Here is a 48,436-nt window from a genome sequence, read left to right as displayed (position 1 = left end):
AATATTTACCAATAGAGAAAACCAGACAAGAACAGCTAAAATAAATCACATATTTTGATAAAAAGCGCGGCGCAGAAATTTTATCAATTTAAATGACGCGCTTTTTCAATTTACGTGGCTCGCTACATTCAATAAATTTGAATGCTAAGCTCTAAATATTGCTCTATTACCAGAAGATAATAACTCATAGAATCACTATATCGTGATTAACAAGTGAATTACCAAAAGTTAATTTAAGGAATAAAAATGAGTAACGTTCTGGTTCTTAAATCCAGCATTATGGCGCAGCATTCACATACTAACCAAATGGCAGATTTCTTCATTGAAAAGTGGCAAACCAATCATGCTGATGACACCATTAGGATGCGTGATCTGGCCGCACAACCCATTCCTGTTCTGGATAATGAACTGGTTCATGCATTACGCCCAAGTGGCAATGAAATGACTACTCGCCAAAAAGAGGTATTAGCATTATCTGACGAACTGATTGCGGAATTGCAGGATAATGACATTATTGTTATCACTGCGCCGATGTACAACTTCCACATTCCAACCCAACTGAAAAGCTATTTTGACCTGATAGCACGTGCTGGCGTGACTTTCCGTTATACCGAAAATGGCCCTGAAGGTTTGTTAAAAGACAAACGGGTAATTATCTTGACCAGCCGTGGCGGCATCCATAAAGACGGCCCCAGTGATCTATTAGTGCCTTATTTGCGTCTGTTCCTGAATTTCATTGGTCTCACTGATGTAGAGTTTGTTTTTGCCGAAGGTGTAGGGTTAAGTCTTGATGCCGCAAATCAAGCGCAACAAACTGCCCGTGAAGTTTTAGCAGCAATAGCTTCCTGATAGCCACGTTTTTGTTCATAATTCATACATTATCTATATTTATATTGCTGTTTTTTGCGCGTCATTCGACGCGCTTTTATTTCTTCAACCATTTACCATTAATACCAAGCACATATTCACCAGGTTCAGCTCTGTTCACCAGTTTTTCGCCAGTAAGTTTGGCCACTTGTTCTGTAGAAATATTATTGCCAGCCGCAATTTCTGCGTATTTTTCTTTGCGGGACTGATTAATCTCTGCCACTAAAGCCTGTACCTGACTATCTGCTTTTACTATAGCCAGATAACCACTGAACGTTTCACCCACCAGCCCTTCCTGCTTTGCTTCATTCAGGGTCATTCCTCCCACAAAAGGGCTGAACAATATACTTGCCAATAATAATATTCCCGTACCTGTTATCTTCATAATGCCACCCCCCCTAGAATAAACCCGTGTTACTCTTGAGCATCTCTTCAACTTGCCTGTCTACTTTTATCTGAATTTCATGCTCAATTTTGACATTCATATTAATATTAATGGGCTTCTCAGGTGTTGCCACTTCAAGGCGTATACAACCTGACAGTATTAAAGATCCCATTGATAGTAAGAACAGCTTTGTTCTGGTTCGTTTTGTCATTTATCACTCCCATTTAATACAGATATATTCTGCTGTAACCAATCCTCAAGATTGTTGCCAAACCGTAAGCTACGCCATAAGTGAAAGATGTTCTCTTCATGATGGTAATTCAGCTTGACTTGCCGTTTTTTATCCCTTAATGAATTAACACCTTGAATTTCAGCATTAAGTGTCAAAACCCCTAAATTATTAAGACTGACTTGCGCCCGTAAGCGACTGATCTCTAAATAGCGTAACCAATCCATAGCGGCGCCTGCGGAAATATTATCTTTGTTAATGGAATCTACCGTATCTTTATCCAGACGTAAGGTCATATGGTCGATATTGGTAATCCGACCTTGCTGAACTATCCAGCGTTCATTGTTAATAAACAACGGCAATTTTCCGCTGATTTTGCCGGACATCGCAAATTGTTTAACTTTCAACACAGTAAAAAGGCGACTTAACTCCAATTTATCAAGCGTCAAAATAGCCGGATGATGCTGAGGAAATCTTAATTTATCTAGGTTAATACGCCCATCCAACATACCTACATTTACATTAGTCAATTCCAGTGGTTTTTGTTCCGATGGCGGATAAAATCCCTGTAAATCCGCCGTTAAATTATGCATTTCAAACAGATTATTAATTGTTTTCACTCGTAGCTGAACCGGCGATTTAACACCAAATTGCCAGATACCATTTTTCAGCCGCCACGGTAAGACAAAATCAAGGCCGCTGATTTCACCATCTTTAAGCCACATGCTGCCATTTTTTACCACCCAGTGACCACCCGCGACAAAACCTTGCCCTTGTGTGGCAGAAAAAGCGGCCTGTGCATAAAGATCACCTGAGCGCAAGTTTATCCCTAAATCTTTAGGTACCAACGGCTGAAATGCAAGTAAGGATTGAGTAGGCCAACGCGCTTCACCACGCAATCTTGCTCCATCCCAACGACTGTAAAAAGGGATCGGGCCAATATTTCTTGATGAAAGATCACCATTAACAATAAAGTTGTTCGGGCTTTTCCCTGTCAATTTTGCTGTCAGTTCAGTGGGGGGCAGAAAGCCACCGGACCGAAACGATATTTTCTTCGTTGCCAGTCGTAACTCACCCTTAAAGGTGGGAGATTTCTCTGAACGTTGCCATTCCAATGGCTTTGTTAACTGTAGACGCGGCATATCCACCTGAATCATGCCGTGTTTAATAACATTAAAGCCGGTAACCATTTCGTTGACGCTAATCAATGTGTCACGCCAGCGACCTTTTCCAGCGATATCCCATTTAGCCTGTAGTGACGGCAAATCGCCATCTCCCCAATAGTTCCAACGCCAATAGCCTTTATCCGGCATAAAATTCTCGGCATGACCATCAAGATGCAAACGGAATTTTCCCCAATCACGGTGTTGTGCATTAACAATCGCCTGTAACCGGCCAGTAAAACCTTCACGTGTCAGATAAGTTCCCGCTAACGGTGATCGAGCATCTTTAACAATAAACTTATCGGACAAACGCCCCCAAGTCCGAAACAACGAACCTGACTGGAAAGTCATTCTCGGATTAACCAGCGGACCACTAATTACCGCAGGCAATGACATAGCCATAATCATATCCTGCACATTAATCTGACCTGTTAATTGAAAAGGAAGTTGCATATTTAACGAGTTTATCCGGCCCGGTTTTATGGTTAACACTATATTCGCTTTACCACGTTTCCCCTGCGTGACCAAATTTATACGGCCACTAATCAGCAGGTTATCCAATCCTTGTTGCCAATGAGCAATCTTAATATTCACTCCACCCGCAAGAGGTTGTCCCGCACTCGTCCACCGCCATTTACCATCAGTAATATCAAACTGGTCTTGGTTAAACTGCCAAGGTAATTCAGCCAAAGGTACTACCGTCCCCTCTTCTCTGATAATAAGTTTGCCGGATTTCCCTTGCCAACCTAACTTGATATTTAGCGGGTGCGTATATTGACTGGCAATAATTTTACCTTTTACTTCACCATGAGGAGGTAGTTTGTCCACATTAAGTGGTAAAGTCACTTCACCATTAAGGCTGACTTCCTGTTCTGGTAATTTAATTGCCAGTTGGTCAATAAATAACGATTCCTTACCATAAATATGCGCTGACAATTTAACATTCTTTCCCTGATAACTCAGTTTTTGCTCCTGAGGAGAGGAATTGAATTTTAGCTTTCCGGCAAAATCTTGCCAGAGATGAAAAGAAAAATTATCCACAGATAAACTTCCTTGTGGAATAAGAGCTAAAATATCAGCAACAGACAATGGAGCAAGACCCTGAGTAGATTCGGGCAACTGATTTAGGCAATGGATATCTCCATTAATATCTGCGGCATTTAATTGCCAATGATAACTGTTATCTATCTCTGAATATGGGTAACTAACAGATAATCGCGATACACGAATGAGCCTGCAATCTTTCACCTGCAATGAAATATCAGCCAGTTGCAAAGCCCCTTTTTTCCATTCTGGTTGTTTCAATGAAACCGTCATACCTGGAGGTAACCAATGACTGGTGACTTTAGGCAACCAATGAGGAATAGAAAACCATCCCGCCGCCATCAGCAATACCAGCAACATCAGTATGGTAATGAATATCTTTAACCCTTTGGTTATCAAGTTCTTTCCTCTCCTTATTAAGTCTTAGATCGGTTACTTCTATTGTTATTCCATAATTTAGCAGACAAACCTTAAACTAAGATATTGATTATTAAGCAAATTATGTTGAACATATAGGGGAACAACAAGCAATACACTTATAGAGTTAATTAATTTATTGGTTTATTTAACCCTTTACGTCAGCAATAATTTAAGCCTAAAACAATTTATTAGCTACTTAAATTATAGCGGAGATAATCCCATGAAATTAGTCGTTTACAGTACCAAACAGTATGACTATAAACACCTGGAGCAGGTCAATAAAAAGCTCGGATTTGGTTATGATTTCGAGTTTTTCGACTTCCCTCTCAGTTCAAAAACTGCCAAAAACGCTATTGGCGCAGATGCTGTTTGTATTTTCGTCAACGATAATGCTGACCGTGAAGTGCTTGAAGAATTGGCTGAAATGAATATAAAAATCCTCGCGTTACGTTGTGCAGGTTTTAATAATGTCGATCTGGATGCGGCTGAAGAATTGGGCATTCAGGTTGTACGAGTTCCAGCCTATTCTCCTGAAGCTGTTGCTGAACACGCAGTCGGATTAATGTTGTGCTTAAACCGCCGTATTCACCGAGCTTATCAACGTACCCGTGACGCCAATTTCTCTCTTGAAGGCTTAATTGGTTTCAATATGCACAACCGTACAGTAGGAATTATCGGAACCGGTAAGATTGGTATTGCTACCCTACGTATTCTTAACGGATTTGGTATGCGTCTGTTAGCTCATGATCCCTACCCCAATCAAACTGTTTTGGAGCTCGGCGCTGAATATGTCGATCTAGATACGCTGTATGCACAATCCGATGTCATATCCCTTCATTGCCCGTTAACACCAGAAAACCATCATCTGCTAAATGAAGTTGCTTTCAGCAAAATGAAAAACGGCGTAATGATCATCAATACCAGCCGAGGGGCTCTGATTGATTCCGTGGCAGCCATTAATGCATTAAAACAACAAAAGATTGGCGCTCTGGGTATGGATGTTTACGAGAATGAACGCGATCTCTTCTTTGAAGACAAATCTAATGACGTAATTCAGGATGATATTTTTCGTCGCTTGTCTTCATGTCATAACGTGCTGTTTACCGGTCATCAGGCATTTCTGACAGAAGAAGCCTTAACTAGTATCAGTGAAATTACGCTGGGAAATATCCAGCAATTACTCAACGGGAAAAATTGCCCGAATATTGTTAGTAAGTACCCTTAAAATAATATATATAGGAGATAAACATGAAAAAAATATTACCTTTGGCAACAGCAACTTTATTGTTAGCCACATTCCAAGCTTCAGCGACAGAAAACGTGTCAGTAGATGATTTACAACATAACAAATTTGTCCTGGTGAGCGTTAATGGCGAAGGCGCGCAAAATCAAGATGGTCGCGTACCAACTATTGAATTCGGTGAAAAAATGCATATTTCTGGTTCCATGTGTAATCTCTTTATGGGTCAAGGCAAACTGAAAAATGGTGTACTGACCGTTAAAAACCTGGCCAGCACCCAGATGCTTTGTGCTGATGATAAACTGAATCAATGGGATTACTTGATTGGTAAAGTATTAGCCGATGGCGTTAAAGTGAAGTTAAAAGGTCAAAAATTGACACTATCTCACTCTGATAATACATTGGTTTATAAACTGAAAGACTAAGTTCAGTAATTAAAAAACTTATTTATAAAGTTAGCATTAAATATTTAGCAGAGTGAAATTCCTTGAATGGACTCAAGATTAAACTCTGCTTGTCCAAGTATTTTATGTTTTATTTAGATGCCGGAAAATACTTTCCGGCATTTCTAGACATAATATCTAAGCAACAAATTTATCACTAACATTGAAATTTTAAATATTATAGGAGAACTAAATCGACAGAAATAGATAATGTAATTTATTTTTAACTTATTCCTTCCAATTTAAATAAAGAGTTATGCACTTTTACATTTAATAGATAGTTTACTAACTAAATAAAAGGAAATAATTTATGTCTAATATTACATCGACAGATATTCAATTTATCGACCTCATGAACGAAATGCGTCAACACGCAAAACGTACGTTAAATGATTCTAAAACTGAACAATTCTCACCATCGACACCTGAACTCCAAACATACGCAAATATGCTTGGAGAACAATACGAAAGCGTAGATATTACCGAAAATAAGGAAATAGATGGTATTATTAATCAATTGAAAGATTCAGTGAAATCTGGTGCTAATTCAACAACAAACATTTCCAAGGCAAGTGTAACTGATAGCACACAGAAATATCAGGAAGCAATTGCCACTGATCCAGACAACGCAGACCAAGACTGGATCGATAACATGAATAAATCTCGTCAAAGAACTAAAGATGAGAACAACAGACAAATTGATACAAGTTACGATAAAGCCATTCAATTTGGGTTACAATTTCCTAACGCCAGAGCAGCAATCCAAAGTTTTATGGAAAAAACTAATGCATTCTTCTCCAGTTTGTTTGGCAGGCTTTCAAATTTTATACTTGATGCAGCCAGGCAACTCTCTGAATGGATAAGCAGAGCATGGGAATCAATTAAATCGTTCTATGATAAAATTAATGCTTGGGTTTCCGGTGCTTTGTAATTAACTAATAATGGTTCGAATTAGTTCGAACCATTATATTCACCTCAGATACAACCTAGAAAAATTAATTACTTATTAGGCAATTTAATTCTGGAAATAATCGCCAGTCTATCCATATAATATTCCGCATTACCCCATAACCAACTCTGCTCTTTACTGACATCATCTTCAGCTAAAATACTTCTTAACTCACAGGTCATTACATCATAACCGTAAACATAAAGCCCAAACTGTAACGCCTCATACATTCTGGCTTGCCAAAAAGAGGTGCCTTCTATTATTTGACTTATATTTGAAGCGACAACATCATAGGTTTTAATCAGATAGTGGAAAAAGATTTTAGCGGCTAAATCACTTAATGCTGCTTTATGCTGCGGCTTCCTCGTTCGCCACACAAGTATCTGCGAAGCGGGACGACAGTTAAGCACCAGGTCACTTATTACAATCACTTTATTGTAATAAACCACTTCTTTTGTTTCATCACTAAGTAACGCTAATTCAAAGTAAGGCTCATCTATATCATCCAAATCTAACCGGTTATCAACCCTGATCAACCGGTAACCTGGAGGAAAAATGAGTTCATCCACATCATGCACAATATTAGTACCAGAGGAATCAAGAGCATCATACAGAACACGATTGAACTCTAACTCACTCAATTGGATGAAATCATTGGTAATCTTTTCTATGTTTCCCACATGTATTGGCATACTTTATGCCTCCTATAATAGACCACAGGTTCAATTACCTAATGGTAATAGTATAGACGCAATTATATACAATCAACCTTTAGTTTATTCTTGGCGGATACACCCATTGGATAGCTTAGCTCTGGAGCAAGCACCAACGAGGGAAACACATAAAATAATTTGTTAAATTATAGTTAGTTAAATCATTATTAAGGTTTATTAATAATATGGTCTTCCCACTCCACAACATCAATTTCCCGTACAGCAATATACCTAACTGAAATTCTTTCGCTATGCATCGCTGATTTGGAACCTTTAATCAGAGGATGCCACGGTAACAATGGCTTCCCTTCTTCAAGCAAACGATATGCACAAGTCTTTGGCAACCATTCGAAAGTCGGCAAATTATAACGGGTTAACTTGATACAATCCGGCTCATATCTGAAACGATCTTCGTAATTTTTGCATTGGCACGTTTTTATATTGAGCTGATTGCAAGCAACATTAGTAAAATAAATTTCATCGGTATCATCATCCATCAATTTATGTAAGCAACACTGCCCACAACCATCACATAATGACTCCCATTCTTCATCCGTCATCTGATCTAGAGTTTTTACCTGCCAGAAAGGCTGAGACATAACTTCTACTATTCCTTATATTATTCAAATCACTCTGGTAATGAGTGAATTATCATTCAGAGTAACCTTTAACACATCACCGGCTTCCAGTGCTCCAACACCTTCCGGTGTGCCAGTGAGAATCACATCCCCCGGCCGCAAAGTGAAAAAGTGCGACATATGGCTGATCAGGGGAACGATTGGTGTCAACATATCACTGCTATCACCGTTCTGCCGTAGCTCATCATTGACTGTCAGTGAAAACTGGACATTCTGCGGATCACCAAAATGGCTTATTCGAATAAACCCAGATATCGGGCAAGAACCATCAAACGCCTTACTTTTTTCCCACGGTTGACCTGCTTTCTTAAACTTAGATTGCAAGTCACGCAAGGTGAGATCCAACGCAACAGCAAAGCCGGCTATCGCGGCGCTAACTCGTTCTTCATTTGCCTGTTTCAACGGTGTACCAATCAGTACAGCCAGTTCAACTTCATGGTGAACGGCGCCAAAATCCTTTGGAATTGCAATTGGCTGATGTATATCACACAGTGCAGTTTCTGGCTTAATAAAAACGACTGGCTCTTCCGCTGGCTGAGCTCCCATCTCTTTAATATGTTTAGCGTAATTACTACCAACGCAAACCACTTTATTGACAGGAAGATCCAGTAATGCCCCCTGCCAGTCTCTGTGTTGATACATATTCGTTCCTCACTCTGGTTTATTAGGCAACACACCCATAATTATAGCACTTATTGCCACATCTCATCGGCCACCACGCCAAGACTAATCGCAAAATAAGGAGCACAGGAAACGGAAAGAGGTTACCGCTATTCAAAGGAAATTTTTCCTCTAAAATACAAACCTGATTGTTGTCCTTTAAAAGCACGGCTCACTGTGAATATTGTGGTGGTTAATAAAACCGCGATGACGATTAACTTTGCTCATCAAACTCTTGGATTCTTCTTATTTTTCCATCTGGTTCAGATGTGCATTCATTAAGTTTTCAACCGGAGGTGGGATTTGCAGGTAAAAACCTTGCTCAATTAACGATATTTTTACCTTTTCTATATCAGCGCCTGCCAGTTTCTTTCTGTCTGCCAGAGAGATCATCATTGTATATTGAGGCTGACCAAAACTTTTCAGTAGCTCTTCGGGGACGCGAGAGAAATTATCTCTTTTTTCAACATAAAGGTATGTTTGCTCTCTTTTCGGGCTTCTGTAGATCACACAAATCATTATAATAAACTCTTTTAAATTCAGGTCACAACTTGCTTGAATAATTCAGTAATTATAACATGTTTATTGTATTTCAAAATATCGTATCCCAGAGGTTGTTCTGGGGTGATCTCAAATTTGCTGAATCTGAGTCAGGATAGATGTCACAGTCGCCAATTGAGCTAAAAGGCAGTAATTTTACGCTTTCGGTTGTTCATTTACACAGTGACCAACCAGAAATCATTCTACAGGCCCTACAGGAAAAAGTGGAACAAGCACCGGATTTCCTGAAAAACGCGCCTGTCGTCATTAACATCTCCGCTCTGCCGGCAGACGCTGATCTGAAAGCGCTGCATCACGCTATTGATTCAGCAGGATTCCGTATTGTCGGAATGAGTGGTTGTCGTGATGAGCAACAACGCAGAGCGGTAATACAAGCATCCTTACCACTACTAAGCGAAGGTAAAAAACAAAAAGCCTCAGCAAAGGAAAATAAACCGGCAGAACCTGAGATTAAAAAAACTCGCGTAATTAATTTACCAGTTCGCTCAGGTCAAAGGATTTATGCCCAAGGCAGTGATCTTATTGTCACCAGTAATGTAAGCGCTGGCGCCGAGTTGATTGCCGACGGCAATATTCACATCTACGGCATGATGCGTGGTCGGGCGTTAGCCGGTGCATCCGGTGATCAGGAGTGTCTGGTTTTTTGCACCCATTTAAATGCAGAACTTATCTCTATCGCAGGGCAATATTGGCTCGGCGATAAAATCCCGACTGAATTAGCAGGAAAAGCCGCAAAACTTAGCCTGGTAAATAATGAATTAACTATTGAACCTTTAATCTAGCCCTTTTAATAAGGAATCACTTCATGGCACGCATTATTGTTGTTACATCAGGTAAAGGTGGCGTTGGCAAAACCACTTCAAGCGCGGCCATTGCTACCGGCCTTGCTCAAAGAGGTAAAAAGACCGTCGTTATCGATTTTGATATCGGCCTGCGTAACCTCGATCTGATTATGGGATGTGAACGCCGCGTAGTTTATGACTTCGTGAACGTTATCCAAGGTGACGTCTCGCTTAATCAGGCATTAATTAAAGACAAACGTACCGAGAACCTTTATATCTTGCCTGCATCACAAACCCGCGATAAAGACGCTCTCACCCCTGAAGGCGTTGAGAAGGTTTTAGTTGATCTGGACAAACAAGGTTTCGATTTTATTATCTGCGACTCCCCGGCAGGGATTGAAAGTGGCGCGTTGATAGCGCTCTATTTTGCTGACGAAGCGATCATCACAACAAATCCTGAGGTCTCTTCCGTACGTGATTCGGACCGTATCTTGGGTATTCTGGCTTCTAAATCTCGACGAGCTGAACGGGGTGAAGATCCCATTAAAGAACACCTGCTATTAACTCGCTATAACCCAGGCCGTGTGAGTCGTGGTGATATGCTAAGTATGGAAGATGTTCTGGAAATTTTATGCATTCCTTTAATCGGTGTTATTCCAGAAGATCAATCTGTACTGCGTTCATCTAACCAAGGAGAGCCGGTTATTCTGGATACAGAGTCCGACGCAGGAAAAGCGTATACAGATACTGTTGAACGTTTATTAGGAGAAGAACGTCCTTTCCGTTTCATTGAAGAAGAGAAAAAGGGCTTCTTAAAACGCCTATTTGGGGGGTAAAACATGGCCTTGCTAGATTTCTTTCTGTCGAGAAAAAAGACGACAGCAAATATCGCTAAAGAGCGGTTGCAAATTATCGTGGCAGAGCGCCGCCGTGGTGATTCTGAGCCTGCTTATCTGCCTGATATGAAACGAGATATCTTGGCGGTAATCTGTAAGTACATACAGGTAGATCCAGATATGCTCTCTGTGCAATTCGAACAGAAAGGTGATGATATTTCCGTGCTGGAACTTAATATAACATTACCTGAGACAGAAGAAGCTCAAAAATAACGCAGAAAGGCAGCTGTTTTATCACTACCGCCATCAAAGTAACCAAGCTCATTATATTATATGGCAGTCTGAGGTGGGGTAACCCTAACGGGAACCCCTTTCTCACGCATTAGCCTGTCATCAAGCTAATGCTCTGATATGGATTAATCAGGATAGTTCGCCAGAATCTCTGCAACAGGTTCAGCCAGCAACTCTCCCCGCCATCCACTAAGCAGCTCAGGCTTGCCATTTAATTGTTTCAATTTCCAATGAGCACTGAGTAATTGATTAATCTGACGACGAGATGCCAATAATTCAGAATTAAATCTGTGCTGCTCACTTACCTGATGGATCAGCGCCTTAATATCCTTAAACGCTTTACGATAACCAGGTTGATCAATCAGGTTCGTCACTGGCGGCGGGCATTCGCTTTCTGGAATATTTCCACTTTCAGCGACCATTGCCAATAGACGACGACCATGACAACGAATCTCCTGCCCACTTAACCCTAACGCATCCAACTCTGCCAGAGAAGTTGGCATATAACGTGCTACCTGCCACAGGTTTTCTTCACGAATGACGAAGTTCACGGCTAAATCGCGTTCTCTGGCCTGATTCAAACGCCATGCGGCCAGTTTTTTCAAACACGCAAGCTGTTGGGGACGTAATTGACAGATGTTGCCTATCTGTTTATAAGCACATTCCGGTTCTAATATCTCTTTACGACGTCGGCTGATAAGCTGACACTCACCGGTCGCAGCCTCCATATATCCAGCCTGCGCTGTTGCAGTCATCAGGATATCCGCCAAAGGCAACAGATAATAAACATCCGCAGCCGCATATTCGCACTGTTTTTCACTTAACGGGCGGGCAAGCCAATCAGTGCGGGATTCGCTTTTATCCAGCTCGACATGAATATACTCAGCCACCAGCGCGGCAAAGCCACATGAAAGCGGGTGCCCAATAAAAGCCGCCAGAACCTGAGTATCAATCATCGGCTCTGGCAAACATTGAAAAGCATTCAGAAAAACTTCCAGATCTTCACTACCGGCATGCAACAGCTTCAATATTTGAGGATGAGTAATTAACTCACGAAAAGGTTGCCAGTTGGTGATATTAAGTGGATCAATCAGAGAAAGTTGTTCGCCATCATACAGTTGTATCAAACCTAATTGTGGATAATACGTCCGTGTGCGTACAAATTCAGTATCCAATGCTACTTTTGAGTATTTTTTTGCCCTTTCGCAAACTTGCTGCAACTGAGCATCTGTGGTGATCAACTGATAATTCAAAACATAGTTCTCTTAGCCATTCATGGAATAAGCACGACAACGCCGGCTGATACCGGCGTTGTCGTGCTTATCAATATTATGAAGAGGATCTCAGGCTATAGCTACATTCCTGACCTTTTCCTCTTCATCACGCAGTTCCCTGCGAAGAATTTTACCTACATTAGACTTAGGCAATTCATCCCGGAACTCAATGATCTTCGGTACTTTATACCCTGTTAGATAACGACGGCAATGGGTTCTAAGCTCATCCTCGGTCAAACTAGGATCTATCCGAACCACAAACACTTTGACAGTTTCACCGGAACTTTCGCTTGATACACCTATTGCTGCTGACTCTAGCACTTTAGGGTGAGCTGATACAACATCTTCAACTTCATTAGGATACACATTGAAACCAGAAACCAAAATCATATCTTTTTTACGATCTACGATATGAATGGAACCCTGTTCATTAACATTCGCAATATCACCCGTTGCTACCCAACCATCTTTCAACACTTCTTCTGTTGCATCAGGGCGATTCCAATAACCGACCATCACCTGTGGGCCACGTATCCACAATTCTCCCTGCTGACCCATCTCTACCTCATTCCCATCATCATCCACAAGTTTGATTTCCGTTGAAGAGACCGGAAAACCAATACTGCCAGTATAATGTTTCGAGTTATAAGGATTACAGGAAACCAAAGGTGAACATTCTGTCAGACCATAACCTTCAAGCAGATTGGTGCCTGTCACTTTTGCCCATTTCTCAGCAACCGCTTTCTGTACCGGCATACCACCACCAACAACCAGACGCAGCGTAGAAAAATCAAGCTTCTTAAATTCTTCATTATTCAACCAGGCGTTAAACAACGTATTTACCCCAGTGACAGAAGTGAACGGATAACGACCTAATTCTTTAGCCGTACCCGTAATATCACGCGGGTTAGTGATCAGAAGATTGCACCCACCCAAATAAATAATTAACAAGCAATTCACCATTAACGCAAATATGTGATAAAGAGGCAACGCCGTAACAATCAGCTCTTGGCCTGCACGTAATAATGGAGAATAAACCGCTTTTGCCTGTTCAAGATTTGCCAATATATTACGGTGAGTCAGCATAGCTCCCTTAGCTACGCCGGTAGTGCCGCCGGTATATTGCAGAAAGGCCAAATCATTGCCGTTAATCTCTGGTTTTACATATTGCATGCGATAGCCCTTCTGTATCGCACAACGGAATGAAATGGCATCAGGCAAATTATACTTCGGCACCAACCGCTTAATGTATTTCACCGCAAAATCGACCAACGTACCTTTAGGTCGAGATAGTTGGTCGCCCATACGCGTCAAAATAACATGCTTAACTTTAGTATTAAAAACGATCTTTTCCAATGTATGGGCAAAATTGGAGACGATCACAATAGCGGAAGTGCCGCTATCATTAAGCTGATGTTCAAGCTCACGCGGCGTATACAGCGGGTTTACATTTACGACAATCATACCTGCGCGCAGAACACCAAACAGTGCAACGGGATATTGCAGCAGGTTTGGCATCATCAGAGCAACGCGATCCCCTTTACTTAATCCCAAACCATTTTGCAAATATGCTGCAAATGCCCGACTACGCTCTTCCAACTTACGGAAGGTCATAATCTCACCCATATTGATAAATGCAGGTTGATCTGCATAGTGCGCTACGGCATTTTCAAACATCTCAACCAATGATGCATAACGATCCGGGTCAATTTCCGCAGGAACATCCGCCGGATAGTGTTTTAGCCAGACTTTCTCCAAGGTAGTACTCCTGAAATTTTAATTGCTATGTTATCACTCGCCTAATAAATAACGCACGCCTTGATTTAACAAATTATTAACTCAGCGTACCAGTTTAAAAAAGAAACATTGTTCAGGTTGAGATACACATCACTAATTTCATGTTAATCCTTATACATAAAAACAAAGAGAATGGTGTCGTCTGTGAATTATTTTTAATTATCAGTATATTATTGCTCTAGTTAATATTTAACTTAGTAGCTATTGGTTATACATTGACCTACTTATTTTTTGCTTAAGATAGCATTTTTGAAATAGCATTTATTGCTTTCCTCTATTCCAATACGCTATTAAAAATATATTGGTAATAAAAAATGATTATAAATAACATTACAGTCAGAAGGGCAACCTATGAAGATAGTGCAACTATCAGAGATATAGAGCGCCAAGCAGCTTCTCTTTTTCCAGAAAAACTCTTACCAAAAACACTTGGTGACCAGACCCTATCCACGTATGAAATTGAGTCAGGTATTCAGGAACAGCAACTTTGGGTTGCTGAAAGTGATCAAAAGCTGGTTGGATTTGCGCTAATCCGCCGTTTAAATCAATTGATGCTGCTAACCGAGATTGATGTATTGCCAAAATATAATGGCCAAGGTATTGCCAGTACCCTGCTTAGCCTAATCATTGAGCAATTAGCACAGAACAAGGAAACCGCTCTTTATCTCACAACTTTTCGTGATTTTATGCCAAGCCGTAAATTATATGACAAATTCGGTTTTGTCATACTACAACCGGATGATATTCCTGATGAACTAAGGAAAATTCTGGCAGAAGAGATAGCTGCGGGTTTGGGGGCAAGAATTGCAATGAAATTAACGATCAATCCAAAGATAGATAGGAAATAATAGATAAATTACCGCCACATATTATTGCGGCGGCTCAAACTGGAAATAAAGTTACAATGTCACAAGGTGCATATTAACAACCCCGATTGAAATATAACTCTACCTAGTCAAAATAGTCTCAACAGGCGCGGGATCGGGGTAATACCAATTCCATCCCCAACCTGAATAATATGGATAGCCATAATAATTCCAAGGCCCCGGACCGTAAGGCATCAATACTCGCTGAACAACTTTCCAACGTTGATAGCCCATCGCATTAATCACAACATAATCGTAATCCGCACAACCAATTTTTCCCTTTTTTAATCCCACTATCGGACCTACGATAGTGACGTAATTTCCTTTAAAATCGTCAGGATCAAGGAAATCATTTACATAAGCATAGATACGGCCAAGAGAAGGCTCATTCAGCTCTGGACTGGCATCCGATGCTAATGGCAATGACGATATTTCCAGACGAGTACGGTGATTTTCATTCACTACACCAAGTACCTTGCCGCCGAATCGTCCTTCCTGACCGATAAACAGCTCAGGCGTACTCTTAACAGAAAGTAGATCTTGAACAGGTGTTGGTGACGTTCCTTTTACTGAATCAGGAACGGTAATACAGCCTGTAAGCATTACAGCGCCTAACAAAATTAGCGCCTTAATACTCGTCCGGTAGTTTATTACTCTTAACATAACCACCTTCTCCCGAAAATTGTCCCAATCATTAAGTTTAAAATAACTCTGTCTATTCGATACTCTCTTTTACTACAAGTTTCATAAATCGATACTTAACGGCCTGGTAATTTTTTCCAAGTAACTTCATTACGCAAGTATACCGGTTCAGCATGTTCAACGGCCGTTACCTCACCGTTTTGCCACATCTGTATCGCCAGAGGCAACATATCTTCAGCATGAGGTAATGTGATACTACTATCAATTAGCGTTAAATGACTTGTCATCAACTGAGGATAAGCCTGCCAGCCAGTACCCGCAACTACCCAATCGCCACTCAACGAAGCCATGAATGCCTGAACCTGTTCCGGTTTCAACACGGCTTCTGTTTCACTTCCTTGCCATTCACCTTGCTGATTACGGATATATTTCCCCCAGTAAACTTCTCCCATCCGGGCATCAATGGCGGTTAATACCTGAGTTGCACCTAGCAGACGAAAAACACCTTGAGCCATTGCATTGAGCGTTGACACACCAATCACCGGCAGTTCAGCCCCCAGAGCCAAGCCCTGAGCAATACCCACACCAATGCGTACACCGGTAAAACTACCCGGCCCACGGCCAAAAGCTAAAGCGTCAAGCTGCTGTAAACTCATCCCGGCTTCTGCCAGAACAGATTGAACCATAGGTAAAATACGTTGCGTGTGTTCACGTGGAGAAATTTCAAACTGCGCCAAAACGGCACCATCATTCCAAAGAGCAACAGAACAGGCTTCCGTTGCAGTATCAATAGCCAGAATTCGTACAGGCATGCCTTAAGCACCTCGGCAAGAAATATAATCCAAAATAAGGCGCTATTTTATCATAACCCTGTCGATTTTACCCAGTTGGCAGCCATATGAAGGCCATTACCCTTTGCCATATGTACACAGGGTAATTGTGTCTTTATGAATTATCAGATAGAAAAAAAATTCAGTTTACCTGTACTCCATCGCTTCCTAACGTGATTTGCTATTACAATATGGAGCGATTCTTAATCATGTCACGCGATAGCCTGAATTCCGTTCTTCTTAACTATCGTAAGCAACCTCAGGGCTGGACCTCCGGTTTTTTTGTTCCACGCTCCCAGTCTGATATAAGATTTTTGCTCACATTCAAATATCGGGCAAAAACAGGCTGTGACAAATGCTCCCGCTCACGAAGAGAACGTATTTCCTCTGGAGAGAGCGATTCTATGGGAGTCAAACAGGCAGCATCAAACTCACGCATGGTTTGCTTATTGCAGCCCCTATTTCGCTTAGTGCCTCCATCGTTTCGTGAATTGCAGCAAACGCATCACTACGATATTTTTTAACCATATTTAGTCACCTCCGAAAAATGACCTTTTTTAATTAGCCTGGCTAATTGTTCATCTGATAACCCTAGAACGTGGGACGCCATCTTCTTAAACTGTATCTCTTCGTCATATTCAATATTAGATCTGTCACTTTTAGCAAACTCATAAACAAAAAAAGCACGCTCTGCGGTCTGGTACAAAATTACCGTGCGAAACCAGAAATATTAGGAGATTGCCGAGCTTGCAGGAAAGCGACCGCTTTCGTTAAATCTCGGGTTCGTGGCGAAGGCGGCAAACTATTCAAAAACACTTCACCATATGGACGCATCACTAAACGATTATCACAAATGACAACAACGCCATAATCATCAATATCACGAATAAGCCGCCCGACTCCTTGTTTCAGGCTAATAACCGCATCCGGCAACTGAACTTCGTTAAATGCATCGCCACCTCTAAGTTGGCAATCTTCAATACGGGCTTTTAGCAGTGGATCATCCGGCGCCGTAAAGGGCAATTTATCGATAATGACACAGGAAAGCGCCTCGCCGCGCACATCGACACCTTCCCAAAAACTGCTGGTTGCCACCAATAAAGCGTTGCCGGCGGCAATAAATTGCGAAAGTAGCTGACCTTTGCTGGTTTCACCTTGAACCAAAACCGGCAATGTCATATTGGCACGGAACTCTTCAGCCAGACTGCGCATCATCTGGTGTGAAGTACATAAAAAGAAACATCGACCTTTATTGGCTTCAATAAGTGGTTTGAGCATCTCTGCCAACCATTTTGCACTACCAAGCTGATTTGGCGATGGTAGATGACGGGGAACGCAAAGTAGTGTCTGACTTTGATAATCAAATGGACTTGGCAGTAATAACGTTTTCGCCTCTTTTAAACCTAGCCGTTCAGTGAAGTGGGAAAGTTGCTCATTAACAGAGAGTGTAGCTGAGGTGAACACCCAACAACCTGATTGCTCATTAATTATTTCACTAAATTTGTCGGCAACAGACAGCGGTGTGAGTGCTAAAAGAAAATGGCGACCATAACTTTCAAACCAATAGCTATAACCGGGGATAGTCACCTCTTTCAAGCGCTTAAGGCGGTTACGATAAATTGTTGCCCTCTCAAATGCCGCATCCAACATAACTGAACGCCCTAAAGATAATTTCATCACGTCATAACAAAGCTCAAGCGCATCATCAAGCAATACTAATGCTCGCTGGACTTGCGGATTTTGCAATAACTCCCGCAAATTACCCCGATACCCGTTCTCTCCCAACGCCAGCCGGAAATCTTGCGTACTCTGACTCAGGCGATCCGCGCTCTTTTGTAATTGAACTTGATCCCGGACTTCCGTGCGATACGCCATAATGATGTCTCTGGAGAGATCCATCAGTTGGCGGCTACTTAATTGCTGACCAAAATATTGACTGGCGATATCAGGGATTTGATGCGCCTCATCAAATATTTTGACTTCTGCTTGCGGGATCAACTCGCCAAATCCCGTTTCTTTCACGACCATATCCGCCATAAACAGATGATGGTTAACAACAATAACATCCGCCTCCATTGCCCGACGACGAGCTTTGAGAACAAAACATTCCTGATAACGCGGACAATCACTACCCAAGCAGTTATCGTTCGTACTGGTGACCAACGGCCAAACCTGGCTATCTTCCGCCACTTGGTGACAAGTACTGATATCACCCTCTTCAGTTTGTGAAGACCAGCCTCTTAGTCGAACAATATCTGACAGAATTTCTGCTTCCAATTGCCCGCCCCCAAAAGAGTGCTGTTCCAATCGTTCCAAGCACAGATAATTTGCACGGCCTTTCAACAACGCCAATTTACCGGTGAAATTAATTGCTTCAGCAACAGTCGGTAAATCACGATTATAGAGCTGATCCTGTAATGCCTTAGAACCTGTGGAAATGATAACTTTCTGCCCAGAACGCAACGCGGGCGCTAAATAGGCAAATGTCTTACCTGTTCCCGTACCTGCTTCTACGACCAATTGTTGATGGTTTTTAATCGCACACTCAATAGCCACTGCCATTTCTCTTTGAGCATCACGGGGTTTAAAGCCTGTTATTGCTTTAGCAAGGGCGCCATTTTTCGCAAAATCGTCTGACACAAATCGTCTCTTTCAATAGAATGAATGGAGATTATGCCAATAGTATGTTCTGATCACCACCCAAAATCAGGCAGATAGTCATTCACAGAAAGGAGTATCCATGACAATTAAACGTATTGATCCTCAAGATCGCTGGTCTGAAGCGGTAGTTTACAATAAAACTATTTACTACACCGCCGTACCGGAAAATCTGGATGGTGATATTACTGAGCAAACAGCGAATACACTGGCCGCTATTGATATTATGTTACAGCGTCTCGGTTCTGATAAAAGCAAAATTATCGACGCCACTATTTTTCTGGCTGATGGAAAAGAGTTTGCTGGCATGAATGCCGCCTGGGATGCATGGGTTGTAGCAGGAAATGCGCCAGTACGCTGCACCGTTGAAGCTAAACTAATGAACCCCAAATATAAAGTCGAAATAAAAATTATCGCAGGTATTTAATATTAATTTTGGGATATTCTCTATCGCCTCCATTTATATTTTAATTATATGGAGGTTATTCAGAATATCCCAATAGATGTTACTAATGTAAATAAGATATAACTTTCTCCATTAATTTAGTTACAATAACATTTTAAAATAAAATATTAATCGACATTTTCATTAACTATATTATTCATTGTTCTAAATGGAATGTTATAAACTCAACAACTCTAACCTTCCTCTTGTGCCTTGAACTATAAGATGTGACCATTATAATGCTCATCTAATATTGACATTCTCATTTTGACAAACCATGATGATGACCATTATAGTGTTCATTAAGGCCATCAATGACCACTATAATGGTCAACAGGAGGAAGTATGTTAAAACATAGAGCCTATTCAAAATTCTCCCAAGAGGCAGTTATGTTACTCGGAGAACAAATCAAGTTAGGTAGAAAACAACGCCATTGGTCAGAAAAGAATTTGGCAGAACGTGCTGGTATATCCAGAACCACGCTACAAAAAATTGAAAATGGGGATATGGGTTGCTCCATAGGATTAGCATTTGAGCTGGCCAACCTTGTAGGTATCAACTTGTTTGACAATGATAAATTTCCTATCTCAACACGTATAGAACAAACAAGAGATAAATTAGTTTTATTACCACGGCGTATTCAGGAAAAAAAGAGAGAGGTATACGATGATTTCTAACAACAAAAAATTTGTTTAGTCCCAACATTTAATGGCTAGTTATGAAAAATTTGCCGAGATTATACGATATCGTTTCACTAATCCTCAGAAAACATCAGAAGAATTATTTTCACGATTAACCCCTGCTTATGATATATGCCCTCAAGGTAGATCGGGTAATGAAGCATCTCAAGCAATGTTAATAGTCGGAAATAAAAATCTCAGCCAATTACAAACCTGTTTAGAAACTGCACATAACTTTAATATCTCAGAGAAAAAAGCAAAAGAAATCTTTAATAGACAAATATTAATCATCCAAGATAATTGGAATAATATCTGTGAAGAAGCTGAGTTAAGTGAAATAGATAAAAAATTGTTCTGGCATAGACAATTTTTAAATCCATTCTCCATAATTTTTTGAGAACTTTAAAATCTGTACATAAACTTATTATAAACCCATCTTATGGGCCAAAATACCTATTCTATTTCAGCAATGGCCCTTAATAATTCATTTTAGAAATATATGTTATATTTGAGCCGATGATAATACTCTGATGATCAATGTAAATAAAATAGTTTCCAATATTGCTTATCACAAATAGCGTTAATTTCATCTGGTAGAATTAACTCACCAAATGGATTTTCTATTATTTACCTTTTCAATGTTGAATTATACTTATACGTCGTCCATACTTTCTAATAAGTACATCAATGTCGGGCCACTGTTGAGTGAATATAAACATGGCCTAATCTTCAATAACTTTTATCACTTGGTATGGAGCATTCTATGGATGTTTGTTCAGGTTGTAATGATTCCCTTCATGATTCCGTTGTTGCGGAAGTAGAAGGCAAGATCTATAAAAGTTGCCCATGTTGTTCCTCCGCAATAGGTCAACATGTTTTTTATCGCTATGAAGACTTTGGTATGAGGGATATGGGTGATGGCCGCTATATTGTTCAGTCTTGGTGTCCTGGTTGTCGTGTGAAAGATGGTAATAAACCAGACATCTGTTTTACCTGCTAAAAGTCGTTTTATTCATGTCTGCTGGTTATTATGCAATAACAGTTGCATGCCAGCAGATAATATAAGAAATAAACAATAAAATTCGTTATTTAAAAACCTGAACGCTAATAAGATACCTTTATCCTGATTTTAAACATTAAAGCGGGAGGAGTTATACAGTATTTAATCAAAATACCTGAGCAGAGAAAAAAATAGTTATAAACTGCATCAAGGACAATAAAATTAAAACAATCTCTATGAATCATACTCCCCCCAGATTGGGTTATTCCACAGCTTAAGCCATCTTGATCATCACCATGCCCAACAGCAACAAGGCAATACCACCCCAACCTTTACAATTCAAACGCTGATTAAACATAATCCAGCCAGCAGCAACCGTCGCGATAATACCGAAAGCGCCCCATAAGGCATAAGCGATGGAAAGCTCAATTCCCTTCACTGCCTGAGCAAGCGCACTGAACGCCCCAAGGACAACAATAATCGAGAGAATCCCCATCCAAGGACGTCTAAAACCATTAGAAAGTTTCAGTAAAATATTCGCTAAAATATCCAACGCTACGGCAAGGAATAAGAACGCCGCATGCCACCATTCAAATTGTTGCAACATGTTATGCCTCCTTTATTTTACTGTTTTTAGTTGTTGCGACACTGACAGCCTTATTTGCCATCTGTTTCACTACCTCTGCCGATTTTTTAACTGCCGCTTTTCTAGTGCCGGATTTAATCAACATAATTCCTGTTATCAGCAGAGCTAAACCACCTACTTTCATCAATGACAGTGACTCATCAAACCACATGACACTAAAAACAGTAATAAATAGAATGCCAACCCCTTCCCACAAAGCGTACGCAACACCTAATGCAACTTTTTTCACCGCCATTGCCAGCAAGATATAGGATGTGGCGATCATGATGTACATAACGGCCATGCCAACCACATCACCGGAAACGCTGGCATGTTTCATCGATAAGGTACCGATAACTTCGGTAACAATTGCCATTGCAAGGAATAACCAATAAATCATTTTCTTTCTCCTGACCACGTAAATACGCATGTCAAGACGCAAGCTAATAAATAATCTAACCCATCCATGCATGAGATGAGAAATAATAACCTGACGTTTTGACGAAATAGAAATACCGGTTGAGAACCGGTTAACAGGAGTCAGACGCTATAATGCGCCACACCAGTAATGCTCACTGGATAAAATGGCAGAAAGGAAAAGCACGTGGGTGGAACTTTGAAACTTGACGCTTTTGGCGCTGTTCATGATATCTCATTCTTTCATCGCACTGATATTCCGCGCGATATACGAAGAATCCTCATAAATAGTGTTAGTGTTAGTGTTCCTATTACTTCTACCATACGAAATAATAGAAAGCAACCTCTCAATTTTGCTCATCTTTTATCTGATAAACAGAGTTGAATCAAAAAACAGAATTGATATCAATATAAGCTGATACCTTGTTGATAACAACCCAAGCCGCTTACAGCGCGGCTTGAGCTTCAACAGAAAGGTTTGCCAATTACTCAAACTCATTCCACGAGCGACCATCGCGAGTGATCATCGCAACCGAAGCAACCGGCCCCCATGTTCCCGCCTGATAAGGCTTAGGCGCATCATTATCCGCCGCCCATGCATTCATAATAGAATCAACCCATTTCCAAGCTTCTTCCACCTCATCACGACGAACGAATAGCGCCTGAATACCCCGCATAGCTTCCAGCAACAATCTCTCATAAGCATCTGCCAATGGAATATGGTTAAACGTTTCAGAGAAACTCAGATCCAACTTAGTGGTTTGCAAACGATGCTTGTGCTCCAGCCCCGGGGCTTTATTCAGAACTTCGATATCAATACCTTCATCCGGTTGCAGACGAATCGTCAGTTTGTTCTGTGGTAGTTGCTGATAAGATTCAGAGAACAAATTCAACGCGGGCTTTTTGAAGTAAACCACCACCTCAGAACATTTCGTTGGCAGACGTTTACCCGTTCTCAGATAGAAAGGCACCCCGGCCCAACGCCAGTCATCAATATCGACACGGATAGAGACAAAAGTTTCCGTCCGGCTGGACTTGTTCGCCCCCTCTTCCTCCAGATACCCTGGTACCTTATGTCCTTGAACAAAACCGGCAGTGTATTGACCGCGTACTGTTTTCTCCCGCACATTCGTGTGATCAATACGACGCAAAGAACGCAATACTTTTACTTTTTCATCACGGATACGGTCTGTCGTCAGATCTGCCGGAGGAGACATAGCAATCATGGTCAGTATTTGCAACAGGTGATTCTGAATCATATCGCGCATTTGCCCGGCTTGGTCAAAATAACCCCAACGACCTTCAATACCAACCTCTTCAGCTACCGTAATTTGTACATGATCAATTGTCCGGTGATCCCAGTTATTCACAAACAGGGAATTGGCAAACCGCAGTGCTAATAGATTCAATACAGTTTCTTTACCCAGATAATGATCGATACGATAAACCTGACGCTCATTGAAATATTTTGCCACTTCATCATTAATGGCTTTAGATGATTCAAGATCAGTCCCTAAAGGCTTTTCCATCACAACCCGATTTGGCTCTTTATTTAACCCGGCAAGGCCCAATCCGTGACAAACCGAACCAAAAGTACTGGGCGGCATGGCAAAATAGTGAATTGCAGGCTGGTGCCCTTGATTAAGAATCGCTTTCAGTTTGGCAAAATCTTCCTTTTGATTAACATCCAGATTACAGAACGCCAAACGTTCACTTAATGTCTTCCATAACTCTGGATCTAATTTTTCCGGCAAGAACGTATTTAAAGCTTCTTCAACAACCTTGGTATACGCCTTTTTATCCCAATCAGCCCGGCCAACACCGATAATTCGGGTTTTTGGGTGGATATAACCCGCTTTCTCAAGCTGGTAAAGGGAAGGCAATAATTTCCGGCGAGCCAAATCCCCTTTAGCGCCAAAAATGACTAAATCACAAGCCTGAGCTGTAGAAGTAACCGCCATATGTATCTCCTCATTGCGGGATATTGTAATTTTGTTACAGCATTAACCGATAATGTACTCTTTTGACTATGGCGCGTAAACAGCGATAACGAATAACCACGATCCTATGTTAACAATATGTTTTACCCATGATAAAAATGTGATAGCTTTATGTAACTTTACAACGTTTATGAAAGATAATTACCAATGTGAAAGTTAGACACTTGTCATACTTTTATGAAAAACATTAAATTATTGTGACTTCCTACTGCCAGCTTCAATTTGCTAATAGTATATTTTCATAAAAATTTATATAGATTTCTCCTCTGAATGAAATCGTCAAAACCACAGGCACAGGTAACTGCGTTTTATGAATACACTGGAACGAGTCCAAAATAGTATCGAATTCTTGAGTAAGTCAGAAAAAAAAGTGGCGCAGATAATCCTGGCTTCACCACAAACCGCGATTCATGCCAGTATCGCAACACTGGCAAAAATGGCGGAAGTCAGTGAACCCACAGTTAATCGTTTTTGCCGCCGTCTGGATACTAAAGGTTTTCCCGATTTCAAACTTCATCTAGCCCAAAGTCTTGCCAATGGCACGCCTTACGTAAATCGCAATGTTGAAGAGAGCGATACAGTTAGTGCCTACACCAATAAAATATTTGAATCGGTAATGGCAACTCTGGATACCGTGAAAAACAATTTGGATATCACAGCCATTAACCGAGCTGTCGATTTACTGACTCAAGCCCGGAAAATCTCATTTTTTGGCCTAGGGGCTTCTGCGGCCGTCGCCCATGACGCAATGAATAAATTTTTCCGGTTCAACATTCCCGTTATCTATTTTGATGACATCGTGATGCAGCGGATGAGCTGTATTAACAGTGCCGAAGGTGATGTCGTCGTACTGATTTCCCATACCGGTAGGACTAAAAGCCTGGTTGAAGCAGCACAACTTGCGCGAGAAAATGATGCAACAGTTATCGCAATTACCTCCCAAGATTCTCCCCTCGCTCACGAAGCAACGCTCGCCATTCTTCTGGACGTCCCGGAAGATACCGATATTTATATGCCAATGGTCTCAAGAATCGCTCAATTAACCGTTATTGATGTTTTAGCGACTGGTTTTACCCTGCGCCGTGGTTCAAAATTCAGAGATAACTTGAAAAGAGTCAAAGAAGCGCTGCGGAATTCACGCTTTGATAAAATTGACTTTCCCTAGACCTGTGAAAATAGTCCCCTCACTATTCGGCTGGCTCGCAACAATTGCGTAGTCAGCAATCGTTTATAACTCATTGGGTGCCAGTAAATAATCTACATTGGTCAAGATATGAGAACAATCATAAAATTATGACAAGAAAATCCTATATCTATTATTTAACTCAATAAAATAATGATAGTTTAAAAAATAAAGAATCAAACCAGAGAGTAATTATAAAAAAACTCCGAAATAAATCGAAACCGGAAGAAATAGAAAACAGTAATATCAAAATAACTTTCAGATGTTGAATATAAATGGCCTAGATATTTATCTGATCATACAATTTCGGGATTTTTTTCTATCCATTATACAAAAACAATTAATCTCCTAAGTTATAAAGACACTTTATCATGATTTTTCCGAGCTAAACTATCATTAAAATAGATTTCCGGAAATTATTTCTACAATAATTTAATACACTGATTATAAAATAAAATCACTTAACTTTAGGAGAAAACATGAACCCAAAAAATGATTTCAAAGCTTTTTCCATTAGTAATAATGCTAATGTAGTCAGTCAAGAAGCCTATGAAGAAAGCCCAAACTTGAAGACTGGATTTCCACCAGAAAATATTACTACTCATTTACTAAACAAAGTATTACGTCAGTCGTCAACCATATCCTCTGTCGTCGCTGATTTTATCATGACACAATCTGGCAATGATGTTTTAGACGATGGTAATATCGCCAACCTCACAACACTATTAAATAGAGCATTAGAACAAAAAATTGCAGCAACAGTGCCAAGCGCTTCATTAACACAACAAGGCGTTATTCAACTCACAGACAATACAGGCAACAGTAATACCCTTGCTGCAACGCAGAAACTTGTTTCCGATGTCAATCACAATGCGAATAACCGGCTGGCAAAAGACCAAAACGGCGCAGACATTCCTGATAAGGATGCTTTTGTGAGAAACCTCAGTTTGTTTGAAAAATTGATCCCGGTAGGGGTGCCACTCCCCTGGCCGACGACCACCCCACCAGAAGGATGGACGCAATGTAACGGCGCTTCCTTTGATAAAACAAAATATCCGAAATTAGCGCAAGCCTACCCTAATGGAGTATTACCCGATTTACGTGGTGAATTTATTCGTGGTTGGGATAATGGGCGTGGTATTGACAACGGACGTAATATATTGAGTTTTCAATATGATGCATTCAAAAGACATAACCATAGTATTAATACCACTGACAGCCCAAGCGCCACCCGTGCAAATACAGATCCCGTGCGTGGTAGTATGCATGGCGATCCAAACGATCGAGGCAGCTTAGGGGAATTGAAATCGATTGGGATGAATGGTGATAATGAAACACGTCCGAGAAATGTGGCATTTAATTACATTATAAGGACCGCCTAATGAGTAAATCCACATTGAAAAAAAATAATATGGATATTAGCACCTTTTCAGATGTTGAATATAAATTATTTAGATATTTATCTGATCATACAATTTCGGGTTTTTATTTCTACCCATTATACAAAAACAGTTAACTGCCTAAGCTATAAGGACACTTTATCATGATTTTTCCGAACTAAACTATCATTAAAATGGATTTTCGGAAATTATTTTTACAATAATTCAATACATTGATTATAAAATAATATTATTTAATTTTAGGAGGGAACATGAATCCCCAAAATGATTTCAAAGCTTTTTCTATTGGTGACAATGCTAATGTAGTCAGTCAAGAAGTCTATGAAGAAAGCCGAAATTTGAAAACTGGGTTTCCCCCAGGGGATATTACTATTCATTTGCTAAACAAAGTATTACGTCAGTCATCAACCATATCCTCTGTCATAGCCAATTTTATTGCGACCCAATCTGGCAATGATATTTTGGATGATGGTGATATAGCTAAACTCATTACTCAATTAAATAGAGCGTTAGAACAAAAAATTACAACAACAGTGCCAAGCGCCTCATTAACACAACAAGGTATTATTCAACTCACAGACAAAATAGGCAACAGTAATACCCTTGTCGCAACGCAGAAGCTTGTTTCTGATATTAATCAGAATGCGAATAACCGGCTAGCAAAAGACCAAAATGGCGCAGACATTCCTGATAAAAATACATTTGTGAAAAATCTTGGCTTAATTGAAACCATTATTAATACCCAATATCCTGTAGGAATTGTGGTTTGGTTCGCTCAAAACAAAAACCCCAATGTGTTATTTCCAGGCACTGTATGGGAATATATTGGTGAAAATAAAACAGTTCGATTAGCTAGCGCCAATGGTTCCGATATTTTATCAACCGGCGGCAGCGATTCGATAAATCTGACAGCGGCACAAATGCCAGCGCATAATCATACATTCTCTGGAACAACGAGCACATTTGATTATGGCACCAAAACCACTAATGTCACTGGAGATCACCATCATGATAGTGGCTGGGGTGAAGCTTGGGGTGGGCGTTACGGCTATTACGACAATTCTAGAAACAATATAGGGTCATCACAAGTGCCAGATAATGACAACTACAAATACAACACCAGCACTGATGGCGCCCACTCTCATGCGGTATCAATAGGAGCACACAACCATACCATTTCAGGTAATACCGGAGATTCTGGCGGCAATGCGGCGATTACAATTACCAATTCATATATTAAGTTGATGGGATGGTATCGGAAAGCATAAGGACCGGCATCCCCACCAGACCGCTGACAAATCTCACGTAAATAACTGTCTCTTGATCATAAGCCTGACTTAAGAGACAGTACCAAGCCCTCCTCAAGGAACACTTGTCATTTACCTACTTTACAGCAAACCTAATCATTACTACTTTTCATCATCAAAACCTCTAGGACCATTAGATTATTGATAAATCGGCAACAAATCGTGATAGGATAGAAATGCGGCAATAAATATCCGTTAAAAATGGTTAACTGATTCGCTAGGGCATAGCGATTGTGTAAAACGTTCCCCCTGTCGTTCCCCTATAGTTGACAACGGTCAATGGGCACTACAGCGAAAAGTATCATGATCAGTTGATACGGGTCACAAAAGTAATCTATAAACAGCCTTGATAGTTGGATTGCCGAAGAGTTTTTTTACTCGTTTTATAGGATAATTAATAGATTATTGATTATTTTTATATAACCAATACCAGTACTCACAGGTCAACGGAGTAACACATGTCCAGACGGCTCAGAAGAACTAAGATTGTTACTACACTTGGTCCGGCTACCGACCGCGATAATAATCTTGAAAAGATTATTGCCGCAGGTGCAAACGTAGTCCGCCTCAACTTTTCCCACGGTACCGCCGAAGATCATCTCCAGCGAGCCAGCAAAGTCCGCGAGATTGCAGCCCGCTTGGGGTGCCATGTCGCTATTCTTGGCGATCTTCAAGGGCCTAAAATCCGCGTATCAACGTTTAAAGAGGGCAAAATTTTCCTGAATGTCGGAGATAAATTTCTGCTTGATGCCAATCTTGGTAAAGGCGAAGGCGATAAGGAGAAAGTCGGTATTGATTACAAAGGATTACCCACGGATGTTGTACCGGGTGATATTTTGTTGCTGGATGATGGACGTGTTCAACTCAAAGTATTAGAAGTTCAGGGCATGAAAGTCTTCACGGAAGTCACTGTAGGTGGCCCGCTATCTAACAATAAGGGCATTAATAAGCTGGGCGGTGGATTATCTGCGGAAGCCCTAACCGAGAAAGACAAAGAAGATATTATTACAGCGGCCAGAATCGGCGTTGATTACCTTGCCGTCTCTTTCCCCCGTACCGGAGAAGATCTTAATTATGCTCGCCGTCTGGCGCGAGACGCGGGCTGTGAAACGCAGATCGTGGCGAAAGTTGAACGCGCAGAAGCCGTTAGCAGTGATAAAACCATTGATGAAATCATTCTGGCTTCTGATGTCGTCATGGTTGCTCGTGGTGACCTTGGTGTAGAAATCGGTGATCCAGAGTTGGTTGGCGTTCAGAAAAAATTAATTCGCCGCGCCCGTCAGCTAAATCGTGTAGTGATTACCGCGACTCAGATGATGGAATCTATGATCACCAACCCAATGCCTACTCGTGCAGAAGTGATGGATGTGGCAAACGCCGTTCTCGACGGTACTGACGCCGTAATGCTCTCCGCTGAAACCGCAGCGGGCCAATACCCTGCCGAAACGGTTGCCGCAATGGCGCGAGTCTGTCTCGGAGCAGAAAAAATGCCCGGCCTCAATGTATCAAAACATCGGCTAGACACAATTTTTGACAGTATTGAAGAAGCCATTGCGATGTCTACCATGTACGCGGCAAACCACCTAAATGGGGTTAAAGCCATTATTGCCATGACTGAATCAGGCCGCACCACTCGTATCATGTCTCGCATTAGTTCTGGTCTTCCCATATTCTCTATGTCCCGTCATGAGAAAACCTTAAACCAAACAGCACTTTACCGTGGCGTTACACCGGTTTATTGCAGTAGTCATACTGACGGCATTACAGCGGCCAATGAAGCAGTTAATCGTCTGCGTGATAAAGGTTATCTGGTTTCCGGCGACCTTGTTCTGGTTACTCAGGGTGATCAGATGGGGACAATTGGCAGTACTAACACCTGCCGTATTCTTGAAGTGGAATAAAGCGCTACAACATTTTGCGCAAAGTTTTCGGGGGATTTGGTTAGATAGAGAAAAATGGCGCATCCCATTTAATCCAACAGTAACTCGACGGTAAAACAGACTTTTACCGTCTTTTATAACATTTCGTGTAATCCTAATTGCTTATAGTAATGCATCATAGTAATAAATGACTCGTCACAAAACCCCCTAATCATTGGATGCCATGTCCAATATTAGGGGGACGATACAAACTTTCAAGCCGTGATAATAACTCTACATCTTTGTAACGAAAATCACAGGTCTTCTCTCCCATATGGCCCAATATCACCGGCTTTCCGAGTCTTAAGTAATTTAAGTATCCAAGTATATTGTTCAGGGTTCGGTCGTACCAATTGCTCCAACTCTTCATTCATCCGACGAGCAATAAAAGCGTCATCTTTGCCATCAATATCATCCATCGGTGGACGAATATAAATATCAAGTTGATGGGTACGGTAATTATAAACCGGAAACAGCGGCACAATAGCCGCACGGCAAATCTTCATCAACCGCCCAATGGCCGGTAATGTCGCTTTATATGTCGCGAAGAAATCGACAAACTCACTGTGTTCCTCACCATGATCTTGATCAGGAAGGTAATATCCCCAGTAACCCTGGCGAACAGTAGCAATAAAAGGTTTAATGCCCGCGTCACGGGAATGTAAACGGCCACCAAAGCGACTCCGCACTTTATTCCACAGATAATCGGCTACAGGGTTCTTCTGATGATGAAACATCGCCGCTGCTTTCTGTCCATTGGCTGTCAGTAATATCGCCGGAATATCCACAGCCCAACCATGCGGGACCATGAAAATAATATTTTTCCCCCGCTCTTTCAGTTGAAGAATAATCTCTTCACCATGCCAATGAGTCCGACTTAAAGCTGATTTTGTACCACGCAGACAAAGTTCAGCCAACATAACAAAAGGTTGAGGTGCGGTAGAAAACATCTCATCAATCAATGCCTCACGCTGTTGCTCCGTCAGTTCCGGCATACAGTAACACAGATTTATTCTTGCTCTACGACGTGCCCCTTTCGCTAACTTACCCGCCAACCAGCCTATTTTAGCCAGCAGAGGATCACGCACTTTAACCGGCAGGTAAGCCAGCCCGGCCAATGCACCAATGCCCAGCCATAACCCCCAGTAACGAGGATGCAGGTAAGATTTATGAAATGTCGGCACATAACCAACTTTACTGTCTGTATCTGTTTCTTTATACATGAGCTAACTCTTTTAAAACAAAAAGATCATTGTTCATTTCACATGTACAGGGGGCTATATCAACACACCTTTTTCTGAACATAAATAAAACGACAGCGGATGATAGCAATCATCCGCTTTAAAGTCTGTTACTAATGAACAATTAAACTCAATCTAACAGAAGCTGAGGCGTGACCTCTTTTACCGTTGCCAGGAATTCTGAGCGTTCTTTACCACTCAAACCACCAGAGCGCGGCAATTTCGCCGTTAATGGATTTACCGCCTGCTGATTGATCCAGAATTCATAATGCAAATGCGGACCCGTAGAACGACCTGTGCTACCGGACAACGCAATACGATCACCCCGTTTTACCTTTTGCCCTGGTTTCACCAACAGCTTTCTCAGGTGCATATAACGCGTGGTATATTGGCGTCCATGACGAATGGCAATAAAGTTACCTGCCGCTCCATTATATTTAGAAACAATCACCTCACCGTCACCCACCGCCAAAATAGGCGTTCCCACTGGCATAGCAAAATCCACCCCTTTGTGTGGCGCGACCCGACCGGTGACTGGATTCACACGCCGAGGATTAAATTGGGAAGATACCCGAAATTGCTTAGTCGTTGGAAAACGCAAAAATCCGCGCTCCAAACCGGAACCTTGACGATCATAAAAACGCCCATCTTCCGCCCGGATAGCATAATAATCTTTACCGCCACTATTTAGGCGAACACCAAGTAATTGGCTCTGTTCACTGTGACCATCCAATATTTCACGGGACAGCAATACAGAAAAGCGATCACCTTCATGTAATTTACGCAAATCAATTTGCCATTGCAGTGCCTTGGTGACTTCACGAGCTTCACTGCTGGTTAAGCCGGCACTTAAAGCACTGCTGGTAAAGTTACTATCAACAACGCCAACAACGACGCTGTTTTTCCACTCCCCTTTCTGAAACTCTTTTGTTTCTTTAAACAGATCGCCTTCACGGGTATAAATGCGCGTTTCACGGCGGGAAACACCCCAAGTCAGAGTTTGCAAGTCACCCGCTTCATTGACTGTCCATGACAATGGCTGGCCAATGTTCAACCCCCGTAACACTTTATGCTGACTCGCGAGTAACGCGACATCAGAAGAGTCGATACCAAATTGGGTCAGAATATTACTGAGGGTATCACCGTCGGAGACAATATATTCATGCGGAGTTTGAGCCGCGACCTCTGAGTTCGTCTCTTCATCAGGAATACCTTCGTCCGGTAGCTGTTCACTGCTATCTGCAATAATCTCATCGCTATCTACGGAAGGATTAATGGCAATGCTGCCGACTGTTGTTTCTTCTTGTTCATGATGATAAGCAATAGGTTGCCACATAGTGACAACCAATGTTGCTACAGTCAGCGAACCCAACATAATTTTATGCGGTCGCGGTAACTCCTTATACACCAGAACGATAGTTTTAACTATCTGTTGCACTCATTGAATTCCTTATTACTTTAATTCAGGCAACCCATGTACTGTTCCGACAACTGAGTTATAAATTTCATATAGCTGTCTTTATCCAATACGATGCGGCTTCCTAACGGGTCCAAGGCGCCCATACGCACTCCCGTATCCTTCGCCACAGCATTAATGACGGTCGGCCTGAATTGTGGCTCAGCAAAAATACAGATTGCTTTCTGCTCAACCAATTGTGTTCGTATATGATGTAGTTTTTGTGCGCCAGGTTGTATTTCAGGATTAATCGTAAAATGTCCTAATGGAGTCAAACCATAATGCCGCTCGAAATAGCCGTAAGCATCGTGAAAAACAAAATACCCCTTACCACGCACCAGCTTAAGAATATTAGCAATATTTTTGTCAGTTTGCGCAAGCTGAGCATTGAATTTACGTAGGTTTACGTCCAGCGCTGTTTTTTTCTGCGGAAAACGCATTTGTAATTGGTCATGAATCCCCTGTGCAACCTGTTTTGCTATTTCTGGCGATAACCAGATGTGCATATTATATTCACCATGAGAATGATGTTCATGGCCTTCTTCATGTTTATGCTGATCTGGTTCATGTAAATCTTCATCATTTTTCAGCAATAATGGCTTAATCGTTGGCAATTGTGCTAAAGCTAGCTGTCTATTTTGTGGAACTTTAGCTAACGGTTTAGACAAAAAGATTTCCATCTCAGGTCCAACCCACACAACTAAATCTGCCTGGTTAATTCTCTTAAGATCAGACGGTTTCAACGCATAATCATGCGGTGATGCCCCATCAGGCAACAGTACCTGCGTATCAGTTACACCATCAGTTATTGCCGCAGCAATAAAACCTAACGGACGAATTGATGTCACAACATCAGCATTAGCCGATTGTATCGTCCCTGACATGAAAACAGCAGTAATCGCGGCCTTACAGAGAAACTTGTGCGCTAGTTTATATGATTTGTGTAACATAATGTAAATATCTCGTGGACAGAAACAAGAATTGTTATATTATAACATCTCAATGTTCACGCAAGATATATTTAGCATGCCAACACTCATCACTTTAAAAAATGTTGCTGTTACCTTCGACAATCGTCAGGTATTAAACAATATCTCTCTTAATTTACAACGAGGGAATATTCTGACTTTGCTAGGTCCCAATGGCGCCGGTAAATCAACTTTAGTTCGTGTTGTTTTGGGGCTTGTCGAACCATCATCCGGCGCAATTGAACGCACCGCTGGATTGAGAATCGGCTATGTTCCACAGAAGTTGCATCTTGATCCCACTCTGCCATTAACAGTCAAACGCTTTATGATGCTAAAACCCGGTGTAAAATCTGCCGATATATTGCCAGCACTAAAGCGAGTGAACGCTGCTCATCTATTGCAGCAGCCCATGCAAAAATTATCCGGCGGGGAAAACCAACGGGTTTTATTAGCCAGAGCGCTATTAAATCATCCGCAATTATTAGTCCTTGATGAACCAACACAAGGGGTCGATGTGAATGGTCAGTTAGCACTTTATGATCTAATCAATCAAATTAGAACCGAATTGCATTGCGCTGTATTGATGGTATCCCATGATTTACATCTGGTTATGGCGAAAACAGACGAAGTTTTATGTCTTAATCAACATATTTGTTGTTCCGGCACACCTGAAGTCGTTTCAACTCATCCTGAATTTATCGCTATGTTTGGTCATCATGGCGCTGAACAATTGGCGATATATCACCATCAACATAATCATCACCATGATCTGAAAGGGGAAATTGTCTTAGAAAATAACAGGGAATGCCACTCATGATTGAATTATTATTCCCCGGTTGGTTGGCCGGCATATTATTGTCTATTGCTGCCGGGCCATTAGGTTCATTTGTTGTCTGGCGCAGAATGTCCTATTTTGGCGATACTCTGGCTCATGCTTCATTACTGGGCGTTGCCTTCGGATTATTGCTAAATATTAGCCCTTTTTACGCGATTATCGCTGTCACTTTGATACTGGCAATGATGCTGGTTTGGTTGGAGAAACGCCCTCAACTGGCAATCGATACTTTGTTGGGGATTATGGCTCACAGCGCGCTATCATTAGGGCTGGTCGTTGTCAGTTTAATGTCTAATGTACGAGTTGATTTGATGGCTTATCTGTTTGGTGATTTATTGTCAGTCACCTATGAAGATATTTGGTTGATTGCCATCGGCGTCACCATTGTCGCCACACTTCTGTTCTGGCAATGGAACGCTCTGCTCTCTGTCACCGTCAGTCAGGAAATGGCTTTTGTGGATGGTATTAAAATACAGCGGTTAAGAGTATTGTTAATGCTGGTAACAGCGTTGACAATCGGCCTGGCAATGAAGTTTGTCGGCGCGCTGATTATTACCTCCCTGCTCATTATCCCGGCAGCCACTGCTCGCCGTTTTGCCCGTACACCGGAGCAAATGGCTGGTATTGCTATTGCGGTTGGTATGCTTGCTGTCACCGGCGGACTAGCGTTCTCCGCCGTTTACGACACACCAGCAGGGCCATCTGTCGTGCTATGCGCTGCGGTGATGTTTATTATCAGTCTGATCAGTAAAGCAAAAAATTGATCTACTGAGTGGGTACAACCCAGTCATGGAGAGCGGGATATACCCGTCATCTTTCAAGTTGCCTCTTTGTTGGCTGCACTCACTCACCCCGGTCACATAGTTCTCTATGCTCCCGGGGATTCGCTCCCTTGCCGCCGCAATGCATCTTGAAATCCATAGGATATAGGTTTCCCTTGCAGGAGTACCCATCCCGATTTTTCAGGTAATTAAACAACTCATTCCTGATCTCTGACCACGCCAAAATGGCGATAAGCATGTTCGGTGGCAATTCGTCCACGGGAAGTACGTTGAATAAAACCCTGTTGGATCAGAAAGGGTTCCAGAACATCCTCAATCGTTTCCCGCTCTTCGCCGATGGCAGCGGCAAGGTTATCTACCCCAACCGGACCGCCCATAAATTTATCAATGATGGCAACCAGTAACTTACGATCCAGATAATCAAAACCGGCAGCATCTACGCTCAACATATCCAGCGCTCTGGCGGCAATATTGCCATCAATCGCGCCATTCCCTTTCACTTGAGCAAAATCACGCACCCGACGCAGTAAACGGTTTGTAATCCGTGGCGTCCCACGAGAACGCATGGCAATCTGCCGGGCTCCATCGTCAGTGATCTCGACCCCCATAAAACGGGCACTGCGAGAAACGATACTTTGCAAATCGTCCACATTATAAAATTCAAGGCGTTGTACGATACCGAACCGATCACGCAGTGGCGAAGTCAAAGAGCCTGCGCGAGTGGTAGCCCCAATCAGGGTAAAAGGAGGCAAATCAATTTTGATCGAACGGGCGGCCGGTCCCTCGCCAATCATAATATCCAGTTGATAATCTTCCATTGCCGGATAGAGAATTTCTTCCACCACTGGCGACAAGCGGTGAATTTCATCGATAAACAACACATCATGCGGTTCAAGATTGGTCAGCATTGCCGCCAGATCGCCCGCCTTTTCTAAAACCGGGCCAGAAGTTGTACGGAGATTGACGCCCATCTCATTGGCGACAATATTCGCCAGCGTTGTTTTACCCAATCCCGGCGGACCAAAAATCAGCAGGTGGTCAAGGGCATCACCACGCAGTCTGGCAGCCTGAATAAAAATCTCCATCTGCTCACAGACTTGCGGCTGCCCAACATATTCAGACAATAATTTAGGTCTGATTGCGCGATCAATGGCTTCATCGTCTTGCAAAACTTCCGCGGAAACCAGACGGTCAGCTTCAATCATGGCTTACTCCTGCAACTTAAAGAGCGGCGCGAAGTGCTTCGCGGATAAGTGTTTCACAATCAGCACCCGGTTTAGCGACTTTACTTATCATGCGGCTAGCCTCTTGTGGCTTGTAACCCAGAGAGACTAATGCCGCCGCGGCTTCTGCTTCACTATCCGCGTCAGAATTTGTCTGTTTGGTTGTTGCCGGCAAATTAATATCACTGCTCTGATTGAAGAGATCGCCATTAAGCCCTTTAAAGCGATCTTTCATTTCCACCACCAGCCGTTCAGCAGTTTTCTTGCCCACACCCGGCAGTTTAACCAGAGAAGCAATCGCCTCTTGTTCAATGGCGGAAACAAATTGCTGCGCAGACATGCCCGAAAGAATAGCCAACGCCAATTTAGGCCCTACGCCATTCACTTTAATTAATTCACGGAATAGCGCCCGCTCCTGCTTATCATTAAAACCATAAAGTAATTGTGCGTCTTCACGTACAACAAAGTGAGTAAACAGAACGGCTTCCTGTCCGGCATCAGGCAATTCATAAAAACAGGTCATTGGCATATGAACTTCATAACCAACGCCATTCGTTTCCAGTAAAACCAAGGGTGGTTGTTTTTCCAGCACAATTCCTCTGAGACGCCCTATCACTCGTTTACCCCCTAAAAAATAAAACTGATTGTTCTACTTATGGTTATAACATAAAAAAAGCTGGATGCATATCCAGCCGTTATCTTAAACGTCCACGTGCCAAGATTAATCTGGGATCGCCAACCCGCAAAAGATTCTGATTAAAGTGACAATGGGTTATCGCAATGGCCAATGCGTCTGCCGCATCGGATTGCGGGTTAGCAGATAATTTCAGCACAGAGCGCACCATGTGCTGAACCTGACTTTTTTCAGCCGCCCCAGTTCCGACAACCGTTTGTTTCACCTGTCGAGCCGCATATTCAAAAACCGGTACAGATTGATTAACGGCGGCAAGAATCGCAACTCCCCGCGCTTGTCCTAATTTCAGCGCTGAATCGGCGTTTTTTGCCATAAAGACCTGCTCGATGGCAAAAGCATCTGGTTGAAATTGCATAATAATTTCAAGGATACCCGCATAGATACGCTGTAACCGGCTAGGCAGATCATCAACTTTTGTCCGAATACAACCACTGCCAAGGTAGCTCAAATGACGCCCCTGCTGACGGATCACGCCATAGCCAGTGACGCGGGAACCTGGGTCGATACCTAAGATAATCGCCATATTCTGTTTATTCGCCTTTGATTATCACCTTTAATAAAGGAGATAAAACGTTAGAGAAAGTGTCCTGTACCACAGCACACTTTCTCTACGCTATATACCCGTTATCCTTCAAGTTGCCTCTTTGTTGGCCGCACTCTCTCACCCCGGTCACATAGTTCGCTATGCTCCCGGGGATTCGCTCCCTTGCCGTCGCGATGCATCTTGAAATCCATTGGGTATACAACCCAATCGAAATTACAGCAAAGCAGCAACTTCATCAGAGATTTCACCGTTATGGTAAACCTCTTGTACGTCGTCTGAATCTTCCAACATATCAATCAAGCGCAATAACTTAGGTGCGGTTTCCGCATCCAATTCCGCTTTAGTGGAAGGGATCATTGAAACTTCTGCTGATTCAGCCACAAAACCCGCTGCGTCTAACGCATCTTTCACATCACCAAACGTTTCTGGCGTAGTGTAAACATCAATCGCGCCATCATCATAGGTTTCTACATCATCAGCGCCGGCCTCCAACGCCGCTTCCATCACCGCATCTTCATCCAGTCCCGGCGCGTAAGAAATCACCCCTTTCTTGGTGAACAAATAAGCAACCGAGCCATCAGTACCCAGATTACCACCAGTTTTAGTGAAAGCATGACGAACATCAGAAACGGTACGGTTGCGGTTATCACTCAAGCACTCAACCATCACCGCTGTTCCCCCCGGGCCATAACCTTCATAAATGATGGTTTCCATGTTATCCGCGTCATCGTTGCCAACACCACGGGCGATAGCACGGTTCAAAGTATCGCGGGTCATATTGTTGGACAGTGCTTTATCAATCGCGGCACGCAGACGTGGGTTAGATGCCGGATCTCCACCACCCAGACGGGCTGCCGTTACCAACTCCCGGATAATTTTGGTGAAAATCTTACCGCGTTTCGCATCCTGCGCAGCTTTGCGGTGCTTGGTGTTGGCCCATTTACTATGACCTGCCATAAGGTTCTCCGATAAAACGTCTAATAAACTTATTCAATCACAAACTCTTCAATCGCCTGTCGATTGCTCCACGACTTAGTGAGCTTTACTGCTTTATCCGCATCCAGCCACTGGTAAGCCTGATGTTCAGTCAACAAGCATTCTCGCTCTTCCGGCAATGCCAGACAGAACCAGTACTCTTTATTACGGGTGACTCCTGGCGCATAGCGATGGCGTAAGTGGGTAAAAATCTCAAAATAGAGAGAACGTCGGCAATCTATCAATTCAAGATTTTCACCTATGATATCAATACCGATTTCTTCTCGCACTTCGCGCAACGCTGTCTCCCACGGCGTTTCGTCTCCATCAAGGCTGCCAGTCACAGACTGCCAAAAGCCAGGATCGTCCCGCCGCTGTAACATCAGCACCCGTCGGCTGGAAAAAGAATAAATAACCACCAGCACAGACTCAGGGCGCTTATAAACCATTACTCACTCTCTTTTCTGGCAACAACAGAGATTGATAACTCTTCGAGTGCCGCCGAATTAGCATAACTTGGCGCTTCCGTCATTAAACAAGCAGCGGCGGTGGTTTTAGGGAATGCGATAACATCACGAATGTTATCCGTTCCTGTCAGCAACATCACCAAACGATCAAGACCAAATGCTAAACCTGCATGGGGAGGCGTACCAAATTTCAGCGCATCCAGCAAGAAGCCAAACTTCTCCTGCTGCTCCTGCTCATTAATACCCAGAATACGGAACACCGCCTGTTGCATTTCATTACGGTGAATACGCACCGAGCCGCCACCGACTTCGTAGCCGTTAATCACCATATCGTAAGCATTGGCAATGGCTGAAACCGGATTTTGCCCCAACTCCTCCGCTGACATATTACACGGTGAAGTAAACGGATGGTGCATAGCGGTCAGACCACCCTCCCCATCATCTTCGAACATTGGGAAGTCGATAACCCACAATGGCCGCCAGCTATCCAATTTTGTCAGGTTCAGATCGCGCCCTAACTTCAGACGCAACGCTCCCAAGGCATCAGTGACCACTTTCACACTACCGGCGCCGAAGAATAAAATATCGCCATCTTGTGCATCAGTACGGGAAAGCAGACCTTCAATCACCTCTGCATTCAGGAACTTGGCTATCGGACTTTGCACCCCTTCCAGACCAGCGGCACGTGCATTGATTTTTATCCACGCCAGCCCTTTCGCGCCATAAATCCCAACGAATTTGCCATATTCATCAATCTGCTTACGGCTCAGTTCAGCACCACCTGGTACTCGAATTACGGCTACACGGCCTTTACTGTCATTCGCCGGCTCAGCAAAAACACTAAATTCCACATCTTTAACCAAATCAGCAACATCAACCAACTCTAATGGGTTACGCAGATCAGGTTTATCAGAACCGAAACGACGCATCACTTCGGCAAACGTCATCACCGGGAAATGCCCCAGATCAACACTTTCAATTTCAAGCCACAATTCGCGGATCATCATTTCCATCATTTCCCTTACCTGCTCAGCAGTCATAAAGGAAGTTTCCACGTCGATCTGGGTAAATTCTGGCTGGCGATCCGCACGCAAATCTTCATCACGGAAGCATTTAACAATTTGATAATAACGGTCAAAACCGGACATCATCAGCAATTGTTTAAATAACTGCGGGGATTGAGGCAAGGCATAAAATTTGCCTTTATGAACACGACTTGGTACCAAATAATCACGGGCGCCTTCGGGGGTTGCTTTAGTCAACATTGGCGTTTCAATATCCAGGAAACCCTGATTATCCATGAAACGACGAACAAAACTGGTGATTTTAGCGCGTGTTTTCAGGCGATTTGCCATTTCAGGCCGACGCAGATCAATATAGCGATATTTCAGGCGTTGCTCTTCGCTGTTCGTCTGATTGCTATCCAAAGGCAGAGGTTCGGAACGGTTGATGATATTTAAACTTTCCGCAAAAACCTCTATTTCACCGGTAGTCATATCTTTGTTGATTTGACTGTCAGGACGAGCGCGTACAGTACCGGTGATTTGAATGCAGAATTCATTACGCAGTTCAGCAGCCTGAGAAAATGCGGCTTGCTGATCCGGGTCAAAAAATACCTGAACGATCCCTTCACGATCACGCATATCAATAAAAATCAAGCCGCCCAGATCACGGCGGCGGTTTACCCAACCACAAAGAGTCACCTTCTGGCCTTCATGGGTCAGATTCAACTGCCCACAATAATCAGTACGCATACAATATCCTTTTACTCGGCTGTTGTGCTGTTGCTGCGGAAAAAAGGCCGCCATTATAATGGAAATTCTACTCAGAGATAAGGGCGGGTCATCTCCTGATGAGATGCTATTGCCTTGATGTCTGATAATCAGGCAATTTATTTTCAATTCCCATCTATTTATAGCGACAGTTTTATTTTTGGGGTTTATCATAACTTAATTGGCCAATTTCGGTTAGGCAATGGAGTTAAAAATGGTTAGCTCGCTTTATGTTGTGTTGGGCGCACTATTATTGATTAAGCTGTCTTTTGATGTGGTTAAGTTAAGAACACAATATCGTGTCTCATATGGAGATGGTGGTTTTTACGAACTACAAACAGCGATCCGCATCCACGGTAATGCTGTGGAATATATCCCCATCTCTATGTTATTGCTGGTCATGATGGAGATGAACGGCTCAAATGTCTGGATGATACATGTCTGTGGTTTGATTCTGCTCACCGGCAGAGTCTTGCATTATTATGGTCTGCACCACCGTGAATTCTATTGGCGGCGTTCAGGCATGGTAGCAACTTATCTTTCCATCGTATTAATGGTAATAACGAATATTTACTACTTGCCTTGGGAACAGATATTTTCTCTCTACTAACGAAACGAATAGTACTGGCACTAAAATAACAGGCAGCAAACTCGGCTGCCTGTTATTCTAACCATAGTGGTTCCCTATGTAAGGAAGACTTTCCGACGTTGACATGCAACGCGAGCAAGTGTTGGTTTTTTTACCTCTCATTGGCGAGGGTATAAACCGCATCTCCGGCCCGTTTACCAATAGCAATTACCAGCAAGATAATCTTATTGTCATTCACTTCATAAACTAAGCAGTAGCCAGAAGAGCGCAATTTAATTTTGTATCGGTTCGCTCGCCCTCTTAATCTTGCTGACGGCACATGAGGGTTTTCTAAGCGTTCAGCCAATTTTTTCTTTAGCTGCTCCTTAATTGGATGACCTAACTTCTTCCACTCTTTTAAGGCCCGTTTTTCAAATTCCAAGCTATAGATCATCTAGGTTCACACTAACAAATTCAGCATTTTCTAAACGTTCATCTGCAATTTTGTTCAGTGCGGCATCCTCTGCTAGCTCCTGATAGTAGGCGAATAATTCGGGAGGCACACAATAAAACGCAGGTTCATTCCGATTCAGGATTGCGACCGCTTCACCTTCCCCCTGCAAATATGTCCCCATCGGGTTACGTTTCAAATCGGTAATACTTGCCGCTAAGTTTGTTAAGATTTGATATGCCATACACCACCTCACTCTTTTACGTAAACAAGCAATAGGTCATTTAAAGGTGCTTTTCAATGCATCTTTACTTTTTTATATAAAACCCAAAACTCCCCTAATGCTGACTGACTCATGAAATCAAGGATTGATCGCGCCATGATATGATTTTTATACCACACTTAAATTCCTCAAATATTTCCATTATTCACTACTTTTAAGCACAGAGAAAATTGGTTCAAGGTCAAGCTGTACATCTGTTAGAATGCCACCCTCTATTTTTTCTGATAATTAATGCTGTTATGTCAAATCAAGATCCTTACCATCAAAGGGATAGCCTGTTTGCCGCTCCCATCGCCAATCTGGGAGACTGGCGTTTCGATGAACGGGTAGCCGAAGTTTTCCCTGATATGATCCAACGCTCCGTGCCAGGTTATTCAAATATTGTTTCCATGATTGGTATGCTGGCCGGGCGTTTTGTGACATCAAACAGTCAAATTTACGACCTGGGTTGTTCCTTAGGCGCATCAACCCTGGCAATGCGCCGCAATATTGCCGCTGAAAACTGCAAAATTATCGCCGTTGATAATTCCCCGGCAATGGTGAAACGCTGTCGTCGTCATATCGACGCTTTCCGAGCACAAACACCGGTTGAAGTCATTGAGGCCGATATTCTTGATATTGATATTCAAAATGCTTCGATGGTCGTGTTGAATTTCACTTTACAATTCCTCAACCCGCAAGATCGACAAGGTTTACTTAACCGGATTTATCAGGGATTACGTCCCGGTGGTGTTTTAGTTTTATCAGAGAAATTCAGCCTTGAAGATCAACAAATCGGTGAGTTGCTGTTTGATATGCACCACGATTTCAAGCGTGCTAACGGATATAGCGAGCTGGAAATCAGCCAAAAACGCAGCATGCTTGAAAATGTAATGCTGACCGACTCTGTAGAAACCCACAAATCCCGTCTCCATCAATCCGGTTTTAACCATGTTGAAGTCTGGTTTCAGTGTTTCAACTTTGGATCACTGCTGGCGATAAAAGGGGCCGATAAATGATCGATTTCGGTAATTTTTATCAAATTATTGCCAAGAATAACCTCCAGCATTGGCTTAATTGCCTTCCTGCGCAACTGCAAGAATGGCAAAAAGCGGCCCTGCACGGCAGTTTTAAATCATGGGTAAAAACCCTGGAAAACCTACCCGCAATTTCACCGACCCAATTAGATTTGAAAAATGGCGTAATCGCAGAACGTGATCCTCCCCTATCCGCAGGTGAAAAAGTCTGTATTACCAATATATTGCGAGTATTCATGCCGTGGCGCAAAGGTCCATTCTCTCTTTACGGTGTAAATATCGACACTGAATGGCGTTCAGACTGGAAATGGGATCGAGTACTGCCTCATATTTCCCCACTAGCCGGCCGGACAATTCTTGATGTTGGTTGCGGCAGCGGCTATCACCTATGGCGGATGGTGGGTGAAGGGGCTGAACTTGCCGTTGGTATCGATCCAACTCAGCTCTTCCTCTGCCAGTTTGAAGCTGTCAGAAAGTTACTTGGCAATGATCAACGCGCCCATCTCTTACCTCTGGGCATTGAACAATTACCGGCACTGGCTGCTTTCGATACCGTCTTTTCAATGGGCGTTCTCTATCACCGCCGCTCTCCTCTTGACCATCTCTGGCAATTGAAAAACCAACTGGCAGCCGATGGTGAGCTGGTATTAGAAAGTCTGGTTGTTGAAGGAGATGAACATACCTGTTTAATCCCTGGCGAACGTTATGCTCAAATGCGCAACGTCTATTTCATTCCTTCGGCAAAAATGTTGAAAATCTGGTTGGAGAAGTGCGGTTTTGTCGATGTGAAGATTGCCGATCAAGCGGTAACAACCACAGAAGAGCAACGTCGTACAACCTGGATGAGAACTGAATCGTTATCTGATTTTCTTGATCCTACTGATAGCAGTAAAACCATTGAGGGCTATCCCGCCCCTCTGCGGGCGATACTGATCGCCCGTAAGCCCTGATTTTGCGAACTGGCCCAATTTTGGGCCAGTTCATATAGGCTATTCAAATAAAGTCAGACTCAGCATCCCTTTCATCACCTCCACCACACCACCATCAACACAATAATGTGAAAACTCATCCACCTCATTGTCGGCGCTCATCGTCACCCCCGCTTTGCGGTAAGTCATGGTAGAAGGCATAATCCGGCTTGCCGAACTGTGAACTTCCGTTAACCCGATATCAATAAATTTATGAATATTACTCATACGAACGCCCGCACCTGCCATAATAATTGGCCCCTGACTGGCTTGATGCAGCTCTTTCAACAAGGGTAATCCCAATTCGGCATTCTGTTGCTGACCGGAAGTCAATATTCGCTTAACACCAAGCTGAGTGAGTTGATCCAATGCCACATAAGGATTAAAACACATATCAAATGCACGGTGAAAAGTGACGGCCATATCGCCAGACAGCGCCATCAATTGTTGCATGCGGGGCAAATCGATATGCCCTTCTTCATCTAACACACCAAAAACCACGCCCATAAATCCCATATCACGGATCTGAGCAACATCATTTTTCATCACCTCAAAATCTGAGTGACTATAGCAAAAATCACCACCTCTTGGACGTACAATGGGATGTACAGGAATAGTTAATTGCTCAATAGCCTGCTTCAACGTACCAAGACTCGGTGTTAATCCCCCTTCCGCCGGACTGGCGCATAACTCTATCCGGTCAGCACCAGCCTGTTGTGCGATTAATGCGCAACCTACGCTAAAACAACAAATTTCTAACTTTGTCATCAGAAGTTCCTTGGACACCTAGTCATTAACGAGCAATCAATGAATCTAAGCGATTCAGTAATTCAACTCACTAACTATGACATCTAATTATTGCCGATGATTTGTAGGAAATCACAAGGTCAGAACTTTTATCTGGATCACAAGGATGAAAAAGTTAATTTTGCCGACTAGTGCTCATTTTTAACAATTTCACGCAATATAAATGGGTGAAACTTGACGGTGATCTCACCATCAGTGATAGCCAAGGTCGGGTTAAACAACCGCTTTTTCTCCCTTTGGGTTGACTCTGTTTAACTATCCCCAACTTGGGTGTATATTATACTTAAGTTGGGGACAGATGGATAAGTGATGGAAGCTGTTTTTATTGAACTACCACCTTTTGAACGCTACCGCCATAACTACCTGAGTGATGAGGAGTTTCGAACCTTCCAAAATATACTGCTGAAAAATCCAACAGCAGGGGACGTCATCCAACATACCGGCGGATTACGTAAAGTGCGTTTTACAGATTCCCGAAGAAAAAAGGGAAAACGGAGCGGTATTCGGGTGATTTACTATTGGTGGATATCTAAATCGCAATTCATGCTTTTCACTATCTACGATAAAGATGAGATGTCAGACTTAACTAAAGAACAATGCGAATCCTTGCGTAAAATGTTAGAAATCAGAAAAAAAGGAGCATAAATGAACCGTGATCTATTTGCAGAACTCAATGAAGGAATGAAAGCTTGGGAAGAGGCTAATGAAGGCAAACTCACATTGAAAACGCATAAGAGGAGGTTAAAAAACGATATCTCCATCAATCCAGATGAGTTGAAATCCATACGGAGTAAACTGAATATTTCTCAAGCTGTTTTTGCCCAGTACCTGCACACCGGTGAGACGACATACCAAAACTGGGAACAAGGGCGGGCTAAACCGAATAAACAGGCTGTGTTACTGATTAAAATGGTGGAGCGCCACCCGCAGGCACTAGAGTTTCTTGCCAGCCTCACATAACGACATCACTTTAACTTATGTAGCCAGGCATTCACTTTTAACAATTTCACGCAATGTAAATGGGTGAAATTTGACGGTGATCTCACCATCAGTGACAGCTAAAGTAGGATTAGGCAACCGCTCTTGTTCCCCTTTGGGCTGGCTCTCTTTGACAGAAAAACCTGTCGGCAAAGGTTGCGGTAATAATGCTTTTGCTGCTGTTGATAAAATCTCAGGCGCCACCGGCAGCACCAGCTCCACATGTTCCCATCCCTGATGCAAGTAAGTTTTCTTGCCAGGATAAGGCAGTTCTACACAATCAATTTGCCAATTAAGCACCGCGATTGGGTGTTCTAAATCAAACAAGCAGATTGGCCGTCCATTAATGATACTTTCTGACATCAAACTGCCACATTGCAAAAAACCTTTACGCCAACGCTCGGCTACAGAGATATCGTGGCAACGTAAGGAGATATGATCTGCTTGATATTGCTCAACATTCAAATTAAGCCGCTGTTTGAACTGTGCCAATTTTTGCTCAAATATTGCCAGATCAGCCACTAAATCCTGTAATGCAACAATAGAAGAAAAATGTGTCATATTATCCCAGTTAAGATGCTATAAATTGGCGCCAAACAGCCCAAGAGTTTTAAAGGCTTGCCGCCGTTTCAAGCCTCAAATAATACCCTCGATTTGTAACAAAATGAAATTTGATGGCGCCGACACAACCACTCTTTCAATAATCTCCATAAATTCGCAAGATGTTATTATCCATCATACACTATCCAGCGGCCGTATATTGTTCATCGAGCGTCTGTAAATAATCTGCACTGGTCAGGTGACTAATATCATCTCCACTTTCTAAACGCGATTTCAGCCAATCAATAATCCGTTCCTGTAATTTCCCTTCTGGCTCATTTAGTTTTTCAGCTAATTCACCGTGGTTTTCCCATATATCACTACTGATCACAAATGCTTTCCCTTTCAAGGCGTAGTCGGAATGATGCCAGGCATGCGATAAATGATCGCCCAGAATAAAGGGTTGTTCACTGCCACCGTGACCACAATTTTCAGGCCGATAATAAATTTGCGGTTCGGGTACATCGATCATCAACTCACTTACTGGCGTCAAAAATGCCGACCAATCGCTGAAGATCATTGCGGGTAATAACTGACCGAGGATACGTGGGTCCATACTGCGCAAAATCACTTGCCTCTCCCGCAATATCACTTGCTGGCGTGAACACCAATGATTAAGCTGTCGCTCCCATAAATCCTCACTGCGATAAGCCCAACCCCAACTGTTATCGCTCAGAGTTTGGCTATCAAGCAGATGACCGATTACAGACAGGCAACCTGACTTGGGCTGAACCAGCCAGGGACCTTGCGCCAATATGTGGTCCATCGGTGTACCGCTATACAAAGGAAAAGCCTGCTCTACCCAGTCGTTGCGATAAAAGAGCGCCACCGGGTTAGGTTCTGCCAGTGAATTCAGCATAAAGAAAACAGGCGGCTTATTAGGCGTAGTCAGCCATTGTTGCCAGTTTATGGAAATGTTCATTCATCCTCCTGGTTATTAATAGTTAGATTAACTTCTCTCTGAGCTTGCAAAGCACAAATCCGTTTAACTGGAGATTTCACATTAGGCAGAGGTTCTACACTCTCTGGCAGTTGTAAAGATAAACCACGCCCGGTACCGGCTGAACCTTGCCCGACCAGCAAATTGGGGGAAGTCAGAATACCGCCGGGAGTTAACCGGATAAAATGGCCGCCGACTTTTAAGGTAATTTCTGACGCCGCCTCCAACACCATCTTACCGCCGCTTTTCAGGTGCGTTTCCTGACCACTTTCAGCCACCAATGCCTCCCCAGTCTGTAAATGCTGACTGCCTGAGATACGGTGTGAAACATCGCCATCGGTGCTGTACTTCCCCGAGCCTTTGACATGCTGATGATCATCCACTGAAATTTCGCTATAGCGGTTATTATCGATGCGCTGTTTATGGTCATGTTTAATATGCCAGTAAGCATCGTGCTGAATATGGACGGTCAGATCTTTCTGCCCGCGCAGGTAAATCTCCTCCCGGTCTTTCTCATCTTCAAAGCGCAATTCATTAAAACCTTCCCCTTTGTGGGTTTGGGTTTTAAATGTCGTGCGGGTCTTTTCCGCGGGTAAATTTAAC

Annotated in this window: 56 protein-coding genes; 24 read left to right on the top strand and 32 right to left on the bottom strand. The window is 42.5% G+C overall.

Features of this window, described 5'->3' with window-relative positions; genetic code table 11:
* Window positions 1-246 precede the first annotated feature (246 nt).
* The gene (locus EAE92_RS19920) at window positions 247-849 is read left to right on the top strand and encodes an FMN-dependent NADH-azoreductase (RefSeq protein WP_214069338.1); all 603 of its coding nucleotides are present in this window, start codon (window positions 247-249) and stop codon (window positions 847-849) included.
* A gap of 76 nt (window positions 850-925) precedes the next feature.
* On the opposite strand, the gene EAE92_RS19915 is transcribed toward EAE92_RS19920, so the two are convergent.
* From EAE92_RS19915 to EAE92_RS19905, 3 genes are read right to left on the bottom strand one after another with little or no spacing between them, the layout of a single operon-like run.
* Window positions 926-1,252 (bottom strand): YdbL family probable chaperone protein, encoded by a 327-nt coding sequence (locus EAE92_RS19915; RefSeq protein WP_214069337.1) that lies wholly within the window; start codon window positions 1,250-1,252, stop codon window positions 926-928.
* Between the two features lie 13 nt (window positions 1,253-1,265).
* Window positions 1,266-1,463 (bottom strand): YnbE family lipoprotein, encoded by a 198-nt coding sequence (locus tag EAE92_RS19910; protein ID WP_214069336.1) that lies wholly within the window; start codon window positions 1,461-1,463, stop codon window positions 1,266-1,268.
* Window positions 1,460-4,087: a YdbH family protein gene (locus tag EAE92_RS19905; protein WP_214069335.1), complete on the bottom strand. Its 2,628-nt coding sequence runs from the start codon at window positions 4,085-4,087 to the stop codon at window positions 1,460-1,462. The genes EAE92_RS19910 and EAE92_RS19905 overlap by 4 nt, the downstream gene beginning before the upstream one ends.
* A gap of 241 nt (window positions 4,088-4,328) precedes the next feature.
* Here EAE92_RS19905 and EAE92_RS19900 point away from each other — a divergent pair, with 241 nt between their 5' ends.
* The 3 genes from EAE92_RS19900 (at window position 4,329) to EAE92_RS19890 (ending at window position 6,722) form a co-directional block, all read left to right on the top strand.
* A complete protein-coding gene (locus EAE92_RS19900; protein WP_214069334.1) occupies window positions 4,329-5,333 on the top strand; it encodes a 2-hydroxyacid dehydrogenase in 1,005 nt (334 codons plus the stop codon).
* A gap of 23 nt (window positions 5,334-5,356) precedes the next feature.
* Window positions 5,357-5,773, top strand: coding sequence for a heat shock protein HslJ (gene hslJ, locus EAE92_RS19895; protein ID WP_214069333.1), 417 nt, complete (start codon window positions 5,357-5,359; stop codon window positions 5,771-5,773).
* Window positions 5,774-6,101: 328 nt separating this feature from the next.
* Complete coding sequence (locus EAE92_RS19890; protein WP_214069332.1) at window positions 6,102-6,722, top strand: hypothetical protein; 621 nt, start codon at window positions 6,102-6,104, stop codon at window positions 6,720-6,722.
* Between the two features lie 68 nt (window positions 6,723-6,790).
* Here the strand turns inward: EAE92_RS19890 and EAE92_RS19885 are convergent, their stop codons facing one another.
* The 4 genes from EAE92_RS19885 to EAE92_RS19870 form a co-directional block, all read right to left on the bottom strand.
* A complete protein-coding gene (locus EAE92_RS19885) occupies window positions 6,791-7,432 on the bottom strand; it encodes a hypothetical protein (RefSeq protein WP_036775594.1) in 642 nt (213 codons plus the stop codon).
* Between the two features lie 188 nt (window positions 7,433-7,620).
* A complete protein-coding gene (locus EAE92_RS19880) occupies window positions 7,621-8,052 on the bottom strand; it encodes a cysteine cluster protein YcgN (RefSeq protein ID WP_214069331.1) in 432 nt (143 codons plus the stop codon).
* 24 nt (window positions 8,053-8,076) lie between these two features.
* Window positions 8,077-8,733, bottom strand: coding sequence for a fumarylacetoacetate hydrolase family protein (locus EAE92_RS19875; protein WP_214069330.1), 657 nt, complete (start codon window positions 8,731-8,733; stop codon window positions 8,077-8,079).
* Between the two features lie 264 nt (window positions 8,734-8,997).
* Entirely contained in the window at window positions 8,998-9,270 is a 273-nt protein-coding gene (locus EAE92_RS19870; protein ID WP_036775587.1) for a YcgL domain-containing protein, read from the bottom strand.
* Window positions 9,271-9,410: 140 nt separating this feature from the next.
* Here EAE92_RS19870 and minC point away from each other — a divergent pair, with 140 nt between their 5' ends.
* Genes minC through minE form a run of 3 tightly spaced genes read left to right on the top strand, consistent with a single transcriptional unit; the run spans window position 9,411 to window position 11,203 of the window.
* Window positions 9,411-10,094 (top strand): septum site-determining protein MinC, encoded by a 684-nt coding sequence (minC, locus tag EAE92_RS19865; protein WP_036806368.1) that lies wholly within the window; start codon window positions 9,411-9,413, stop codon window positions 10,092-10,094.
* A 23-nt stretch (window positions 10,095-10,117) separates the two neighbouring features.
* Window positions 10,118-10,930 carry a septum site-determining protein MinD gene (minD, locus tag EAE92_RS19860; RefSeq protein ID WP_036806371.1) on the top strand — a complete coding sequence of 271 codons (813 nt, stop codon included), beginning with the start codon at window positions 10,118-10,120 and terminating at the stop codon, window positions 10,928-10,930.
* Window positions 10,931-10,933: 3 nt separating this feature from the next.
* A complete protein-coding gene (gene minE / locus EAE92_RS19855) occupies window positions 10,934-11,203 on the top strand; it encodes a cell division topological specificity factor MinE (RefSeq protein ID WP_036775580.1) in 270 nt (89 codons plus the stop codon).
* 143 nt (window positions 11,204-11,346) lie between these two features.
* Here the strand turns inward: minE and rnd are convergent, their stop codons facing one another.
* Both rnd and fadD read right to left on the bottom strand, forming a co-directional pair.
* Window positions 11,347-12,474 carry a ribonuclease D gene (rnd, locus tag EAE92_RS19850; protein WP_214069329.1) on the bottom strand — a complete coding sequence of 376 codons (1,128 nt, stop codon included), beginning with the start codon at window positions 12,472-12,474 and terminating at the stop codon, window positions 11,347-11,349.
* A 90-nt stretch (window positions 12,475-12,564) separates the two neighbouring features.
* The gene (gene fadD, locus EAE92_RS19845; protein WP_214069328.1) at window positions 12,565-14,253 is read right to left on the bottom strand and encodes a long-chain-fatty-acid--CoA ligase FadD; all 1,689 of its coding nucleotides are present in this window, start codon (window positions 14,251-14,253) and stop codon (window positions 12,565-12,567) included.
* Between the two features lie 353 nt (window positions 14,254-14,606).
* On the opposite strand from fadD, the gene EAE92_RS19840 reads away from it, so the two are divergent.
* Entirely contained in the window at window positions 14,607-15,140 is a 534-nt protein-coding gene (locus EAE92_RS19840) for a GNAT family N-acetyltransferase (RefSeq protein WP_214069327.1), read from the top strand.
* A 99-nt stretch (window positions 15,141-15,239) separates the two neighbouring features.
* Here the strand turns inward: EAE92_RS19840 and EAE92_RS19835 are convergent, their stop codons facing one another.
* Together EAE92_RS19835 and tsaB are read right to left on the bottom strand one after the other, a co-directional pair.
* Window positions 15,240-15,821 (bottom strand): Slp family lipoprotein, encoded by a 582-nt coding sequence (locus EAE92_RS19835; protein ID WP_214069326.1) that lies wholly within the window; start codon window positions 15,819-15,821, stop codon window positions 15,240-15,242.
* A 95-nt stretch (window positions 15,822-15,916) separates the two neighbouring features.
* Entirely contained in the window at window positions 15,917-16,612 is a 696-nt protein-coding gene (gene tsaB, locus EAE92_RS19830) for a tRNA (adenosine(37)-N6)-threonylcarbamoyltransferase complex dimerization subunit type 1 TsaB (protein WP_105398271.1), read from the bottom strand.
* Window positions 16,613-16,839: 227 nt separating this feature from the next.
* On the opposite strand from tsaB, the gene EAE92_RS25465 reads away from it, so the two are divergent.
* Complete coding sequence (locus tag EAE92_RS25465) at window positions 16,840-17,154, top strand: hypothetical protein (RefSeq protein WP_425516795.1); 315 nt, start codon at window positions 16,840-16,842, stop codon at window positions 17,152-17,154.
* On the opposite strand, the gene EAE92_RS19820 is transcribed toward EAE92_RS25465, so the two are convergent.
* Together EAE92_RS19820 and yoaA are read right to left on the bottom strand one after the other, a co-directional pair.
* On the bottom strand, window positions 17,151-17,336 hold the full coding sequence (locus EAE92_RS19820; RefSeq protein ID WP_246545306.1) for a type II toxin-antitoxin system RelE/ParE family toxin: 186 nt from the start codon (window positions 17,334-17,336) through the stop codon (window positions 17,151-17,153). The two genes, EAE92_RS25465 and EAE92_RS19820, sit on opposite strands and share 4 nt — an antisense overlap.
* A 2-nt stretch (window positions 17,337-17,338) precedes the next feature.
* Window positions 17,339-19,270 carry a DNA repair helicase YoaA gene (yoaA, locus tag EAE92_RS19815; protein ID WP_214069325.1) on the bottom strand — a complete coding sequence of 644 codons (1,932 nt, stop codon included), beginning with the start codon at window positions 19,268-19,270 and terminating at the stop codon, window positions 17,339-17,341.
* 100 nt (window positions 19,271-19,370) lie between these two features.
* Here yoaA and EAE92_RS19810 point away from each other — a divergent pair, with 100 nt between their 5' ends.
* From EAE92_RS19810 to EAE92_RS19795, 4 genes are all read left to right on the top strand, one after another.
* Window positions 19,371-19,715: a RidA family protein gene (locus EAE92_RS19810; RefSeq protein WP_214069324.1), complete on the top strand. Its 345-nt coding sequence runs from the start codon at window positions 19,371-19,373 to the stop codon at window positions 19,713-19,715.
* Between the two features lie 363 nt (window positions 19,716-20,078).
* Window positions 20,079-20,411, top strand: a complete 333-nt coding sequence (locus EAE92_RS19805) for a helix-turn-helix transcriptional regulator (protein WP_036775567.1) — start codon at window positions 20,079-20,081, stop codon at window positions 20,409-20,411.
* 31 nt (window positions 20,412-20,442) lie between these two features.
* Entirely contained in the window at window positions 20,443-20,811 is a 369-nt protein-coding gene (locus EAE92_RS19800) for a HipA domain-containing protein (protein ID WP_214069323.1), read from the top strand.
* 366 nt (window positions 20,812-21,177) lie between these two features.
* Complete coding sequence (locus EAE92_RS19795) at window positions 21,178-21,414, top strand: hypothetical protein (protein WP_214069322.1); 237 nt, start codon at window positions 21,178-21,180, stop codon at window positions 21,412-21,414.
* Window positions 21,415-21,688: 274 nt separating this feature from the next.
* Here the strand turns inward: EAE92_RS19795 and mdtI are convergent, their stop codons facing one another.
* The 3 genes from mdtI to zwf form a co-directional block, all read right to left on the bottom strand.
* On the bottom strand, window positions 21,689-22,021 hold the full coding sequence (gene mdtI, locus EAE92_RS19790) for a multidrug/spermidine efflux SMR transporter subunit MdtI (RefSeq protein ID WP_036806393.1): 333 nt from the start codon (window positions 22,019-22,021) through the stop codon (window positions 21,689-21,691).
* A 1-nt stretch (window position 22,022) separates the two neighbouring features.
* Window positions 22,023-22,439, bottom strand: coding sequence for a multidrug/spermidine efflux SMR transporter subunit MdtJ (gene mdtJ / locus EAE92_RS19785; RefSeq protein ID WP_214069321.1), 417 nt, complete (start codon window positions 22,437-22,439; stop codon window positions 22,023-22,025).
* Window positions 22,440-22,941: 502 nt separating this feature from the next.
* Window positions 22,942-24,417 carry a glucose-6-phosphate dehydrogenase gene (gene zwf, locus EAE92_RS19780; protein ID WP_036775560.1) on the bottom strand — a complete coding sequence of 492 codons (1,476 nt, stop codon included), beginning with the start codon at window positions 24,415-24,417 and terminating at the stop codon, window positions 22,942-22,944.
* A 349-nt stretch (window positions 24,418-24,766) separates the two neighbouring features.
* Here zwf and EAE92_RS19775 point away from each other — a divergent pair, with 349 nt between their 5' ends.
* The 4 genes from EAE92_RS19775 to pyk all read left to right on the top strand — a co-directional run bounded on the left by EAE92_RS19775 (window position 24,767) and on the right by pyk (window position 30,247).
* Complete coding sequence (locus tag EAE92_RS19775) at window positions 24,767-25,621, top strand: MurR/RpiR family transcriptional regulator (protein ID WP_214069320.1); 855 nt, start codon at window positions 24,767-24,769, stop codon at window positions 25,619-25,621.
* 497 nt (window positions 25,622-26,118) lie between these two features.
* Window positions 26,119-27,021: a phage tail protein gene (locus EAE92_RS19770; protein ID WP_214069319.1), complete on the top strand. Its 903-nt coding sequence runs from the start codon at window positions 26,119-26,121 to the stop codon at window positions 27,019-27,021.
* Between the two features lie 269 nt (window positions 27,022-27,290).
* Window positions 27,291-28,307 carry a tail fiber protein gene (locus EAE92_RS19765; protein ID WP_214069318.1) on the top strand — a complete coding sequence of 339 codons (1,017 nt, stop codon included), beginning with the start codon at window positions 27,291-27,293 and terminating at the stop codon, window positions 28,305-28,307.
* A 497-nt stretch (window positions 28,308-28,804) separates the two neighbouring features.
* Complete coding sequence (pyk, locus tag EAE92_RS19760; protein ID WP_046396361.1) at window positions 28,805-30,247, top strand: pyruvate kinase; 1,443 nt, start codon at window positions 28,805-28,807, stop codon at window positions 30,245-30,247.
* A 272-nt stretch (window positions 30,248-30,519) separates the two neighbouring features.
* Here the strand turns inward: pyk and lpxM are convergent, their stop codons facing one another.
* The 3 genes from lpxM to znuA form a co-directional block, all read right to left on the bottom strand.
* Entirely contained in the window at window positions 30,520-31,488 is a 969-nt protein-coding gene (gene lpxM, locus EAE92_RS19755) for a lauroyl-Kdo(2)-lipid IV(A) myristoyltransferase (RefSeq protein ID WP_214069317.1), read from the bottom strand.
* Window positions 31,489-31,636: 148 nt separating this feature from the next.
* Entirely contained in the window at window positions 31,637-32,944 is a 1,308-nt protein-coding gene (gene mepM, locus EAE92_RS19750; RefSeq protein WP_214069316.1) for a murein DD-endopeptidase MepM, read from the bottom strand.
* Between the two features lie 20 nt (window positions 32,945-32,964).
* Window positions 32,965-33,912, bottom strand: coding sequence for a zinc ABC transporter substrate-binding protein ZnuA (znuA, locus tag EAE92_RS19745; RefSeq protein ID WP_214069315.1), 948 nt, complete (start codon window positions 33,910-33,912; stop codon window positions 32,965-32,967).
* A gap of 76 nt (window positions 33,913-33,988) precedes the next feature.
* On the opposite strand from znuA, the gene znuC reads away from it, so the two are divergent.
* Both znuC and znuB read left to right on the top strand, forming a co-directional pair.
* Window positions 33,989-34,747, top strand: coding sequence for a zinc ABC transporter ATP-binding protein ZnuC (gene znuC, locus EAE92_RS19740; protein WP_214069314.1), 759 nt, complete (start codon window positions 33,989-33,991; stop codon window positions 34,745-34,747).
* On the top strand, window positions 34,744-35,529 hold the full coding sequence (gene znuB, locus EAE92_RS19735) for a zinc ABC transporter permease subunit ZnuB (RefSeq protein ID WP_214069313.1): 786 nt from the start codon (window positions 34,744-34,746) through the stop codon (window positions 35,527-35,529). The genes znuC and znuB overlap by 4 nt, the downstream gene beginning before the upstream one ends.
* A 215-nt stretch (window positions 35,530-35,744) precedes the next feature.
* Here the strand turns inward: znuB and ruvB are convergent, their stop codons facing one another.
* The 6 genes from ruvB to aspS all read right to left on the bottom strand — a co-directional run bounded on the left by ruvB (window position 35,745) and on the right by aspS (window position 41,204).
* Window positions 35,745-36,752, bottom strand: coding sequence for a Holliday junction branch migration DNA helicase RuvB (ruvB, locus tag EAE92_RS19730; protein WP_036806417.1), 1,008 nt, complete (start codon window positions 36,750-36,752; stop codon window positions 35,745-35,747).
* Between the two features lie 16 nt (window positions 36,753-36,768).
* Window positions 36,769-37,386 carry a Holliday junction branch migration protein RuvA gene (gene ruvA, locus EAE92_RS19725; RefSeq protein ID WP_214069312.1) on the bottom strand — a complete coding sequence of 206 codons (618 nt, stop codon included), beginning with the start codon at window positions 37,384-37,386 and terminating at the stop codon, window positions 36,769-36,771.
* A gap of 79 nt (window positions 37,387-37,465) precedes the next feature.
* Window positions 37,466-37,987: a crossover junction endodeoxyribonuclease RuvC gene (gene ruvC / locus EAE92_RS19720; RefSeq protein ID WP_214069311.1), complete on the bottom strand. Its 522-nt coding sequence runs from the start codon at window positions 37,985-37,987 to the stop codon at window positions 37,466-37,468.
* A 234-nt stretch (window positions 37,988-38,221) separates the two neighbouring features.
* A complete protein-coding gene (locus tag EAE92_RS19715; protein WP_036806426.1) occupies window positions 38,222-38,965 on the bottom strand; it encodes a YebC/PmpR family DNA-binding transcriptional regulator in 744 nt (247 codons plus the stop codon).
* 29 nt (window positions 38,966-38,994) lie between these two features.
* Window positions 38,995-39,432, bottom strand: a complete 438-nt coding sequence (nudB, locus tag EAE92_RS19710) for a dihydroneopterin triphosphate diphosphatase (protein ID WP_036806429.1) — start codon at window positions 39,430-39,432, stop codon at window positions 38,995-38,997.
* The gene (gene aspS / locus EAE92_RS19705) at window positions 39,432-41,204 is read right to left on the bottom strand and encodes an aspartate--tRNA ligase (RefSeq protein ID WP_214069310.1); all 1,773 of its coding nucleotides are present in this window, start codon (window positions 41,202-41,204) and stop codon (window positions 39,432-39,434) included. Before aspS ends, nudB begins: the two co-directional genes overlap by 1 nt.
* 232 nt (window positions 41,205-41,436) lie before the next feature.
* Between aspS and EAE92_RS19700 the strand changes: the two genes are divergently transcribed.
* On the top strand, window positions 41,437-41,832 hold the full coding sequence (locus tag EAE92_RS19700; RefSeq protein ID WP_214069309.1) for an MAPEG family protein: 396 nt from the start codon (window positions 41,437-41,439) through the stop codon (window positions 41,830-41,832).
* Between the two features lie 130 nt (window positions 41,833-41,962).
* Here EAE92_RS19700 and EAE92_RS19695 read toward each other — a convergent pair whose 3' ends face one another.
* On the bottom strand, window positions 41,963-42,244 hold the full coding sequence (locus tag EAE92_RS19695) for a type II toxin-antitoxin system RelE family toxin (RefSeq protein WP_214069308.1): 282 nt from the start codon (window positions 42,242-42,244) through the stop codon (window positions 41,963-41,965).
* Window positions 42,234-42,485, bottom strand: a complete 252-nt coding sequence (locus tag EAE92_RS19690) for a type II toxin-antitoxin system Phd/YefM family antitoxin (protein ID WP_011146358.1) — start codon at window positions 42,483-42,485, stop codon at window positions 42,234-42,236. Before EAE92_RS19690 ends, EAE92_RS19695 begins: the two co-directional genes overlap by 11 nt.
* A 278-nt stretch (window positions 42,486-42,763) precedes the next feature.
* Between EAE92_RS19690 and cmoA the strand changes: the two genes are divergently transcribed.
* Window positions 42,764-43,522, top strand: coding sequence for a carboxy-S-adenosyl-L-methionine synthase CmoA (gene cmoA / locus EAE92_RS19685; RefSeq protein ID WP_036775710.1), 759 nt, complete (start codon window positions 42,764-42,766; stop codon window positions 43,520-43,522).
* A complete protein-coding gene (cmoB, locus tag EAE92_RS19680) occupies window positions 43,519-44,490 on the top strand; it encodes a tRNA 5-methoxyuridine(34)/uridine 5-oxyacetic acid(34) synthase CmoB (protein WP_214069307.1) in 972 nt (323 codons plus the stop codon). Before cmoA ends, cmoB begins: the two co-directional genes overlap by 4 nt.
* A gap of 39 nt (window positions 44,491-44,529) precedes the next feature.
* On the opposite strand, the gene cutC is transcribed toward cmoB, so the two are convergent.
* Window positions 44,530-45,276: a copper homeostasis protein CutC gene (gene cutC, locus EAE92_RS19675; protein ID WP_036775534.1), complete on the bottom strand. Its 747-nt coding sequence runs from the start codon at window positions 45,274-45,276 to the stop codon at window positions 44,530-44,532.
* Between the two features lie 167 nt (window positions 45,277-45,443).
* A complete protein-coding gene (locus EAE92_RS19670) occupies window positions 45,444-45,521 on the bottom strand; it encodes a hypothetical protein (protein ID WP_339959405.1) in 78 nt (25 codons plus the stop codon).
* Window positions 45,522-45,624: 103 nt separating this feature from the next.
* On the opposite strand from EAE92_RS19670, the gene EAE92_RS19665 reads away from it, so the two are divergent.
* Complete coding sequence (locus tag EAE92_RS19665) at window positions 45,625-45,960, top strand: toxin (protein WP_214069306.1); 336 nt, start codon at window positions 45,625-45,627, stop codon at window positions 45,958-45,960.
* Window positions 45,961-46,275 (top strand): helix-turn-helix domain-containing protein, encoded by a 315-nt coding sequence (locus tag EAE92_RS19660; RefSeq protein ID WP_214069305.1) that lies wholly within the window; start codon window positions 45,961-45,963, stop codon window positions 46,273-46,275.
* A 15-nt stretch (window positions 46,276-46,290) separates the two neighbouring features.
* On the opposite strand, the gene EAE92_RS19655 is transcribed toward EAE92_RS19660, so the two are convergent.
* From EAE92_RS19655 to EAE92_RS19645, 3 genes are all read right to left on the bottom strand, one after another.
* Window positions 46,291-46,854, bottom strand: coding sequence for a VOC family protein (locus EAE92_RS19655; RefSeq protein ID WP_214069304.1), 564 nt, complete (start codon window positions 46,852-46,854; stop codon window positions 46,291-46,293).
* A gap of 181 nt (window positions 46,855-47,035) precedes the next feature.
* Window positions 47,036-47,815, bottom strand: coding sequence for a DUF4123 domain-containing protein (locus tag EAE92_RS19650; RefSeq protein WP_214069303.1), 780 nt, complete (start codon window positions 47,813-47,815; stop codon window positions 47,036-47,038).
* On the bottom strand, window positions 47,812-48,436 hold a 625-nt coding region (locus EAE92_RS19645), incomplete at its 5' end, for a bacteriophage T4 gp5 trimerization domain-containing protein (RefSeq protein ID WP_422616068.1). The genes EAE92_RS19650 and EAE92_RS19645, both read right to left, overlap by 4 nt.

The organism is Photorhabdus hainanensis (genome assembly GCF_018448965.1).
Lineage (GTDB): Bacteria > Pseudomonadota > Gammaproteobacteria > Enterobacterales > Enterobacteriaceae > Photorhabdus > Photorhabdus akhurstii.
This window is presented reverse-complemented; position numbering and strand designations above follow the sequence as displayed.

Excerpts from the sequence above, each read along its gene's own strand:
- EAE92_RS25465 (WP_425516795.1), top strand. The coding sequence starts at position 16,840 with ATGTCACGCGATAGCCTGAATTCCGTTCTTCTTAACTATCGTAAGCAA.
- pyk (WP_046396361.1), top strand. The coding sequence starts at position 28,805 with ATGTCCAGACGGCTCAGAAGAACTAAGATTGTTACTACACTTGGTCCG.
- EAE92_RS19810 (WP_214069324.1), top strand. The coding sequence starts at position 19,371 with ATGACAATTAAACGTATTGATCCTCAAGATCGCTGGTCTGAAGCGGTA.
- cmoA (WP_036775710.1), top strand. The coding sequence starts at position 42,764 with ATGTCAAATCAAGATCCTTACCATCAAAGGGATAGCCTGTTTGCCGCT.
- znuB (WP_214069313.1), top strand. The coding sequence starts at position 34,744 with ATGATTGAATTATTATTCCCCGGTTGGTTGGCCGGCATATTATTGTCT.
- cutC (WP_036775534.1), bottom strand. The coding sequence starts at position 45,276 with ATGACAAAGTTAGAAATTTGTTGTTTTAGCGTAGGTTGCGCATTAATC.
- EAE92_RS19700 (WP_214069309.1), top strand. The coding sequence starts at position 41,437 with ATGGTTAGCTCGCTTTATGTTGTGTTGGGCGCACTATTATTGATTAAG.
- EAE92_RS19690 (WP_011146358.1), bottom strand. The coding sequence starts at position 42,485 with ATGGCATATCAAATCTTAACAAACTTAGCGGCAAGTATTACCGATTTG.
- minE (WP_036775580.1), top strand. The coding sequence starts at position 10,934 with ATGGCCTTGCTAGATTTCTTTCTGTCGAGAAAAAAGACGACAGCAAAT.
- EAE92_RS19885 (WP_036775594.1), bottom strand. The coding sequence starts at position 7,432 with ATGCCAATACATGTGGGAAACATAGAAAAGATTACCAATGATTTCATC.
- EAE92_RS19800 (WP_214069323.1), top strand. The coding sequence starts at position 20,443 with ATGGCTAGTTATGAAAAATTTGCCGAGATTATACGATATCGTTTCACT.
- minD (WP_036806371.1), top strand. The coding sequence starts at position 10,118 with ATGGCACGCATTATTGTTGTTACATCAGGTAAAGGTGGCGTTGGCAAA.
- EAE92_RS19890 (WP_214069332.1), top strand. The coding sequence starts at position 6,102 with ATGTCTAATATTACATCGACAGATATTCAATTTATCGACCTCATGAAC.
- mdtJ (WP_214069321.1), bottom strand. The coding sequence starts at position 22,439 with ATGATTTATTGGTTATTCCTTGCAATGGCAATTGTTACCGAAGTTATC.
- znuC (WP_214069314.1), top strand. The coding sequence starts at position 33,989 with ATGCCAACACTCATCACTTTAAAAAATGTTGCTGTTACCTTCGACAAT.
- ruvC (WP_214069311.1), bottom strand. The coding sequence starts at position 37,987 with ATGGCGATTATCTTAGGTATCGACCCAGGTTCCCGCGTCACTGGCTAT.
- znuA (WP_214069315.1), bottom strand. The coding sequence starts at position 33,912 with ATGTTACACAAATCATATAAACTAGCGCACAAGTTTCTCTGTAAGGCC.
- EAE92_RS19665 (WP_214069306.1), top strand. The coding sequence starts at position 45,625 with ATGGAAGCTGTTTTTATTGAACTACCACCTTTTGAACGCTACCGCCAT.
- EAE92_RS19835 (WP_214069326.1), bottom strand. The coding sequence starts at position 15,821 with ATGTTAAGAGTAATAAACTACCGGACGAGTATTAAGGCGCTAATTTTG.
- nudB (WP_036806429.1), bottom strand. The coding sequence starts at position 39,432 with ATGGTTTATAAGCGCCCTGAGTCTGTGCTGGTGGTTATTTATTCTTTT.
- EAE92_RS19875 (WP_214069330.1), bottom strand. The coding sequence starts at position 8,733 with ATGTATCAACACAGAGACTGGCAGGGGGCATTACTGGATCTTCCTGTC.
- EAE92_RS19775 (WP_214069320.1), top strand. The coding sequence starts at position 24,767 with ATGAATACACTGGAACGAGTCCAAAATAGTATCGAATTCTTGAGTAAG.
- EAE92_RS19900 (WP_214069334.1), top strand. The coding sequence starts at position 4,329 with ATGAAATTAGTCGTTTACAGTACCAAACAGTATGACTATAAACACCTG.
- tsaB (WP_105398271.1), bottom strand. The coding sequence starts at position 16,612 with ATGCCTGTACGAATTCTGGCTATTGATACTGCAACGGAAGCCTGTTCT.
- EAE92_RS19660 (WP_214069305.1), top strand. The coding sequence starts at position 45,961 with ATGAACCGTGATCTATTTGCAGAACTCAATGAAGGAATGAAAGCTTGG.
- EAE92_RS19915 (WP_214069337.1), bottom strand. The coding sequence starts at position 1,252 with ATGAAGATAACAGGTACGGGAATATTATTATTGGCAAGTATATTGTTC.
- EAE92_RS19695 (WP_214069308.1), bottom strand. The coding sequence starts at position 42,244 with ATGATCTATAGCTTGGAATTTGAAAAACGGGCCTTAAAAGAGTGGAAG.
- EAE92_RS19870 (WP_036775587.1), bottom strand. The coding sequence starts at position 9,270 with ATGATTTGTGTGATCTACAGAAGCCCGAAAAGAGAGCAAACATACCTT.
- EAE92_RS19805 (WP_036775567.1), top strand. The coding sequence starts at position 20,079 with ATGTTAAAACATAGAGCCTATTCAAAATTCTCCCAAGAGGCAGTTATG.
- EAE92_RS19910 (WP_214069336.1), bottom strand. The coding sequence starts at position 1,463 with ATGACAAAACGAACCAGAACAAAGCTGTTCTTACTATCAATGGGATCT.
- EAE92_RS19795 (WP_214069322.1), top strand. The coding sequence starts at position 21,178 with ATGGATGTTTGTTCAGGTTGTAATGATTCCCTTCATGATTCCGTTGTT.
- zwf (WP_036775560.1), bottom strand. The coding sequence starts at position 24,417 with ATGGCGGTTACTTCTACAGCTCAGGCTTGTGATTTAGTCATTTTTGGC.
- EAE92_RS19765 (WP_214069318.1), top strand. The coding sequence starts at position 27,291 with ATGAATCCCCAAAATGATTTCAAAGCTTTTTCTATTGGTGACAATGCT.
- EAE92_RS19770 (WP_214069319.1), top strand. The coding sequence starts at position 26,119 with ATGAACCCAAAAAATGATTTCAAAGCTTTTTCCATTAGTAATAATGCT.
- EAE92_RS19655 (WP_214069304.1), bottom strand. The coding sequence starts at position 46,854 with ATGACACATTTTTCTTCTATTGTTGCATTACAGGATTTAGTGGCTGAT.
- EAE92_RS19880 (WP_214069331.1), bottom strand. The coding sequence starts at position 8,052 with ATGTCTCAGCCTTTCTGGCAGGTAAAAACTCTAGATCAGATGACGGAT.
- EAE92_RS19715 (WP_036806426.1), bottom strand. The coding sequence starts at position 38,965 with ATGGCAGGTCATAGTAAATGGGCCAACACCAAGCACCGCAAAGCTGCG.
- EAE92_RS19840 (WP_214069327.1), top strand. The coding sequence starts at position 14,607 with ATGATTATAAATAACATTACAGTCAGAAGGGCAACCTATGAAGATAGT.
- aspS (WP_214069310.1), bottom strand. The coding sequence starts at position 41,204 with ATGCGTACTGATTATTGTGGGCAGTTGAATCTGACCCATGAAGGCCAG.
- cmoB (WP_214069307.1), top strand. The coding sequence starts at position 43,519 with ATGATCGATTTCGGTAATTTTTATCAAATTATTGCCAAGAATAACCTC.
- mdtI (WP_036806393.1), bottom strand. The coding sequence starts at position 22,021 with ATGTTGCAACAATTTGAATGGTGGCATGCGGCGTTCTTATTCCTTGCC.
- EAE92_RS19920 (WP_214069338.1), top strand. The coding sequence starts at position 247 with ATGAGTAACGTTCTGGTTCTTAAATCCAGCATTATGGCGCAGCATTCA.
- minC (WP_036806368.1), top strand. The coding sequence starts at position 9,411 with ATGTCACAGTCGCCAATTGAGCTAAAAGGCAGTAATTTTACGCTTTCG.
- hslJ (WP_214069333.1), top strand. The coding sequence starts at position 5,357 with ATGAAAAAAATATTACCTTTGGCAACAGCAACTTTATTGTTAGCCACA.
- EAE92_RS19650 (WP_214069303.1), bottom strand. The coding sequence starts at position 47,815 with ATGAACATTTCCATAAACTGGCAACAATGGCTGACTACGCCTAATAAG.
- ruvB (WP_036806417.1), bottom strand. The coding sequence starts at position 36,752 with ATGATTGAAGCTGACCGTCTGGTTTCCGCGGAAGTTTTGCAAGACGAT.
- lpxM (WP_214069317.1), bottom strand. The coding sequence starts at position 31,488 with ATGTATAAAGAAACAGATACAGACAGTAAAGTTGGTTATGTGCCGACA.